This is a genomic window from Streptomyces sp. A18 (assembly GCF_059026065.1).
This window is the reverse complement of the sequence record NZ_JBWLKL010000016.1, coordinates 54,516-109,706: the sequence shown is the minus strand read 5'-3', so window position 1 is coordinate 109,706 and position 55,191 is coordinate 54,516. Positions and strand designations below refer to the sequence as shown.

At 69.1% G+C, this 55,191-nt stretch carries 55 protein-coding genes and 2 pseudogenes (2 of these 57 running past the window's edge); 38 read left to right on the top strand and 19 right to left on the bottom strand.

The annotated features are described in order from the left end of the window. Positions 1–209, bottom strand: partial view of a non-homologous end joining protein Ku gene (ku, locus tag AC5P1C_RS24495; protein WP_493868067.1) — the beginning only. It extends 892 nt beyond the left edge of the window; the window shows 209 of its 1,101 coding nt (coding positions 1–209); its start codon is at positions 207–209; its stop codon lies off the left edge, out of view. 165 nt (positions 210–374) lie between these two features. Between ku and AC5P1C_RS24490 the strand changes: the two genes are divergently transcribed. After that, complete coding sequence (locus AC5P1C_RS24490; RefSeq protein ID WP_493868066.1) at positions 375–1,478, top strand: amidinotransferase; 1,104 nt, start codon at positions 375–377, stop codon at positions 1,476–1,478. Between the two features lie 123 nt (positions 1,479–1,601). After that, positions 1,602–2,786 (top strand): FAD-dependent oxidoreductase, encoded by a 1,185-nt coding sequence (locus tag AC5P1C_RS24485; protein WP_493868065.1) that lies wholly within the window; start codon positions 1,602–1,604, stop codon positions 2,784–2,786. Positions 2,787–3,002: 216 nt separating this feature from the next. Here the strand turns inward: AC5P1C_RS24485 and AC5P1C_RS24480 are convergent, their stop codons facing one another. Both AC5P1C_RS24480 and AC5P1C_RS24475 read right to left on the bottom strand, forming a co-directional pair. Then, positions 3,003–4,112, bottom strand: a complete 1,110-nt coding sequence (locus tag AC5P1C_RS24480; RefSeq protein ID WP_493868064.1) for a beta propeller repeat protein — start codon at positions 4,110–4,112, stop codon at positions 3,003–3,005. 1 nt (position 4,113) lies between these two features. Continuing rightward, on the bottom strand, positions 4,114–5,199 hold the full coding sequence (locus AC5P1C_RS24475) for a hypothetical protein (protein ID WP_493868063.1): 1,086 nt from the start codon (positions 5,197–5,199) through the stop codon (positions 4,114–4,116). Positions 5,200–5,411: 212 nt separating this feature from the next. On the opposite strand from AC5P1C_RS24475, the gene AC5P1C_RS24470 reads away from it, so the two are divergent. The 11 genes from AC5P1C_RS24470 (at position 5,412) to AC5P1C_RS24420 (ending at position 11,971) form a co-directional block, all read left to right on the top strand. After that, positions 5,412–5,582, top strand: a complete 171-nt coding sequence (locus AC5P1C_RS24470) for a DUF5670 family protein (RefSeq protein ID WP_493868062.1) — start codon at positions 5,412–5,414, stop codon at positions 5,580–5,582. A gap of 342 nt (positions 5,583–5,924) precedes the next feature. After that, positions 5,925–6,245: a gas vesicle protein GvpO gene (locus AC5P1C_RS24465; protein ID WP_493868061.1), complete on the top strand. Its 321-nt coding sequence runs from the start codon at positions 5,925–5,927 to the stop codon at positions 6,243–6,245. Between the two features lie 81 nt (positions 6,246–6,326). Beyond that, the gene (locus tag AC5P1C_RS24460; protein ID WP_493868060.1) at positions 6,327–6,776 is read left to right on the top strand and encodes a gas vesicle structural protein GvpA; all 450 of its coding nucleotides are present in this window, start codon (positions 6,327–6,329) and stop codon (positions 6,774–6,776) included. A 3-nt stretch (positions 6,777–6,779) separates the two neighbouring features. Next, on the top strand, positions 6,780–7,493 hold the full coding sequence (locus AC5P1C_RS24455) for a GvpL/GvpF family gas vesicle protein (protein ID WP_493868059.1): 714 nt from the start codon (positions 6,780–6,782) through the stop codon (positions 7,491–7,493). A 62-nt stretch (positions 7,494–7,555) separates the two neighbouring features. Continuing rightward, a complete protein-coding gene (locus AC5P1C_RS24450; protein WP_493868058.1) occupies positions 7,556–7,813 on the top strand; it encodes a gas vesicle protein GvpG in 258 nt (85 codons plus the stop codon). Positions 7,814–7,899: 86 nt separating this feature from the next. Beyond that, the gene (locus tag AC5P1C_RS24445; protein ID WP_493868057.1) at positions 7,900–8,580 is read left to right on the top strand and encodes a hypothetical protein; all 681 of its coding nucleotides are present in this window, start codon (positions 7,900–7,902) and stop codon (positions 8,578–8,580) included. After that, positions 8,573–9,742, top strand: coding sequence for an SRPBCC family protein (locus AC5P1C_RS24440; protein WP_493868056.1), 1,170 nt, complete (start codon positions 8,573–8,575; stop codon positions 9,740–9,742). Before AC5P1C_RS24445 ends, AC5P1C_RS24440 begins: the two co-directional genes overlap by 8 nt. Before the next feature lie 110 nt (positions 9,743–9,852). Then, positions 9,853–10,299, top strand: coding sequence for a gas vesicle protein (locus AC5P1C_RS24435; RefSeq protein ID WP_493868055.1), 447 nt, complete (start codon positions 9,853–9,855; stop codon positions 10,297–10,299). After that, a complete protein-coding gene (locus tag AC5P1C_RS24430; RefSeq protein WP_493868054.1) occupies positions 10,299–11,210 on the top strand; it encodes a GvpL/GvpF family gas vesicle protein in 912 nt (303 codons plus the stop codon). The genes AC5P1C_RS24435 and AC5P1C_RS24430 overlap by 1 nt, the downstream gene beginning before the upstream one ends. Continuing rightward, positions 11,200–11,406: a gas vesicle protein gene (locus AC5P1C_RS24425; protein WP_493868053.1), complete on the top strand. Its 207-nt coding sequence runs from the start codon at positions 11,200–11,202 to the stop codon at positions 11,404–11,406. The genes AC5P1C_RS24430 and AC5P1C_RS24425 overlap by 11 nt, the downstream gene beginning before the upstream one ends. Positions 11,407–11,500: 94 nt before the next feature. Continuing rightward, positions 11,501–11,971 carry a gas vesicle protein K gene (locus AC5P1C_RS24420; RefSeq protein ID WP_493868052.1) on the top strand — a complete coding sequence of 157 codons (471 nt, stop codon included), beginning with the start codon at positions 11,501–11,503 and terminating at the stop codon, positions 11,969–11,971. Positions 11,972–12,011: 40 nt separating this feature from the next. Here AC5P1C_RS24420 and AC5P1C_RS24415 read toward each other — a convergent pair whose 3' ends face one another. Further along, positions 12,012–12,776 (bottom strand): CTP synthase C-terminal region-related (seleno)protein, encoded by a 765-nt coding sequence (locus tag AC5P1C_RS24415; RefSeq protein WP_493868051.1) that lies wholly within the window; start codon positions 12,774–12,776, stop codon positions 12,012–12,014. Positions 12,777–12,852: 76 nt separating this feature from the next. On the opposite strand from AC5P1C_RS24415, the gene AC5P1C_RS24410 reads away from it, so the two are divergent. From AC5P1C_RS24410 to AC5P1C_RS24390, 5 genes and pseudogenes are all read left to right on the top strand, one after another. Beyond that, complete coding sequence (locus AC5P1C_RS24410) at positions 12,853–13,734, top strand: LysR family transcriptional regulator (RefSeq protein ID WP_493868050.1); 882 nt, start codon at positions 12,853–12,855, stop codon at positions 13,732–13,734. A 119-nt stretch (positions 13,735–13,853) separates the two neighbouring features. Then, positions 13,854–15,923 carry a glycoside hydrolase gene (locus tag AC5P1C_RS24405; RefSeq protein ID WP_493868049.1) on the top strand — a complete coding sequence of 690 codons (2,070 nt, stop codon included), beginning with the start codon at positions 13,854–13,856 and terminating at the stop codon, positions 15,921–15,923. Positions 15,924–15,995: 72 nt separating this feature from the next. Then, on the top strand, positions 15,996–16,574 hold the full coding sequence (locus AC5P1C_RS24400) for a dihydrofolate reductase family protein (protein ID WP_493868048.1): 579 nt from the start codon (positions 15,996–15,998) through the stop codon (positions 16,572–16,574). Between the two features lie 196 nt (positions 16,575–16,770). Next, positions 16,771–17,151: pseudogene (locus AC5P1C_RS24395) on the top strand (sugar nucleotide-binding protein); the annotation flags it as partial. 182 nt (positions 17,152–17,333) lie between these two features. After that, positions 17,334–17,468: pseudogene (locus AC5P1C_RS24390) on the top strand (peptidase); the annotation flags it as partial. 39 nt (positions 17,469–17,507) lie between these two features. Here the strand turns inward: AC5P1C_RS24390 and AC5P1C_RS24385 are convergent. Next, a complete protein-coding gene (locus tag AC5P1C_RS24385; RefSeq protein ID WP_493868047.1) occupies positions 17,508–18,155 on the bottom strand; it encodes a DUF4232 domain-containing protein in 648 nt (215 codons plus the stop codon). A 232-nt stretch (positions 18,156–18,387) separates the two neighbouring features. Then, positions 18,388–18,984: a hypothetical protein gene (locus tag AC5P1C_RS24380; protein ID WP_493868046.1), complete on the bottom strand. Its 597-nt coding sequence runs from the start codon at positions 18,982–18,984 to the stop codon at positions 18,388–18,390. A gap of 104 nt (positions 18,985–19,088) precedes the next feature. Between AC5P1C_RS24380 and AC5P1C_RS24375 the strand changes: the two genes are divergently transcribed. From AC5P1C_RS24375 to AC5P1C_RS24355, 5 genes are all read left to right on the top strand, one after another. Then, positions 19,089–19,550 carry an SRPBCC family protein gene (locus tag AC5P1C_RS24375; protein ID WP_493868045.1) on the top strand — a complete coding sequence of 154 codons (462 nt, stop codon included), beginning with the start codon at positions 19,089–19,091 and terminating at the stop codon, positions 19,548–19,550. 121 nt (positions 19,551–19,671) lie between these two features. Next, positions 19,672–20,364: an HAD family hydrolase gene (locus AC5P1C_RS24370; protein WP_493868044.1), complete on the top strand. Its 693-nt coding sequence runs from the start codon at positions 19,672–19,674 to the stop codon at positions 20,362–20,364. Positions 20,365–20,414: 50 nt separating this feature from the next. Continuing rightward, positions 20,415–20,939: an HAD domain-containing protein gene (locus tag AC5P1C_RS24365; protein WP_493868112.1), complete on the top strand. Its 525-nt coding sequence runs from the start codon at positions 20,415–20,417 to the stop codon at positions 20,937–20,939. Positions 20,940–21,202: 263 nt separating this feature from the next. Beyond that, on the top strand, positions 21,203–22,342 hold the full coding sequence (locus tag AC5P1C_RS24360; protein WP_493868043.1) for an acyltransferase family protein: 1,140 nt from the start codon (positions 21,203–21,205) through the stop codon (positions 22,340–22,342). A gap of 87 nt (positions 22,343–22,429) precedes the next feature. Continuing rightward, complete coding sequence (locus AC5P1C_RS24355; protein ID WP_493868042.1) at positions 22,430–23,023, top strand: TetR/AcrR family transcriptional regulator; 594 nt, start codon at positions 22,430–22,432, stop codon at positions 23,021–23,023. A gap of 3 nt (positions 23,024–23,026) precedes the next feature. Here the strand turns inward: AC5P1C_RS24355 and AC5P1C_RS24350 are convergent, their stop codons facing one another. After that, on the bottom strand, positions 23,027–24,070 hold the full coding sequence (locus AC5P1C_RS24350) for an SMP-30/gluconolactonase/LRE family protein (protein WP_493868041.1): 1,044 nt from the start codon (positions 24,068–24,070) through the stop codon (positions 23,027–23,029). Positions 24,071–24,200: 130 nt separating this feature from the next. Then, on the bottom strand, positions 24,201–25,262 hold the full coding sequence (locus AC5P1C_RS24345; RefSeq protein WP_493868040.1) for an SDR family NAD(P)-dependent oxidoreductase: 1,062 nt from the start codon (positions 25,260–25,262) through the stop codon (positions 24,201–24,203). 176 nt (positions 25,263–25,438) lie between these two features. On the opposite strand from AC5P1C_RS24345, the gene AC5P1C_RS24340 reads away from it, so the two are divergent. Beyond that, entirely contained in the window at positions 25,439–27,253 is a 1,815-nt protein-coding gene (locus AC5P1C_RS24340) for a flavin-containing monooxygenase (protein ID WP_493868039.1), read from the top strand. 173 nt (positions 27,254–27,426) lie between these two features. After that, on the top strand, positions 27,427–28,959 hold the full coding sequence (gene proP, locus AC5P1C_RS24335; RefSeq protein ID WP_493868038.1) for a glycine betaine/L-proline transporter ProP: 1,533 nt from the start codon (positions 27,427–27,429) through the stop codon (positions 28,957–28,959). A gap of 137 nt (positions 28,960–29,096) precedes the next feature. Here proP and AC5P1C_RS24330 read toward each other — a convergent pair whose 3' ends face one another. Beyond that, a complete protein-coding gene (locus AC5P1C_RS24330) occupies positions 29,097–29,684 on the bottom strand; it encodes a GNAT family N-acetyltransferase (protein ID WP_493868037.1) in 588 nt (195 codons plus the stop codon). 70 nt (positions 29,685–29,754) lie between these two features. Here AC5P1C_RS24330 and AC5P1C_RS24325 point away from each other — a divergent pair, with 70 nt between their 5' ends. Further along, on the top strand, positions 29,755–30,462 hold the full coding sequence (locus AC5P1C_RS24325) for a class I SAM-dependent methyltransferase (protein ID WP_493868036.1): 708 nt from the start codon (positions 29,755–29,757) through the stop codon (positions 30,460–30,462). A 188-nt stretch (positions 30,463–30,650) separates the two neighbouring features. Beyond that, positions 30,651–31,667, top strand: a complete 1,017-nt coding sequence (locus AC5P1C_RS24320) for a YncE family protein (protein WP_493868035.1) — start codon at positions 30,651–30,653, stop codon at positions 31,665–31,667. A 52-nt stretch (positions 31,668–31,719) separates the two neighbouring features. Here AC5P1C_RS24320 and AC5P1C_RS24315 read toward each other — a convergent pair whose 3' ends face one another. From AC5P1C_RS24315 to AC5P1C_RS24305, 3 genes are all read right to left on the bottom strand, one after another. Next, on the bottom strand, positions 31,720–32,919 hold the full coding sequence (locus AC5P1C_RS24315; RefSeq protein WP_493868034.1) for a serine hydrolase domain-containing protein: 1,200 nt from the start codon (positions 32,917–32,919) through the stop codon (positions 31,720–31,722). Between the two features lie 80 nt (positions 32,920–32,999). Next, positions 33,000–34,190: a hypothetical protein gene (locus tag AC5P1C_RS24310; RefSeq protein ID WP_493868033.1), complete on the bottom strand. Its 1,191-nt coding sequence runs from the start codon at positions 34,188–34,190 to the stop codon at positions 33,000–33,002. A 130-nt stretch (positions 34,191–34,320) separates the two neighbouring features. After that, complete coding sequence (locus tag AC5P1C_RS24305; RefSeq protein ID WP_493868032.1) at positions 34,321–35,361, bottom strand: helix-turn-helix domain-containing protein; 1,041 nt, start codon at positions 35,359–35,361, stop codon at positions 34,321–34,323. Between the two features lie 107 nt (positions 35,362–35,468). Here AC5P1C_RS24305 and AC5P1C_RS24300 point away from each other — a divergent pair, with 107 nt between their 5' ends. Continuing rightward, positions 35,469–36,365, top strand: a complete 897-nt coding sequence (locus AC5P1C_RS24300) for an alpha/beta hydrolase (RefSeq protein ID WP_493868031.1) — start codon at positions 35,469–35,471, stop codon at positions 36,363–36,365. Between the two features lie 361 nt (positions 36,366–36,726). Beyond that, on the top strand, positions 36,727–38,388 hold the full coding sequence (locus AC5P1C_RS24295) for an ABC-F family ATP-binding cassette domain-containing protein (RefSeq protein ID WP_493868030.1): 1,662 nt from the start codon (positions 36,727–36,729) through the stop codon (positions 38,386–38,388). On the opposite strand, the gene AC5P1C_RS24290 is transcribed toward AC5P1C_RS24295, so the two are convergent. Then, a complete protein-coding gene (locus tag AC5P1C_RS24290; protein WP_493868029.1) occupies positions 38,328–38,756 on the bottom strand; it encodes an SDR family oxidoreductase in 429 nt (142 codons plus the stop codon). The genes AC5P1C_RS24295 and AC5P1C_RS24290 overlap by 61 nt on opposite strands. On the opposite strand from AC5P1C_RS24290, the gene AC5P1C_RS24285 reads away from it, so the two are divergent. Both AC5P1C_RS24285 and AC5P1C_RS24280 read left to right on the top strand, forming a co-directional pair. Further along, a complete protein-coding gene (locus AC5P1C_RS24285) occupies positions 38,755–39,483 on the top strand; it encodes a hypothetical protein (protein ID WP_493868028.1) in 729 nt (242 codons plus the stop codon). The genes AC5P1C_RS24290 and AC5P1C_RS24285 overlap by 2 nt on opposite strands. A gap of 314 nt (positions 39,484–39,797) precedes the next feature. Beyond that, the gene (locus AC5P1C_RS24280; protein WP_493868111.1) at positions 39,798–42,803 is read left to right on the top strand and encodes a 3-keto-alpha-glucoside-1,2-lyase-like domain-containing protein; all 3,006 of its coding nucleotides are present in this window, start codon (positions 39,798–39,800) and stop codon (positions 42,801–42,803) included. A gap of 199 nt (positions 42,804–43,002) precedes the next feature. On the opposite strand, the gene AC5P1C_RS24275 is transcribed toward AC5P1C_RS24280, so the two are convergent. After that, positions 43,003–43,587, bottom strand: coding sequence for an MSMEG_1061 family FMN-dependent PPOX-type flavoprotein (locus tag AC5P1C_RS24275; RefSeq protein WP_493868027.1), 585 nt, complete (start codon positions 43,585–43,587; stop codon positions 43,003–43,005). A 199-nt stretch (positions 43,588–43,786) separates the two neighbouring features. Here AC5P1C_RS24275 and AC5P1C_RS24270 point away from each other — a divergent pair, with 199 nt between their 5' ends. Together AC5P1C_RS24270 and AC5P1C_RS24265 are read left to right on the top strand one after the other, a co-directional pair. Then, the gene (locus tag AC5P1C_RS24270) at positions 43,787–44,971 is read left to right on the top strand and encodes a MalY/PatB family protein (protein ID WP_493868026.1); all 1,185 of its coding nucleotides are present in this window, start codon (positions 43,787–43,789) and stop codon (positions 44,969–44,971) included. A gap of 289 nt (positions 44,972–45,260) precedes the next feature. Beyond that, positions 45,261–45,863 carry a hypothetical protein gene (locus AC5P1C_RS24265; protein ID WP_493868025.1) on the top strand — a complete coding sequence of 201 codons (603 nt, stop codon included), beginning with the start codon at positions 45,261–45,263 and terminating at the stop codon, positions 45,861–45,863. A 78-nt stretch (positions 45,864–45,941) separates the two neighbouring features. Here AC5P1C_RS24265 and AC5P1C_RS24260 read toward each other — a convergent pair whose 3' ends face one another. Further along, positions 45,942–46,886 carry an epimerase gene (locus tag AC5P1C_RS24260; protein ID WP_493868024.1) on the bottom strand — a complete coding sequence of 315 codons (945 nt, stop codon included), beginning with the start codon at positions 46,884–46,886 and terminating at the stop codon, positions 45,942–45,944. 31 nt (positions 46,887–46,917) lie between these two features. Here AC5P1C_RS24260 and AC5P1C_RS24255 point away from each other — a divergent pair, with 31 nt between their 5' ends. Beyond that, a complete protein-coding gene (locus AC5P1C_RS24255; protein ID WP_493868023.1) occupies positions 46,918–47,175 on the top strand; it encodes a chemotaxis protein CheB in 258 nt (85 codons plus the stop codon). Here the strand turns inward: AC5P1C_RS24255 and AC5P1C_RS24250 are convergent, their stop codons facing one another. The 3 genes from AC5P1C_RS24250 to AC5P1C_RS24240 form a co-directional block, all read right to left on the bottom strand. Continuing rightward, positions 47,176–48,042 carry an LLM class flavin-dependent oxidoreductase gene (locus tag AC5P1C_RS24250; protein ID WP_493868022.1) on the bottom strand — a complete coding sequence of 289 codons (867 nt, stop codon included), beginning with the start codon at positions 48,040–48,042 and terminating at the stop codon, positions 47,176–47,178. A gap of 120 nt (positions 48,043–48,162) precedes the next feature. Then, positions 48,163–48,318: a hypothetical protein gene (locus AC5P1C_RS24245; protein ID WP_493868021.1), complete on the bottom strand. Its 156-nt coding sequence runs from the start codon at positions 48,316–48,318 to the stop codon at positions 48,163–48,165. A gap of 22 nt (positions 48,319–48,340) precedes the next feature. Further along, entirely contained in the window at positions 48,341–49,189 is an 849-nt protein-coding gene (locus AC5P1C_RS24240; protein WP_493868020.1) for an LLM class flavin-dependent oxidoreductase, read from the bottom strand. 279 nt (positions 49,190–49,468) lie between these two features. Here AC5P1C_RS24240 and AC5P1C_RS24235 point away from each other — a divergent pair, with 279 nt between their 5' ends. The 4 genes from AC5P1C_RS24235 to AC5P1C_RS24220 all read left to right on the top strand — a co-directional run bounded on the left by AC5P1C_RS24235 (position 49,469) and on the right by AC5P1C_RS24220 (position 54,831). Beyond that, the gene (locus tag AC5P1C_RS24235; RefSeq protein ID WP_493868019.1) at positions 49,469–50,254 is read left to right on the top strand and encodes an IclR family transcriptional regulator; all 786 of its coding nucleotides are present in this window, start codon (positions 49,469–49,471) and stop codon (positions 50,252–50,254) included. 148 nt (positions 50,255–50,402) lie between these two features. Next, complete coding sequence (locus tag AC5P1C_RS24230) at positions 50,403–52,463, top strand: oxidoreductase (RefSeq protein WP_493868018.1); 2,061 nt, start codon at positions 50,403–50,405, stop codon at positions 52,461–52,463. A gap of 47 nt (positions 52,464–52,510) precedes the next feature. Then, positions 52,511–53,773 (top strand): aromatic ring-hydroxylating oxygenase subunit alpha, encoded by a 1,263-nt coding sequence (locus AC5P1C_RS24225; protein WP_493868017.1) that lies wholly within the window; start codon positions 52,511–52,513, stop codon positions 53,771–53,773. Further along, positions 53,770–54,831, top strand: a complete 1,062-nt coding sequence (locus AC5P1C_RS24220) for an FAD-binding oxidoreductase (RefSeq protein WP_493868016.1) — start codon at positions 53,770–53,772, stop codon at positions 54,829–54,831. The genes AC5P1C_RS24225 and AC5P1C_RS24220 overlap by 4 nt, the downstream gene beginning before the upstream one ends. On the opposite strand, the gene AC5P1C_RS24215 is transcribed toward AC5P1C_RS24220, so the two are convergent. Then, positions 54,818–55,191, bottom strand: the end of a protein-coding gene (locus AC5P1C_RS24215) for an AbgT family transporter (RefSeq protein WP_493868015.1). It continues 1,225 nt past the right edge of the window; 374 of the gene's 1,599 nt are visible here — the last part of the coding sequence; the start codon falls outside the window, past its right edge — the gene reads right to left on this strand; its stop codon occupies positions 54,818–54,820. The two genes, AC5P1C_RS24220 and AC5P1C_RS24215, sit on opposite strands and share 14 nt — an antisense overlap.

The following is a 55,191-nucleotide window of genomic DNA, read 5'->3' as shown; positions in this document are numbered from 1 at the left end:
TCGTCACCGGCATCGAAGGCCTTGACGATCTCGTCGAGAGGAACTTCCTCGCCGGTGCGTTCATTCACCCGTTTGTTGCGCACACGGTCGGACGTGCCCCGCTGCAGCTGATGGAAGCGGACGGTATGGCTGTCCGTGGCGGTGAACATCTGGACAGGCAGAGACACGAGACCGAAGGTCAACGTTCCGCTCCACACCGGACGCGCCATGGCTGCGCCACCTTTCTGTCTCCCCCCATGGCACCCCGCCCGATGGCTTGTCGCATCCGGGGCAGGGGCGTGCTCTCCCGTCTCGCGCAGCTTTACCGAGCCGTCCCTGAGTAAAATCAGGCAAAGCGGGTTACCGACTTGGATGAGTGAAGGCGGTGGACCACCATGCCCCACAACCTCGCGGAGCCACTCGTTTCGCCGGTGAATTCCCACAATGAATGGGACCCGCTGGAGGAGATCATCGTCGGGCGCCTCGACGGCGCGGTGATCCCCTCGAGCCATCCCGTCGTGGCCTGCAACATCCCGCCCTGGGCAGCCCGCCTGCAAGGGCTGGCCGCAGGCTTCGAGTATCCGAGCAGGCTCATCGAGCCCGCCCAGGAAGAACTCGACCAGTTCGTCGATCTCCTGCGCTCCCTCGGGATCACGGTCAGACGCCCGGACTCGGTCAGGCACAAGGAGCCGTTCAAGACCCCCGACTGGTCCTCGCACGGCTTCTGCAACGCCTGCCCGCGCGACAGCCTGCTCGTGATCGGCGACGAGATCATCGAGACACCGATGGCGTGGCCCTGCCGGTACTTCGAGACCCACTCCTACCGCGCGATCCTCAAGGACTACTTCCGGCGCGGCGCGCGCTGGACCGCGGCACCACGGCCGCAGCTCACCGACGCACTGTTCGATGCGGACTACTCCACCCCCGAAGCCGACGAGCCCATGCGCTACATCCTCACCGAGCACGAGCCGGTGTTCGATGCGGCTGACTTCGTGCGGGCGGGACACGATCTGTTCGTCACACGCAGCAACGTCACCAACCAGATGGGCATCGCGTGGCTGCGCCGCCACCTCGGCCCCGCCTATCGCATTCACGAGGTCGCCAGCAGCTGCCGTGCACCCATGCACATCGACACGACACTCCTCCCGCTCGCGCCCGGCAAAGTGCTGATCAACCCCGAATACGTCGACGTCGACCACCTGCCCGACGCCCTGAGCTCCTGGGACGTCCTCATCGCACCCGAACCCAATCCGATCGACGAGCGCCTGCTCAAGCTCACGTCAATGTGCGGCAAATGGCTCAGCATGAACGTGCTCATGATCGACGAGAAGCGGGTCATCGTGGAGCGGCACCACACCGACATGCTGCGCGCGCTCGAAGGGTGGGGGTTCGAGCCCATCCCCTGCGAACTTCTGCATTACGCGCCGTTCGGCGGCTCGTTCCACTGCGCCACGCTGGACATCAGGCGCCGCGGCACGCTCGAGTCGTACGTCCAGTGAAGTCCCCGGCGTTCGCGCCCTGCTGTCACTCTGCGGTCCCGCTCGTGAGGGTGCCCGGACTCCTCGTCTCAGTTCAGTGACAGGGCGAGGGCGGCTTGGTGAAGGGCCGTACGTTGTATCGGCATGAGACCCCGTATCGCCGTGGTCGGCAGCGGTCCCGCCGGCCTTGCCTTCGCCCGCGTCCTGCACCGTCACGGCCATCCCGTCACCATCCTCGAACGCGATCCCTCACGCGACGCGCGTCCCCCGGGCGGCACGCTGGACCTGCACGAAGGGCTGGGCCAACTGGCGCTGGAAAAGGCGGGATTGCTGGCGGAGTTCCAGGCGCTGTCCCGTCCCGAGGGGCAGGCCATGCGCATCCTGGACACGGACGGGACCGTCCTGCGCGACTGGCAGCCCCGCCCGGGTGACCAGGCCAATCCCGAGATCGACCGCGGGCAACTCCGCGACCTGCTGCTCGGGCCCCTGGACGTCCAGTGGGGGCGGACCGTGACGGAGGTGGTGCCGGAGCACCGGGATGGCGTGCTGGTCCACTTCGGGGACGGGCGACAGGAGACGTACGATCTCGTGATCGGCGCGGACGGCGCCTGGTCCAAGGTCCGCCCGGCGGTCTCGTCCGTGACACCGCAGTACACCGGTGTCACCTTGATGGAGACATCCCTGGACGACGTCGACACCCGCCACCCCGACCTCGCCCGGCTGGTCGGCGACGGTTCCGTGGGTGTGTACGGCGTGAACCGCGCGATCGTCGCCCAGCGCAACAGCGGCGGCCACGTCAAGGTGTACGCCCAGTTCCGCGTGGAGCTGGACTGGCACCCGAATCCGGCCCCGACCCCCGACCCGAAGCCGGACCAGCAAACCGGCCCGAACCAGCAGGCGGCCCGGAACCCGGCCGATGTCGAGGCCGTGCGTTCAAGCTTGCTTGCCCTGTTCGACGGCTGGGCCACACCCGTCCTCGACCTCCTCCGCCACGGCACGGCCTTCGTCCACCGCCCCCTCTACACCCACCCCGTGTCCAACACCTGGGCCCACGTCTCCGGCGTGACGCTGCTGGGCGACGCCGCCCACCTCATGCCCCCGCTGGGAGCGGGTGCCAACCTCGCGATGCTGGAAGGCGCCGAACTCGCCGAGTCCGTCACGGCCGCCGCAAGCCCTGGAGAACTGGACGAGGCCGTCCGCGCCTTCGAGGAGCAGATGTGGGAACGGGCCGGCACGTGGGCGAACATCACGACGGCGGGACTGGAGCGCCTCGTGAGCCCGGACCCCTCCGAAGCCATCGCCCTCTTCGACGAGGTCCAGCCTTCCTGACCGCCGAGCCCACGGCCGTGATGGATATCAGCGGGAGAGCAAACTGTCTCGGCGCGCAGGACTTCGAAGGGCCTGCCGTGGTAGGGGCGCGTGGCGGGGTCGACAGGGCGCCTGGAGTGCGCGGGCGAAGACGCTGCCGAGCCATGTGCTGCACGGCGGGTAGCGGCGCTCCTTTTCCCCGCTCCACCAACTGCTGGGTGCCGCCCTCACTCCATCTCAGCCGAACCCCAGAATGCGCGGAGCGAAGGTCCCCTCGGGGCCGTCGGCGCGGCCGACCGACCACACTTGGTCCGTGCCCGGCACGGGTGCGAGGCGCAGCACCCAGGATTCGCCCTCCCCGGGCACCGCCGGTTCGCTGTGCTCGGTGAACGACTGTCCGTTCCAGGCGAGGAAGTCAGGGCCGGGGACGAACGGCGGATTGCTGCCCGGCGGGCCCCACTTCTGGGAGCGGGCCACCGCGACCCAGCCCAGCGTGCCGGACTCGGTGGGCGTGAGTGAGCTGATCGAGCCGAAGTCCGTGGGCACGCTCACCCTGCTCCACGCCTGCCCGTCCCAGCGGACCAGCAGTGGCGGAATCGGGCGGCCCGGCGGGCCGCCGACGAACCCGGCCGTTCCGCCCGCCCAGACCTCCGTCGGTGAGACCGCGAGGACACTGCTCACGGCCGACCGCGGGAATCCGTCCACGATCGTCTGCTCCCATGCCTGCCCGTTCCAGTGCGACACGGCCGCACCCGAGTTGCCGGCGCCCGCGGCCCAGACGTCGTCGGGCGCCAGGATGTGCAGGCCGTACACGGATCCCGGCGGCGCCGGCACGTCCCGCCAGCCGCGCCCGTCCGAGCGCAGCAGAACCTGCGCGCCGTCCCGTGAACCGATCAGCCAGGTCTCGCCGCCACCGGCGACGACTTTGGTCAGTACGACACCGCGCGGCGCGCGACTCTCGTTCCAGGCGGTGCCGTCGTGGCGGAGCAGGTGGGCGCCGCCCGCCGAGTCGCGGCCGACCGCCCAGACCGCGGTCGGTGAGGTCGCGGCGATGGACAGCAGCTCTCCCTGCCAGCGGATCCCGGGCAGACTCTGGCGCTGCCACGCGGTTCCGTCCCAGCGCAGCATCAGCGGGAAGCCCGGCGCCTCGCGGCCGACGGCGTCGGTTCCCACCGCCCACGCCCGGTCCGGCCCGAATGCCACGGCCTCGTTCAGTCCTGCCTGCGGACGAACTTGCGCCGGGACCGGGACGTGTTCCCAGGACCGCGTCTCCGCGGCGGCCGAGGTCATGACGGTCACGATCGTCATGGCGGCAGCGAGGGCCGCGACGAGCAGTCTGCGTGCCATGTCAGCCTTCCAGCCGCTCGCTCATGAGGTTCGGTTTCGAGCCGTAGATCTCGGCGGTCCCGAAGGACAGCAGTGAGGACCCGGCCTTCGCCAGTGCACGCGGTTTGACGTCGATCGCGTCGGCGCGCTCCGGTCCGTAGGAGAAGGTGGTGCGACGGCCGTCCACGCGTGCGTACTTCGACTGGAACGCGCGGTCGCTGCGCACCGGCAGCCACAGCGCGCCGTCCGGGCCACGCACCATGGCCTCGGTGTAGGTGTCGCCCAGCGGTGGGTGGGTGGTGCGCCAGGCGTGCCCGTTCCAGGTCATCAGGTAGGTGCGGGGGACGCCGTCGGTGTACTGGCTGCCGCCGATGGTGACCCGCCCGGACGGCTCGAGCAGGATCGTGTGCACGTTGCTGTCCGGCGGCAGCGGCACCTTCGCGTCCCGCCACTCGGTGCCGTCCCAACGCAGGACGGTGGTACCGGTGTTGGTGTCCGCCCAGGCCCAGGCGTCGGTGGCAGTACGCGCGGTGATGCCCATCAGGTACAACACGCCATCCGGGGTGGGCTGTTCGGCCCAGCTGGAGCCGTCGTAGCGCAACACCTTCAGGCCGGTGTCGTCCTCACCGACCACCCACGCGGCACCCGGCACCGCGGTGAAGTCCTGGTAGGTCCACAGGGTCTGCGGCAGCGGGACGGCACTCCACTCTCCCGGTTCTCCCCGTTCTCCCGCCGACCGGCGCAGGATCTCGCCCTTCCCCACTCGGTCGCGGAGGATCCACACCTCATCGCCGACGAACTGCACCTTGCCGAGCCAACCCAGCTCGTCGGCGCCCGGAAAGGACGCGTCCCGGCTCCACCTCTTGCCGTCCCACCGGTACAGCATCGGCCGCAGTCCGTCAGCTGCGTGCTCGTACCCGGTCGCCCACGCCTCACCCGGCCCACGAGCGGCGAGATCGGACACGGTCACCGGCGGGGCCGCCGCCGGCACCGGCAATGCCGACCAACTCGGCTTCGCGGCTGTGGCAGGCGTCGCTCCCGCACCTGGTGCCAGGACCGCGGCACACGCGAGCACGAGGCAGACGACGACCGCACGGACACCGTTCACGAGACCCCCCAGGGACGCGAAGGTCGCACAGCGTATTGGCATGGGCACGACCGCGAACAGGCGACATCCGGCCGATCGCAGCTCCTTGCGGAGGGCCCATGGTCGCGGAACACGAAATCGTGAGTGTGCCCTCGAACCTTCGCAAGAAACAACACATTTGAACGCGTGGCGGAGCAAGGTCAGGGCACGCGGCTGCCAGGAGGTTGATAACGATGGTTCCACTGCTGGTAGTTCTTCTCTTGGCTCTGCTTCTGTTCGGTGCAGGTTTCGCCCTCAAGGCCTTGTGGTGGGTTGCTGTTATCTTGCTGGCAGTTTGGCTCATCGGGTTTGTCGCCCGGTCGACGGGAAGCGGTGGCCGCAAGAGCCGCTGGTATCGGTGGTAAAGCCACGCTCCCATCCGACGGAAGTCCGCGAACAGGGATGTGGGGGCGTCCGGGGCCACCCCAGGCCGGGCCTCGCCCACATCCCTGTTTCCCACGATCTGACCCCTTACGTACGGTGATAATGCCTTGTTGAGCAGAGTCGCTTAGCTGCTTCTTATGACGTGGCATTACCCACTCAGGCAGGGCAATGCAGTCGGATCGCGTGGTCCGAAAAATTCTCCGGCGCATTTGCATACACGCTTCGAGGCAGGGCACTCGCCGGGCTACGCGATCACTGGATGAGGGGATGACAGCAATTGGAGAACACCCCCGCACGGCGGCACCGCACGGCAAGGAGGAAACATGAGCGCACAAAATGAGGCCCCTCCAAAGAAAGACCAACCTGCCGCGAGAAGACGGCCGAAGCCCATTTCCGCGGCCGAGGCGATGCGCGCGGCGGCGGCGCAACTGGGCGAGCTCGTCGGGCGTGACGCGTACGCGGTGTCCTCGCTCAAGAAGCACGGCGAGGGATGGACGGCGGATGTCGAGATGACGGAGATCGAAAGAATCCCGGACACCTCAAGCGTCATGGCCAGCTACCGCGTCGAGATCGACGCGCAGGGGCAACTCACCGGCTTCGAGCAGAAGAAGCGCTACTCGAAGGGGCAGATCGACCGGACCTGAGTCGGCACGTCCCTGATTCCGGCACGCCCCTGATTCCGGCCGCACGCTCCCGTCCGCCCACCCGTACCAGGAGGAGACAGCATGAGTGTCGTACAGCAAACGAGTGCCCCCGCGACCAGTGGTGGCGGTGGCGGGTCAGGAACCCTCTACGACGTCATCGAGCTCATTCTCGACCGCGGTCTGGTCATCGACGCCTTCATACGGGTGTCCGTGGTCGGCATCGAGATACTCAAGATCGATATCCGCGTCGTGGTCGCCAGCGTCGACACCTATCTGCGCTTCGCCGAGGCGTGCAATCGCCTCGACCTGGAGTCGGGCCGCAAAGCCCCGAGCCAGCTCCCGGACCTGGTCGGCGACATGACCGAGAGCGGGGCCAAGGGCAAGTCGAGAGGAGCATTGACCGGCGCTGTGGAGGCGTTCTCCGACTCCTTCCAGAAGGGCCGTGACGACTCCGACGAGCAGACCGAGGAGAAGCCCCGCAAGACCGCCTCATCGAGCAACCGCCGCGCCGGCCGCCGGCAGGAGGGCTGACCCATGCCCACATACATCTACGCCATCACGCCCGCCGAGCACCCCCTGAGGATGGACGGCCTGCAGGGCGTCGGCCAGGAAGGTTCCGCACTGCGCACGGTCAGTACGTCGACGCTGTCGGCGGTGGTCAGCACGGCTCCCGAAGGGCTGCGCGCCAAGCGCCGCGACCTGGCCGCGCACGAGGCGGTACTCGAGCAGCTCATGGCGGATGGAGCGGTACTCCCCATGCGCTTCGGCCTGGTGGGACCGGACGACGACGCGGTCACCCAGGCCCTGGAGGAGAACGTCGGTGTGTACACCGAGCGGCTCAAGGAACTGGACGGGCGCCTGGAGTACAACCTGAAGGTCACGCGTGAGGAGGAGGACCTCCTGCGGGAGATCATCGCCACCGATGACCAGGTGCGACAGCTCAACGAGCAGACCCGGGAGCAGCCGGACGCGCATGACGCCAAGGTGCGTCTCGGCGAGCTGATCTCCCAGCGGGTGACGAGCCGGCACAGTGCCGACAGCGACAGCATCGTGCAGAACCTATCCGCGTACGCCGTCGGCTCGTCCGTCTCGGACCCGACCAGCAAGCACTTCATGAACGTCTCGTTCCTGGTGGAACGGGACAAGGCCGCCGCTTTCTCCGAGGCCGTTCACCAGGATGCCGAGCAGCGGGGCGATGCCTACACGTACTACCTGCACGGGCCGCTACCCGCCTACAGCTTCGTATGAAGACGCCTTAACGCGAGGAACGCGAGTAGCGCGAGGCCCAACTACGGGACAGGTGAAGCCGGATGGGTTTGATCACCGGACTTCTGACGCTTCCGCTCGCACCGGTGCGCGGCACGATGTGGGTGCTGGAACAGGTCACCGAGACCGCCGAGCGGGAGTATTACGACCCCGCGCCGGTTCACGAAGAGCTCATCAGGCTGGAACAGGACTTCGTCGCCGGGAAGATCACGGAGGACGAGTTCGACGAGCAGGAAGACGAGCTGCTCGACCGCCTGGAAGTCCTCCAGGCGCATCTGGCCCGAATCGACGCCCGCCGATGATCTCCACCGCCTGGCCTGGCACAAACAGCCGCAGGCGACCGATGGAACACCGAAGACCATCAATGCCGTACAGAGGTGTGTAGACGATGATGACGAATGGAAAGATCGGCGCCGCCGTAGTGGGTGGGTACCTGCTGGGACGGACGAAGAAGGCCAAACTGGCCATCGGGCTGGGGATGTTCTTGGCGGGCAAGAAGCTCAGCCTGAACCCTCAGCAGATCGGGAAGCTCGTCAAGGACAGTCCCGCGCTGAGTGCTTTGAGCGACCAGGTACGGGGTGAGCTCGTCGATGCCACCAAATCGGCTGCAGGATCGGCCCTGACGCAGCGCATGACGCGCCTGTCGGACTCGCTGCAGGACCGCACCGAGGCTCTCAACTCCCCTGGCACGCAGGGGCGTCGAGAGGATGACGACGAGGACGAGCGTGACGCTCCGGAGGACGAGTCAACGGCGGACGAGGCTCCAGGAGACGAGCAGGCCCCGGCAAAGGCGCCGGCCAAGTCGACGCGCTCCAAGAGCGCACGCGCCGAGAAGTCGGCCGGCGCCCAACGCAGTACGCCGCCCCACCGTCGCTCACACCCCGGCCAGAGCTCGAACGGCAGCAAGGGCACGAGCAAGAGCACGAGCAAGAGCGCCGCGGCTTCCCGCAGCGGCTCGACCGGCAAGCGGTCGTCCGGCGCGGCGGCGGGAGCCGCGAAGAAGACGGAGCGGCCGGCGCGCAAGCAGCAGGCCAAGACCAAGCAGGGTGGAGGCGACGACCGTGGCTGAATCGACATTCGCCCAGTTGAAGAAGAACGTGGTGGAGAACCCCGCCACCGACCAACTCAAGGACGACCTCAAGAAGTACCTCGAGGCCAGAGCGCAACAGACGGTCTCGTCCCTGGGGCGAAAACTCGGGGAGAGCGTCACGAACCTGGGCACCCCCGGCCAGGGCGGCGGCATGATGAAGAGCCTCAGCAAGGGAGGCCAGGCCCTCGCCGAGGGCAAGTCCCCCGCCAAGGCCGCCATGTCCGCAGGCGCGGAGCACGCCAAGGGCGCCCTGAAGGACAAGGTGAAGGGCCTCTTCGGCAAGGGGAAGGGCAAGGGCGGCGGCGGTTCGAAGTCCGTCGTCATCAGCGAGGACATCGACGTCGGCGTCCCGGTGCGCGAGGCCTACGACCAGTGGACCCAGTTCCAGGAGTTCAGCTCCTTCGCCAAGGGCGTGGTGAGCGTCGACAAGGCGGACGACACCACCAGCAACTGGACGGTGAAGGTCGCCAAGTCCACCCGAAGCTGGAAGGCGAACGTCACCGAGCAGATACCCGACGAGCGCATCACATGGACGACTGAGGGCGCCAAGGGGACGGTCAAGGGTGTGGTGACCTTCCACCGCATCACCGAGGATCTGACGCGTGTCCTGCTCGTCCTGGAGTACTTCCCCAAGGGTCTCTTCGAGAAGACCGGCAACATCTGGCGCGCGCAGGGCCGCCGGGCACGCCTGGACCTCAAGCTCTACCGCAAGTTCATCATGATGCGCCGAGAGGCCACCGACGGCTGGCGGGGGGAGATCCGCGACGGCGAGGTGACCGTCGACCACGACGACGCCATCGCCGACGAAGAGCAGGTGGGCGAGGACTCCCAGGACGACGCGTCCGCGGAGGCCCGGGACGACGAGGAACTGTCCGACGAGGACGACGGTTACGACCAGGTCGACGAGGTCGATGAGGACGATGCGGGCGAGGCCGTCGACGAGGACGGCGAGCCCCGCGCCGAGGTCGATGGCGAGGTCGATTCCGAGGACGAGGAGTACGACGAAGACGACACCGAGGATGTCGAAGGCGTCGAGGACGCGGACGCGGAGGCCTACGACGATGAGGACGACGTCGACGACGAAGACGTCGAGGAGATCGACGAGCCCATCGAGGAGGAGGGTGTGGCCGCCCGCCGCTGACAGGCACCGCAGCGCCCCTCACCTCATCTCCGTGGCCTGGACCGCTGACGCCCTCGCCGCCGAGAACCCCACGAACGAGGCTGTGACACGAACGAGGCTGTGATTCGACAATGTCCGATTCCTTCGCCAACCGGATTGGCTCTACGTCCACGCCCTCTCCGTACGGTTCACAGGGCGGCTCCGCGAACCTTGCCGACATCCTGGAACGCGTACTCGACAAAGGCGTCGTCATCGCGGGCGACATCAAGATCAACCTCCTCGACATCGAACTCCTCACCATCAAACTGCGTCTGCTGGTGGCCTCCGTCGACAAGGCCAAGGAGATGGGCATCGACTGGTGGGAGCACGACCCGTCGCTCTCCTCACGCGCTCGCCCCGTCCAGGGCGCAGCGGAGACGCAGGAGACACGCGCCGTGCAGAAGTCGCAGGAGTCCGCCGAGATCGAGCGGCTGCGCGCCGAAGTGGCCGAGTTGAGAGCCGCGGCCGGCGGCGGTTCGGCGCAGGCGATCGACGCCGCCGGGACTGCGAAGTCCGCACGTGAAAGCGAGGCGGAATGATGACCACCGCTGACGGGCAGCTCCTGCCGGACGCCGACGAGGACCGTGCGCGGACCACGGACGGCGAGGAGACCGGGGACACCAGGGACACCGCTTCCCTGGTCTACGTCTACGCGGTCGCCCGAGACGGGTCACCGCTGGAGGACGCGGCAGCGACCTTGGGCGGCCTGGGCACACCGCCGCGGCTCCTGCGGCAGGGCGGCCTCGCGGCGCTGGTCGCCGATGTGCCCGCCGACCGGTTCAACACCGAGGCCCTCAAGGAGCAGATGGAGGATCTCGTCCGGCTGGAGGAGATCGCCCGCGGCCATCACCACACGGTCGAGGCCGCGCACCGGGTCGCCTCCGTCCTGCCCCTGCGCATGACCACGGTCTATCTCGACGAGGACCGAGTCCGCGCCATGCTGGCCGAGCGCGCCGAGCGCTTCTCCCGCGCGCTGGACCTGCTGGAGGGAAACATCGAGCTGGGGGTCAAGGTGTTCGCCGACCCGCAGTCCGCTCCTCCGGCACCCGAGCCCGACGAACAGCTCGCCACGGAAAGCCCCGGGCGTTCCTACATCCAACGGCGCCGGGCTCAGCGTCAGAACCAGCGCAGCGTCTACCGTGGTGCGGGCGCGGTCGTCGCCCACGCCGCGGAACGGGCGACGGGACTGGCGCGGGCCCGGGTGAGCCACCGACCCCAGCAGGGTCAACTGGCCACACGGCAGGGGGAGAACCTCTCCAACGATGCCTACCTCGTCCCCGCCGACCGGGCCGAGGCCTTCGCCCGGTCCGTCGAGCAGGTCGCCGAGGGCACGCCGGGCGTCAGCGTCGAGGTGACCGGCCCCTGGGTGCCTTACTCCTTCACCGAGTGGGCCGAGCGCGACATGGCGCAGGGGCAGGATGACGGGACGGGCCCCGGTCATGAGCGGTGATGTCACCTCGACCGGGTTCGACGACGAGCCGCCGGGACGGCAGGTGGCCCTCATCGACCTGCTGGACCGTCTGCTGACCGGCGGCGCCGTGCTCACCGGTGACCTGGTCCTGTCCGTGGCGGACGTCGACCTCGTACGCATCAACCTGCGCGCGGTCATCCACTCGATCACCCCGGACCATCCCGCTCCGTGGTGAGGGATGTCGCACGGCTCACCGCCGAGGACTCCACCGGACGGACGAAGAGAGCCTGGCCCGCCGACACGCGAGCCTCATAGACAGGAGGACGCCCATGTGTGCATCCCCTCGCCAGGACGGCATGCCCGCACCCGGACCACCCGCCTCCGCCTGCCAAGACGGCGTACGGGCCACGGACCTGACCCCGGACGCAGGCGCCGACCTCCACCAAGTGGCCCAGGCCGCAGCCAGTTCCTTCGGTCTCCTGCCGGCACATCAAGAGGACGAACCCGACCGCCGCAGCATCCCGGAACGTCTCAAGACCGACCCCGAGACAGTTGAGCGTGACCTCATCAAGCTCGTCCTCACCATCGTGGAACTGCTGCGCCAGCTCATGGAGCGGACGGCTCTGCATCGGGTAGACCAGGGGGGTTTGACGGAGCATCAGGAGGAGCGCGTAGGTATGACGCTGATGATTCTTGAGGAGCGCATGAGCGAGCTCTGCGATCGATACGGTCTGACCATGAAGGACCTCAATCTCGATCTCGGCCCCTTGGGTTCACTGCTCCCGCCCGGCTCTGATTGATCCGGGCCGCCGTCGGCATCGCCCCCACTTTCACTTCCGCTCATCGCGCTTCCACCGCCTGCCGCGTCTTCGCCGCATGCCGCAGCGCGGCCTGTGCGAACCCGGTGATCAGCGGGTGGGGGCGGGTCCCGTCGCCGTGCAGTTCGGGCTGGAACAAGGTGGCCAGGAAGAAGGGATGGCCGGGCAGTTCGGCGACGCGGATGTCGCCGCTCTCGTCGGTGCCGGTGAAGTTCAGCCCGGCAGCGCGCAGCTTCTCCACATGGGCGGGGTTCGGACCGTAGTTGCAGTGGTAGCGCTCCACTGTCCGCTGGGCGCCGATGAGTTGGGCCGTCCGTGAGTCCGCCGTGAGGACGATCGCACCCTCGTGACCGACCAGAGAACAGGCGAGCGGGGTGATCACCTCGTCCACGGCCCGGCCTCCGCCGTCTTCGGTGTCTCTGGTGTCTCCGGTCTTCGGGGTGTTCTCGGCATGCACGGCATCGCCGAGCCCGCACACGGACCGTGCGTACTCCAGAAGCATGTACTGGAAGCCACCACACGTCCCCAAGAAGGGGATGCCTTGTTCCCGGGCCGTGCGGATCGCGGCGAGCGCTCCGGCCTCGCTGCGATAGGGACTGCCGGGCAGGACCCAGACGGCGTCGAAGCCGTCGACCCCCGCCTGGGCCTCGTGGGTGGGGATCCAGTACGCGTCCAGGTCGAGGCCCTCGCGGGCACGAAGGGCCTCCAGGAGGGTGGGAACGCGCGTGTGGGAGCGGACATGGTCGGAACGGTCTGCGACCAGTGCGATGCGTGCGGCAGGACTCATGCGTCCATCGTCGGGGCCGCCACCACATCACGTCCAACGATGATTGATGCACGCTGCATTAGCGATACTGATGCACATGGATCCACACCTTCTGCGGACCTTCGTCGCCGTCGTCGACAACCGCTCCTTCTCCGCCGCCGCCCAGGAGTTGGGGTACACCCAGTCCGCTGTCTCGCAGCACATCGCCGCGCTCGAAGCGGACCTCGGCGCCCAGCTCGTGGAACGCAGGCCGGTGGGGCCCACCGGGGCGGGCGAGCGCCTCATGGAGCATGTCCGGCCCCTGCTGCTGCGCCTGGATGCGGCCCGTGCCGACATCGCCCGTCTCCACGCAACGCCCTCCACGCGACTCACCATCGCCGCAAGCCCCCTCGCGCTGACACCCGCCCTCGCCCACGCGCTCGCCCGAACCCGCCGTCACTCCCCCCGCCTTGCGGTGTCACTCCACATACTCGGGCGCGAGGAAGTGGTGGCGGCCGTGATGGCCGGAGACGCGGACCTCGCTCTGGTGGACGGGGCGGCCGCACCCACCGACCCGCTGCCGCTGATCGACCCCGGTCCGCTGACCACCACGGCCATCGCGCAACAGCCCCTGGCCGTAGTGCTCCCGGCCGACCACCCTCTGGCAGACCGGCAATCCCTCCAACTGCCGGATCTCACCGACGCGCGCTGGCTGGACGCACCCGATACCGCCATCCCGCTGCTCCAACTCCGCGCAGCCGCCCGCACCGACGGCTTCCGCCCCCAAGTCGCCTGCCACGGAACGGACATCAGAGGCGTGGGGACCCTCGTCGCCGGCGGGCACGGGCTGGCGGTACTCCCTCGCACGGCGGCCGCCGAAGTGCCGGGAACGGCAGCCGTTCCCCTCTCCGCACCCCGCCTCGTCCACCGCACCGAAGCCCTGCACCCCACCAACCCGGCCGCCCCCGTCGCCGAACTCGTCACCCTCCTCGGGAGATGACCGGCCACACCTGCCGAGCGGCGCACAAGCCCCGCGGACGCCGGGGTGCTCGCCCCCCGCCCGCCCACACCGAAGCGCCCGGAGGCGGGGCTCTTAGAATCTTCTTACGCTCACCCCCGATGCTCACGCCCGTGAACTACGTGAAGAGCCACAGCAATCAGGCGCAGAGGGCCCGGCACGGTGACCTCGCGGGCGCACGGCGCCGGCGCCGCATTCGTACGTACGGCATCAGCGTGGCCGTCGCGTTGACCGCCACCACGGCGTCGGTCGGCTACCTGGCGATGGCCGGGCCGCCGCGGGGCGGCAGTGAGACGGCCGGGCCGCCCCAGGTGCACGGCAGCACGGTCGACTTCCCCGTGCGCGGCGGCACAGCACGCGTGGACACCGGGTCGCTGCGCGTCACGGGACACACCGACGACGGAGCGATGCTCCCGGTGTCCGGCGCGGCGGGACAGCAGCTGGGCAGGCCCGGCACGGTGACCGTGCACGGCGACACGGCCCGCTGGTCGTACCCCGGCAAGAAGCTCACCGTCACGGCGGAAAGCGATCGCGGGCGGCTGCGCATGACGGTCCACTCCGAGGCCGACCAGAACCTGTCCTGGCCCAGGACCGCGCCCAGCGCAGACGGGGCCCTGCAGATCCCGCGCGGCGAGGGCCTACGCGTCCCGGTGAGGGACACCTTCTGGAACTCCGGCGAAGCCGGGCTGCAGGACACCGAGGCAGAACTGGCGGGCGGCCTCACGCTTCCGGCCTGGGGCTACACCCAGGGCAAGCACGGTGTCAGCTACATCGTGCCGGAGGAGGTCGGCACCTCGCTGGGCTTCTCCTCGAAGGACGGCCGGATCGCCTCCACGGCGCGGCACGAGTTCTCGCAGCGCGAGCAGACCCGCGACTACACGGTCCACTTCTCCCTCACGGACTCCTCCCCGGTCTCCTCCGCCACCGGCTACCGCGACTATCTCGACGAACACGGCAAGACGCGCTCCCTGAAGCAGAAGATCCGGGAGAACCCCGAGGTCGAGCGGCTGCTCGGGGCCGTGCACGCCTATGCCTGGGGCGAGGCCCGTACGGCGAAGGGCGTGAACGAGCTGCGCAAGCTCGGCGTCTCCCGACTCTGGCTCGGTTACGACGCCGACGAGCAGCCGATGGACCAGCAGGCCGTGCGCGCAGCGCAACGGAACGGCTACGTGGTCGGCCCGTACGACTCCTACGCCAACGGCCAGCCCTCTGCGAGTGCCGACAACCCCTCCTCGAAGTGGCCCGGCACGGTCTACCCCGACTTCTGCATACGGAGTTGGAAGGGCGAGGTCAAGGAGGGCTTCGGTGGCCGCGGCTGCTATCTCAGCTCCCAGGCGTTCAAGCAGGCCGAGTCCAGCAAGCACTACCTGGACGACCGGGCGAAGCGGATGACGGCCAATGGTGCCGACAGCTACTTCCTGGATGTCGACGCGGCGGGCGAGCTGTTCACCGACAGCAGCAAGGGCCATCGCATGAACAAGAAACAAGACCGCGCCAACCGCCTGGAGCGCATGCGGGGGCTCGCCTCGGACGACAAGTTCGTCCTCGGCTCCGAGTCCGCGGGTGCCTGGGCCGCCCCCGTGCTCTCCTTCAACCACGGCGGGCAGACGCCGGTCGCGGACGGCCTGTGGAAGCTGGAGAACGACAAGGCGACGTGGGGCGGCTACGCGCCCCAGGGCGAGCCGGCGTTCTTCTTCAAGCAGGTCAGGCTGCCGTCCGCGCTGGCGAAGGCCATGTACGACCCGCGCTACCGGATCCCCCTGTACGAAACGGCACTGCACGGCTCCGTCATCAACACCGACCGCTGGGAAATGCCGTACAACAAGCTCACGGACCAGAAGACCGACCGGGCCCTGATGTCCGCCCTCTACAACACTCCGCTCAATTTCACGCTGGGGGACAAGAACCCGAAGTCCACGGGCCAGGAGATGGCGGCGCTCCAGCGCTACTTCGAGCCGCTGCACAAGGCCGCCGGCACCGAACGGATGACCAGCTACGAACGGCTCACCGAGGACGGAACAGTGCAGCGATCGGAGTTCGGCGAGGGGAAGCTGACCGTGACCGCCAACTTCGGCCAGAAGGAGTACGGCTCACTGCCTGGCAGCTGTGTGGATGCCAAGCTCGACGGCACGGCGAAGCCTAAGCGCCTGTGCCCGGCGAAGCTGCCCTGAGCGGCGATGAGTATCGCCGCGGGCTCCAGTCTGTAGTTCCGTACGCGCTCAACCGCACCCGAGGAGAGCATCATGACCGTCACGTACACGTTCGACGTCTTCTCCAGCCTCGACGGCTTCGGCGCCGCCAGCGGCGGCTGGACCGGCTACTGGGGCAAGCAGGGCCCCGAGCTCCTCGACCACCGCCTCGCCCTCTACGGCGAGGAACAGCGGATGGTCTTCGGGGCCAACACATACCGGGCGTTCGCGCAGATGCTGGCATCGAGCACCGAGGATTCCGATGTGCGCGACCCATGGGTCACGCGGATGAGGAACCTGCCGGCAACGGTGGTGTCGAGCACCCTGGAAGGACCACTCGACTGGCCGGATGCGAGCGTCGCGAGCGGTGACGCGGTCGACGTCGTCGCCCGGCTCAAGAAGGAGTCCCCGGTCCCGCTGCGCTCGCACGGCAGCCTGTCGATGAACCGTTCGCTGATGGCCGCCGGTCTGGTCGACCGCGTCCAGGTGACACTCTTCCCGGTGATCACCGGCCAGACCGGTCTTGACCCGATCTTCCGGGGTGCGGCCGACTTCGACCTCGAACTGATCGAGCACCGCACGCTCGACGGCCACACCCAGGAGCTCATCTACCGGCCGACCCTGCATGCCTGACGCGTTCCCCCTGCCCGCCCCCGTCGAGCGGCCGGACATGAACCGACGTCGAGACGGCGCCGTGCGCGCAGGCCGCACGGCATCGTGTGTCGGCTCATGACGTTGCTCGTCATCGGGGCCGGCGGATTCCTCGGCGGGGAACTTGCACGGCAGGCGAGAGCTTCCGGGCACGCTGTTGCCGGGACCTTCGTGAGGCGGCGGTTCCGAGCACGAGAAGCTCGTCCATCAGCTGGCCGATGGGCGCAGGGAGGGCGCCCTGTTCACCGACGACGTCCGCTGCCCGGTGCATGTGTCGGACCTCGCCGCGGCGATTCTGGAACTCGCGTCCTCCGATCGCGCCGGAATCCATCACATCGCAGGGCGGGACGCGGTGAGCCGTCACGAACTCGGCCTCCTGATCGCTCGCCGCGACGGCCTCGCCCCCTCCACGCTGCCCGCGAGACGACGGGCAGACACGGGCGCCGCCCCTGGTCCCCTGGACGTGCGCCTGGACTGCTCTGCAACTCAAGGCGTCCTCCGCACCAGGGTGCGAGGGGCCTGCGAGTTCCTGTCGGGCCTGGGTGCGGGCACGGCCTGACGAAGAAGGGCTGAAACCCGCTCAACTCGCCTGGCTGCAAGCAACCTTCACATCTGCCCGCCTGGTCCCTCGTGGCAATGGCCGTCGGTCGATCACAGCGACGATCCGCACCGACGCCCCCATCGACGAAACGGACCGCAGATGTCAGTAGGAACCGCCCTGTTGGGCACGACCGCGTTGGCGGCAGCGGCATCCTCGGCTCCACCACCGAGGCGGTGACGACCGAGGACGGGCGTCACTCGCTGGCCTTCAACTTCAACGGCGACTGGACGGGTGACAGCAACGCGGTGCTCGAGGCGGAGTTCTGCGGACCCTGACAGGGATCCTCGTCTCCGGGACGAGAGGCCGGGGGCCGGCTACTGCTTGCCGGTGCCGACGGGGTCTACCGTGACGGTCCCCACGGCCTTGTCGGTGACGGGGAGGTTGAGCGAGACCGGCAGGGTCTTGGAGTGCGTCTCGTTGGGCGGAGTGACGACGATGCTGGTGATGTCCAGGCCCGAGCCGCCGCTGTCGTTGCGCGGGGTGTGGAGGGTGAAGCGGGTCGTCTCGCCGGACTTGAGGGCGACGGCCGGGGCGGCGAGCTTGCTGCGCTCGGCGCTGAGACCTCCGGGGCCGCTGTCGGCCTTGAGGTCGACTCCGGGGAAGCCCTTGAGTGAACAGGCGTCGCCACCAGTGTTCTTGAGGCTGACCATGAGATCGCCCTCGCCCATGCCGTGGGCGGTGCTGAACTCGAGGTTCGCCGTCTTGCAGAGGCCGGTGGTGATCTGCCCGCCCCCGCTGCCCTGGTCGGACTCGTCCGCGTTCGAGGCGTCGCCGGTGTGCGTGGGGTTCTCGTCGGATGCGCCGCTGCCGCCGGAGGTCTCGGCCGAGGACGAGGACGAGGACGAGGAGGAGGCCTCGGAGCCGTTCCCGCTCGCGGCTGAGTCCTCGTCCCCTTGGCAGGCGGTGAGTGAGAGACCCGCGGTGAGGGCCAGGGCAACGAGGGTGATCTTCTTGGCGCGCATCGTTTCTTCTTCCTTGCGGTGGTGCCGTCTACTCGGTACGAGCGAGCGTTACTGATCACCAAGACCCACCCGGTTCAGGAATCGTTCCGCCCGGCCTCCCTCTAATACATGCCTGTTACACACGCTACGGCACGGGCATCGCCCCGGGCGTCGAGGCGGGCAGACGGCACCAGGGCTCGGGAAGCGAGCCGTCGACAGGGCCGCGCTGAGCGGCCTCATGCCCGAGGGCTCCTCAGTCGAGGAAGTTCTTCCAGAAGGCGACGGTCGCCTTCGGGTTCCCAAGGGCGTCATCGGCGGCCTCTCGGAACTCGCGATCGATGTAGTCGGCCAGGTCCTGGCCGTAGCAGATGATGTCGGTGCCCCACATCGAGAGAACCGGGTGCCCGTGAGTGCCACGCCCGGCAGGAACGAAACGGTGCGCGTAGATGGGCACCAGCTTCGGCACCTCGGCGAGTTCCCGTTCGGCCACCTTCACCGCGGCCGACTCACCTGCTGGACGTTGCCCCCAGGACTGCTCCCACCAACCGATCCTTACGGCGTCCAGCACACCCCGGACGGGCCACTCAAGGCGGTACCGAAGATCCTCGGAATCAGCGTGACGCCAGTCCGGCCACGGCTGTTCCCAGGTTGCTCCCTCTTCCGGCGGCGAGGCCACGGGCAAACCGGCCGCCAGGAAGGCGCGGTGGTCGGCGGAGAACTCGAAGCCGAACATCGCCTCGACGTGCCTCAACTCGGCCTCGCTCAGGCCTTGTTCCATCTCGCAGCAATCAGCCAGCGCGAGGCGATGCGCGGCCTCAGTACCCAGTCGAAACCCGCCCCTGTCGATCACGCCCACACCGTACACACGTTCCGCTACCCGGCCTCGGTCTCCGCCCATGGAGATCGCGGTCTCCCGCTGGTCCCGGGATCCGTCATCGTGCGAGGGTGGCCCACATGACGACAGAGCGATTCGAAGTGCGGCGTCAGATTGCCGCGCCCCCGGAGAAGATCTTCGCGTTGCTGTGCGACCCCGCCGGACACGTGGCGATCGACAGTTCAGGCATGCTGCAGTCCGCCGAAGGCAAACCCGCGAGCGGAGCCGGTGACGAGTTCGTCGTCCACATGGACCGTGAGGCGTTGAACGACTACCCGTTGGGCAAGTACGACGTCACCGTGATCATCACGAAGTTCGAGCAGGACACTCTGATCGAATGGACCATCTCAGGCCAGATACAGCCGCCCATCCGGCACCTCTACGGCTACCGGCTCGAGCCCAGCGAGAGCGGCACCCTGACCACCTCGTACTACGACTGGAGCCAGATCGAGGAGCGGTACCGGGAAGCGGGCATCTTCCCGGTCATCCCCGAGGCGGGCCTGCGCGCGACCCTCGGGATTCTGGCGCGCAACGTCGAATAGCGGTGTCCGCGCCTCGTCTCCTCGAATGACTCAGCCGTGCAGGCCGTCGACGATCAACCATCCGGCACCTGAGACGTCTCCCGCAGCCCGCCCGCTCAGGGCCTGATGGCAGGATCGAAGCGTGACCAGTGAACCCGGCCAGAGCGGCACGACCAGGTACGTTCTGTTTGATGTTGACGGCACGTTGATCGACGCCGTGGACAATCAGCGCCGGATCTGGCGAACGTGGGCAGAGCGATACGGACTTGACCCCGACGAGGTCTACCGAGTGGCGCTGCGGACGAGGCCGATGGAGACCTTCGCGCAGGTTGCCCCGGACCGGGCGCCCGACGAGTGCCTTGCCGCACTGCACGAACTGGAGGACGAGGACGTCCGCTCCGGCGCCTATACGGCCTTCGGCGGCGCCTCGGAGCTGCTCAGTGCTCTGCGGCCCGGCTCCTGGGCACTGGTGACGTCGAACTATGAGCACCGGGTGCGTGGACGCTTCGCACGGACGGGCTTGCCGGTCCCGGAGGTCCTCGTGGACGCGGCCGCCGTGGTGGAAGGCAAGCCGTCGCCCATGCCGTATCTGCAGGCAGCCGCGCGTCTTGGTGCCAGGCCGGCGGACTGTCTGGTCATCGAGGACGCTCCTTCCGGGGTGGAGTCCGGACTGCGTGCCGGGATGACGGTGTGGGGTGTCAACGCCCCTACGGCGGTGGACGGCGTGCATCGTCACTTCGGCAGCCTGCGCGAAGCGGTCCCCGATGTCCTTGCCTTCGTCTCAGGACCCCGCTCTCCTGGGCTGGAGGGTTCAGCCGCGCTGGAAGGATCCTGAGGTGGCTCGTGTGACGATCATCGGCCTGCGGCCGCTAGCGTGCAGGCGTGATCAGTTCTGCGCTGCCCCTTCTCTTTCTTGATGTCGATGGGCCTCTCATCCCCTTCGGAGCGACCCGGGAGCAGCTTCCGCACGGGTACCCGACGTACGAGGCCGCGCCGTACGTGCCACGAGCAGCGGGCGCGAATCCACTGATTCCTCGGATCAACCCTGCACACGGGCCCCGCCTGATGTCGCTGCCGTGCGAACTGGTGTGGGCCACGACATGGATGTCCGACGCCAACGAATGCGTCGCGCCATGGCTGGGTCTGCCGGAACTGCCCGTGGTGACCTGGCCGGAGCCGTCCGCCGGGGATGAGCGGTGCGGGCTCCACTGGAAGACCCGTGCCCTTGTCGGCTGGGCAGCCGGCCGCCCGTTCGCCTGGGTCGACGACGAGATCACCGATGCCGACCAGGCCTGGGTGGAAGCGCACCACACCGGACGAGCCCTGCTGCGTCGAGTCGATGCGGCACGAGGCATCACGGACGAGGACTTCACCGTCCTCGAGAACTGGCTGCGGCGCCACATCCGCTGATCATCCAACGCCCATTCTCGAACTCCGCGTCCCCCAGCTGTCGATTGCCCGGATGCCATCGCATTCGCATATTGCCGTACCCATCGGATGAGTGAAATTTTCCGGCAATAGGGGCGACTCGCGCGAATGTGCTGTCTCGACCGCCGCGCCTGGTGCTGTCGTCCCTCATCTGTTCCCCGCCGCAAGGCCGTCGCGACACGCGATAGAAGATGAGAGGCCGACGCCCAGTCATGCGCAGCAGCAATCGGCATTACCTCGTGTCCGTGGATCACTTGCGTGCCTACGCTGCCGTGCTGGTGCTCCTCTGCCACGGCACGCACATCATCTCTCCGCACCTCAGGGAGATCCCGAACAGCGATCCGCACGGCTGGATGTATACGGAGAATCCGCTGGGCACTCTGGTGTTGGAAGGTCACACCGGAGTGGCCCTCTTCATGGTCCTGTCCGGGTTCATCTTCACGATCGGCACGCTGGGCAAGGACATTCACTACGGCCGGTTCCTGAGCAATCGGATGCTGCGGATCTTCCCGCTCTATCTGGCATTGATCATCCTGGGCGTCGGCGCGCACAAGCAGGGTGCGGGCCTGTTGGCCGTGCTCCAGTCCCTGGCCGGTCTCGGAAATCTTCCCGGCTCACTCAGTCTCGGGGCCGTGTCGAGCATGTGGTGGGCGATCGCGGTCGAGCTGCAGTTCTATCTGCTCTTCCCGCTGTTCAGCAGGATCCTCACCAAGCACGGCCCTCTGGCGCTGTTCAAGATCCTGGCCGCCGTCGCCGTGATCCGAGCCCTGGTGTGGGCCTCGGCCGGCGGCGGCATCAACGTGAACTCGATGCTCTACTACAGCCTCGCCGGCAGACTCGACCAGTTCCTGATGGGCATGGTGGCCGCCTGGTTCTTCGTGCATCACCGGGAGCGGTTCCAGGGGCTCCTGAAGGTTGGCATCGCAACAGCCGTGACCACAGGCGCGATTTGGGCCTTCAACCAGACTCACGCCTTCCACGAAAGGCGCGCCACCCGTCTGCCCTGGGTCGACGTCGAAGGAGTCCTCTGGGCCCTGGTGGTGCTGACGTACGTGGCCACCTTCTCCTCAACAGGGCTCGTGTCGAGGGGTATCGCCAAAGTCGGCGAAATGAGCTTCTCCGTCTATCTGCTCCACTACATGGTCGTCACCATGGTCGTCTCGCGCCGATGGTGGATCGAGCCGACGGGGCGCCCGGTGGTGGATGCCTTCGTCACCGCGACGGCGGTGGTTCTGCCCATCACGCTGACCGCGGCCATTGTCACGTTCCATGGAATTGAACGTCCTTTCCTCCGCTGGCGCCGCGCCTACCTCCTCACACCGGACCAGCCCAAGCCCGCCGCACTCCCCCCTGCGCCGAAGGCCACGCTCGTATCGCCCAGGTAGAGCCATGGGCCCTCTTGCTTCCGGCCGAGCCTCGTCGCAGGGGCCGGGCTGCCGAGTCGGACAGAGTGGTCGTACTACCCTTCGAGCGTGACGAACCACCCCACCGAGCCCAAGGGCCCTCGGCCGGCCAACCAGGGGCGGCGGGTCGCGGCCCGCAACCGTGCCGCCCTCATCGCCGCCGCCCGCGAGGTGTTCGCCGAGCAGGGGCTGGACGCACCGCTGTCGGCCGTCGCCCGCCGCGCCGGCGTGGGACAGGGCAGCCTCTACCGGCACTTCGCCGACAGCTTCGCGCTGGCCTCCGCCGTCCTGGACGAGAACGTCCAGCAGATCGAACGGGCCGCGGACGAACCCGAGGCGAGCCTTTCGAGCGTCCTGGGGGTGGTCACCTGGCACATGACCCGCTCGACCGCGTTCGTCGACCTGCTGCGCATACGGGGCGCACGGGGCGACGGCGAGCAGGCCCGTGCGCTGGCCGGCCGCGTCCACAGCGTCCTGTCCCGGTGCCTGCCCGCCGGCCACCGGCTGTCCGCCGACGACGCCATGCTCGCCGTCGCGATGGTCTCCGGGGCCGTCACCGGACCCACCCCCGCGGAACGGGAACGTCGCGCCCTGGACGCCTGGCACCTGCTCGCAATCGACGTGGGGGCGTTGCGGCCCGTAGAACCCGGCGTGGACGTGTGACCGTCAGCCGCCGTTGGACTGGCGGATGCCCTCGCCGAGCGCGGTGAACCGGAAGACGTACCCGCCGTCGGGGCCGCTCACGGTCATGTACGCCTTCCTGCCGCCCGGGGTGATCGCGACGTTGGTCGCCGACTCCAGCCCCTCGGCGGCCTCGGCGGGGACCTCGACGGTGGCGAGGCGTTCCCCGTCCGGGCTGTAGACGGCCATGGCCGGTCGGCCGTGCAGCGCCTGGTAGAGGTTGCCGTCGGCGTCCACGGCGATGGAGTCGGTCTGGGCCACGCCCGCGTCGACGTGGATGGCCTCGTGCTGCGAGGTGACAGCCTTCTTGTCGGCGTCCAGCAGCAGGTAGGAGACGGTGTTCTCGGCCAGCTCGCTGATCCACAGGCCGCGCAGCTTCGGGTCGAACATCACCCCGTTGGGGTGCGCGAGCCCGTCGGCCAGGACAGTGGTCTTCTTTCCGTCGCGGTCGATGCGGACGATGCGGCCCGTGGCCTCGCCCGGCTTCATGCCGTGCAGGTCGCTGACGTACAGATTGCCCTGGTCGTCGAAGGCGATGTCGTCGAGGTTCATGGCAGACCCCTCGACCTCACCGGTGAAGAACCTACGCGGATTTGAGCCGTCCGGCTCGGTGCTGACGACGGATCCGGTGTAGTCGGTGAGGTAGAGGCGGCCGTCGTACGGGCTGATCTGCGCGGAGGTGTAGGCGCCGGTCTTGTCGGTGTAGACGCCCTTGTGCTCTCCGGTGGCCAGGTCGACGGAGATGACCTTCGGCTCGCCCGGGGGCGCGGTGACGTCCACGACGTACAGGTCGCCGTCCTCGTCCAGGACCGGGCCCTCCAACAGGGTCCTGCCCGTGGTCTCGTGCGGGTCGGTCACGTGCGCGATCTGGGTGGCGCGGATGGTCCTGCCCTCGCCGGACGACGTGGCGCGCGCGGCCGGGCCGGCAGAGGTCTGGGTGCCGCATCCGGTCAAGGCCAGCAGGGCTCCCGCGGCCAGCAGCGCCAGGGCGGCGCGGGGGCGACGGTGGAGTATGCGGTGAGCTGTCATGCGGTGGGGGTGCTCCTTCTTGTCGTCCTGGTGGCCCGGACGTGGTGGCGTGCAGGAGAGTCGGCATTGCCGTCGGGAGTGGTCGGCGTGGGCGGCGGATCAGCTCAGGCGTCGGCGCCGGACGGGTGTGTCAGGCGACCGACCAGCCGCCGTCGGAGGGCAGGACGGCGCCGTTGATGTTCACGGCGTCCTTGCTGAGCAGGAACGTGATCGAGGCGGCCAGCTCCTCGGCCATGGCGAGGCCCGGGATCGCCACGCGCATCTTCGCCGTGCGGGCCGAGCCGTACGGTGCGGCGGCAGGCACCGGGATACCGGTCGCGACAGCGCCGGGGGCAACTGCGTTGACCTGTACGCCCGTTCCCGCGTACTGATAGGCCGACGACATCGTCAGTCCGACGAGGGCGTGCTTCGAGGTCGTGTAGGCGGCACCGGCGGCCGAGCCGCGCAGGGCCGCCTCGGAGACGATGTTGACGATCCGTCCGCCGCCCGCGGCGAGCATGCCGGGCACGACGGCGCGCATCAGGCGCATCGGTCCTTCGACGTTGATGCGCAGGACGCGTTCCCAGGTCGTGTCGTCGACTTCGTGCACGGCCGCGTCGTTGTCCATCACGCCCGCGACGTTCGCCAGGGCGTCCACACGGCCGCCCGCGGCGGCCAGGACCGCGTCGGCGGATGCGGGTGCGGTGATGTCCACGCCGACGGGCACGAGTGCCTCGCCCAGGTCGGCGGCCAGGGCCGTGAGGCCGTCGGCGGAGATGTCGACGGCGATCACGCGGCCGCCCTCGCGCACGATGCGGGAGGCAACGGCCTTGCCGATGCCGGAGGCGGCTCCGGTGACGACGACGCTCTGGCCTCCGAAGCGGCCGGGCGTGACCTGCTCGGTCCACGGCTCCGGGGTGCCGAGCTCGATGCCCGGGTCGGGCTCAACGGCCGTGGCAGCCACGGGCGGAGGCGCGCTCGGCAGTCCCTCGGGTATCTGTCCGGTCTCGGCCGCGGTGACCAGTGCGTCGACGAGCTCCGGAGGGAACTTCCCCCCGGACATCCGCACGAGCTGCTCCAGCGGCAGTCCGAGGGCGGGGGCGAGGGCCTCTTCGCTCTGGCCCTGCGAGGCCAGCAGACCGCGCAGGACCTGTCCGGCGGCGGGTTCCGCCAGCCAGTCGCGCAGCGGGGAGGCGGGGGTGACGTTCGGCATCGCAGGCCTTTCGTGTCGGAGCGCTCGGGCGGGCCTCGGGGATCGGGCCCCAACCGGACAACGCTGTCCGGTTCTTGGGTTACGGTACCCGTGACCGCCCAGGGCGCCCCGGCGAGGGCACTGATCCCGCCCGCGCGGCGCCCGACACACCTCCCCCCACGAGAGGACCTCGCACCATGCCCCTGCCGCAGTGCGCCACTCAGCCCACCCCGCAGGAGATCGTCGCCCTGCGCGAGCGCTACCGCCTCGAGCGGGAGCGACGCGTACGCCCCGAGGGTCCGGGCCAGTACCGGCCCGCAGAGGCGGAGTTCGGCTACTTCGCCGCCGACCCGTACATCGACGAGGTGGCGCCCCGAGAGCCACTGCACGACGCGGTGGACGTCGCGATCGTCGGTGGCGGGTTCGGCGGCATCCTGGCGGCCGCGCGCCTGCGCCGACAGGGCGTGGCCCGGGTGCGAGTCATCGACAAGGGCGGCGACTTCGGCGGCACCTGGTACTGGAACCGCTACCCCGGAATCCACTGCGACATCGAGTCACACGTCTACCTGCCCCTCCTGGACGAGACCGGTTACGTGCCCGAGTGGAAGTACGCCCCGGGCGAGGAGATCCGCCGGCACGCGGTGCGGATCGCCGAGCAGTTCGGCCTGTACGAGCAGGCCCTGTTCTCCACCTCCGTCACCTCCCTGACCTGGGACCAGGAGGTCGAGCAGTGGGTGGTCGGCACGGATCGGGGCGACGCGTTCCGGGCCACGTACGTCATCACCGCCACCGGCACCCTCTCGGAGCCCAAACTGCCCGGCATCCCCGGCATCGAGGACTACCGGGGCCACACCTTCCACACCTCGCGCTGGGACTACGGGTACACCGGCGGCAGTCCCGAGGGCGGCATGACGGGCCTCGCGGGCAAGCGAGTCGGCGTCGTGGGCACCGGCGCCACCGGCGTACAGGTCATCCCGAAGCTGGCCGAGGACGCCGGTCACCTCTACGTCTTCCAGCGCACCCCATCTGCCGTGGACGTGCGTGGCCAGCAGCGCATGACACCGCAGCAGGTCGGCGCGGACCGGCCGGGCTGGGCCGGCGAGCGCCGCGAGAACTTCCTGCGGATCTGCTCCGGAGAGGACGCCGAGCAAGACCTGGTCGCGGATGGTTGGACGGCGTCGGCCGGCCTCCTGGAGAAGCTCCTGCCCAGCTTCCGCCGACAGGGTGAGCCGGACTTCGAGGCCGCCTACGAGGTCGCCGACCACGCGACGATGAACAGCATCCGTGCGCGCGTCGCCGCCGAAGTCACCGACGCCGCCACCGCCGCGGCCCTCAAGCCCTGGTACCGGTACGCGTGCAAGCGCCCCACGTTCTCCGACACGTACCTGACCGCGTTCAACCGCGACAACGTCACCCTGGTGGACACGGCCGAGACCCACGGCATCGAGCGCATGACCGAGCGCGGAGTCGTCGTGGGCGGAGTGGAATACGCGGTCGACTGCCTGGTCTTCGCCACCGGGTTCTCCGTGGGCCTCTCCGGCATCACCTCCGGAAAGCTGCCCGTGACCGGCCGCGACGGCGCCCAGCTCCTGGCCACGTCGGCCCGGCGAGGCCCGCGCACCCTGCACGGCTTCACCAGCAGCGGGTTCCCGAACCTGATCCGGATGGGCTCACTGCAGAACGCGAGCAGCGTGAACTTCACGCACATCCTGGACGAGCAGGCCGTGCATGCCGCCGCCCTCATCGCCGCCGCCGAGGCGAAAGGCGCCCTGGTGGAGCCCGCCCCCGCGGCCGAGGACGCCTGGGTCGGCGTCTGCGCGCAGGGCGCCCCCGACCACGCGTGGTTCCACGCCGAATGCACCCCCGGCTACTACAACGGCGAGGGCCGCGGACGCCCGAACGGCCCCACGGCCTACCCGCACGGCGCCGTCGCCTTCCACGAGCTGCTGCGCCGCTGGCGCGAGGAGAACATGGGCGAGGCCCTCCGGGCCAGGACCGCCGGCCCGGTCTGAGTTCCCTGCGTTTGCCGGTCACTGTTGATCAGCCTAATTTTGCGGCGACACAGCTTTTTCTCAGGCACGAGGAGAAAAGCTTCATGGCGAAAGGCCTGCCGCACAGAACGCCACGACGTCCTCGCGGACCGGAGACGGAATCGGCGCGCACATCCCATCCGGCGACCGACCGTATGGCGCGCACCCTGCTCCGGCGCCGGAAGAAGGCGCTGAGCGCCGAGGACGTCATGGTCTCGGATCGCCCCAAGGTCCGGCGCGCGGTGACGGCTGCCGCGCTCGGGAACACCATGGAGTGGTTCGACTTCGGTGTCTACGCCTATTTGGCGGGCACGCTCGGAAAGGTCTTCTTCCCGTCCAGTTCGCCCGGGGCCCAGGTCGTCGCCACCTTCGCCACCTTTGCCGCGGCCTTTCTCGTTCGCCCGTTGGGCGGCCTCGTCTTCGGCCCCCTCGGCGACCGCATCGGCCGGCAGAAGGTGCTCGCGGCCACCATGATCATGATGGCCGCGAGCACCTTCGCCGTCGGCCTGCTGCCCTCGTACGCCTCGATCGGATTCGCCGCCCCGCTGCTGCTGCTCGTCTGCCGACTGGTCCAGGGGTTCTCCACGGGCGGCGAGTACGCCGGTGCCACCACCTACATCGCCGAGTACGCCCCCGACCAGCGCCGCGGCTTCCTGGGCAGCTGGCTCGACTTCGGGACCTTCGTGGGCTACGCCCTGGGCTCGGGACTGGTCACGGTGCTCACGCTGACCCTCGGGTCGGACGGCCTGGAGAGCTGGGGCTGGCGCATCCCCTTCTTCATCGCCGGACCGCTCGGCCTGATCGGCCTCTACATGCGGCTGAAGCTGGAGGAGACACCCGCCTTCAAGCAAGAAGCCGCCTCCGCCGCAGCGGAGAGAGAGGCGGGTCCCGAGCGCGGCGAGGACGATCCCGTCGAGCAGGCCCGCCAATCCGGCAAGGGACGGCTGAAGGAGATCTTCACCCGCCACTGGCAGGCGGTACTGATCTGCATGGGACTGGTGCTGCTCTACAACGTCACGAACTACATGGTGACGTCCTATCTCCCCACGTTCATGACGGTCACGTTGGGGGAGAGCGACACGACGGCCCAGTTGCTGGTGCTCGGCACCATGCTGCTGGTCGCTCTCGTCATCACTACCGTGGGCCGCAGCTCCGACCGGTGGGGAAGGCGCCCGATGTTCATGGGCGGCAGCATCGCCCTGATCGCACTCGCCATCCCGGCGTTCCTGCTGATCCGGGAGGGAGGCATCCTCCTGCCCGCCTTCGGCTGTGCCATCCTCGGCCTGCTCCTGGTCTGTTTCGCCGGCACGGCCGCAGCAACACTACCCGCCCTTTTCCCCACCCGTCTGCGGTACGGAGCGCTGTCGATCTCGTACAACATCTCCGTCTCCCTCTTCGGCGGCACCACTCCCTTGCTCGCCTCGTTCCTGGTCGACAAGACCGGCAACACTCTGGTGCCGGCCTTCTACTTGATGGCGGCCGGCGTGATCGGCCTGGTCTCCACGTTCTTCCTGCACGAGACAGCGGGCCAGCCGCTGCGTGGCTCCGGCCCCATGGTCGAGACGCACGACGAGGCCCGGGAGATGGTGGCGCGCAGCCGCACGGAAGCGGGGCGCCACGCACGCGATGTGTGGCTGCGGCTCTGGCATCCTCGCGGGGGCCGCGGAGGCCGCGGGCCCGGGGACTGACGTGGCACCACGGTGGGCCTGCCCGCCCGCCTCCTGAAGTTTGCAGACGAGGTGGTCGAAGCCCACGGTGATGACAAGGTCCGCGAACTGGTCCACCGTCAGAAACGCCGACAGCCGACAGCTCGCCACGTTCCGCCTCATCCAGGGTGTGCAGGGCGAGCAGCCGGTCCGCGGGAGTGTGCTGCTGTCCGTGCCCCTTCGGCGGTGATGGCCCACCGCTCGTGGTCCCTCCACTCGCCGTTGATGTACTGGAAGGCAGCCGAGTAGCCCTCGCGCCGGAAGCCCAGACGTTTGACGAGGTTCAGTGAAGATGCGTTGTCCGGTTGGATGTTCGCCTCCAGCCGGTGCAGACCCAGCGAGCCGAAGGCGAACTGGACCACGAGCTCCAGCCCTTGGGTCATGTATCCACGACCCGTCGTCGAGGCGTAGGACGTGTATCCCAGGCTTCCGCTCTGGAGCGAGCCCCGCACGATGTTGTTGATGTTGACACCGCCCACGATCGCGCCGGTGCCGCGCAGACAGATCACGAAGCCCTCGTGGGTCGGCTGCTCACACCGCGCGAGGTGACTCTCGAACGCTTCGACCGTGTGCTCGCGGGCTCCCAACCAGCGGCGCAGCATCTCGGCACTCTCCTGGGCTCGCGCCGTGAGCTCGTCGTAGTCCTGACGGCGGACGTGGCGTATGGCCACGCGTTGACCTTGCAGGAGGTAGTTGGTGACTGTCATCCGGGGATCTTATGCAGCATCGCCCGGGACGTTCCCTGCGGCGTGACGGCGTGACGGCCAGACCCGACCCATGAGCTCCCAACCACAGGGCGACGCGGACAGGGGCCACGCGCTCCCCTGCGACTATGACAGTGACCCCGAGCTCTCCGCCGCCAACCAGGAAGCCACGCACCGCTTCGCGGCACAAGGTGACGTCCATGCCCTGATCGCCCAGCGCCTGGCAGCAGAGGGCTGCCGCAGCGTCATCGACATCGGCGGCGGCAACGGCACTCTGGCCACCCACCTCACCGACCACGGCGTGACAACTGTGGTCGTCGACCGAGCGGGCCACATCGTCCGCGCTCCCCGCCCGGCCGTGCGTGCAGATGCTCTCCGTCTGCCCTTCCGTGACGAGACGTTCGACGGGGCCGCGGCGCTGTGGATGCTCTATCACCTGGCCGACCCTGTGGCCGCGCTGCGGGAAGCCCGACGGGTGCTGGCGACGGGCGGGCTTCTCGCCGTCAGCACGGTGAGCCGACTCAACGATCCCGAACTGACCTCTGTCCTCCCGGACTGGGGACAACCTCTGCGCTTCGATGCCGAGAATGCGCCCGAGCAGCTCAGCCGGTCACCGCCTGCTCGAAACGTTCATGGGTGGCGAGAGCGACTTCGTGTCCCGCTGAGCGCATTCGCACCCCCGGCCCGGTGCAGGGGGCGACATCGCCCCAACTCCCCGCCGTCACGATCAGTACGCGCACCGCGTCAGGATGTCAGCCCCACGATCGGGCTCCGAGCGTGACGATTCCGATCAATGACGTGTCGCGCCGGCAACCAGATCATCGGTCTCGCCACGCGATCTGGACGCCGAGGTCTCCCGTCGACCAAGCTCGTGCCTGCACTCGGCCCGAGGAGTCTCCTCACGCCGCGTGCGGGCGGTGGCGGGCTGTCGAGAGATCGGAGTGCGGAACTGTGGCGACACGTCGGACAGTGATCAAGGCCGTGGGCGCCGGAGCGTTGGCGAGCGGGCTTTCGACGCCCGCCGCGGCATCAGGTGCTTCCCGGGCGGCGAAGAAGACCGATGTCCTACTGGTGGTGGAGAAGAGCAGCCACTCGGTCAGCTTCTACGACGTCGCGTCGGGGCAACGCCGGCAGACGGTCCAACTGCCCGACTACCCGCACGAGATGGTCGTCGACTCGCGCAGGCGATTCGCCTACGTCGGGCACTACGGAGTACGCATGGCTTCCACCGTCGGTGAGGGCGGCGCCGCCGTCTTCGTCATCGACCTGGCCGAGCGGTCCCTGGCCCGCACCATCGACACCCGACCGTTCAACCGCATCCACGGCATGGGCATCGACCGCCAGGACCGGCTGTACGCCTTGAGCGAGGAGAAGGCGGTACTGCTCGGTTTCGACACCCCGGCCACGGACACGGCGCCGACCAGGGCAGTGCCCACCCACGGAGTGAAGACCCACCTGTTCACGCTCAGCCGGGACGGCGAACGAGCCTATGTCACCGGGCTGTTGTCCCATACAGTGAGCCTCGTACGGCCTCACGACGCCTCCGTCCCGCCTGTCCTGGTCACCCCCGGCCAACTGCCCGAGAGCAGTTGTCTGAGCCGGGACGAGAAGACACTCTTCGTCGGAGCCCGGAAGAGCTCATCGCTGGTCGCCGTCGACGCCCGCACCATGAAGGTACGGCGGACCAGGAAGACGGGCGGAGACCCGTTGCGGGTCTACACGGTGGACGACGAACGGCTGTTGGTGACCGACATCGTCGCCAACACCCTCACCATGTGGGGCACCGACCTGCGGCCGGTCCGCACCCTTCAACTCGACGGAACCCCGTCCGCGGTGACACTCCACCCCGACAAGCCACTGGCGTACGTATCCCTGTTGGGCACCCATCGGATCGCCGTCGTCGACCTGGACCGCTTTGCCGTCGTCGACAGCTTCGGCACCCAGCTGGAGCCGGACTCGGCGGTGCTGCTGCCGGCTGCCTCCTGAAGCCGGCCCATCTGCGGGGCAATGGGCAGTTCAGTGGTTGGTCGGCCGACGCTCAGTCCTCACAGAATTCGGCCTCGATGGTCGCGTCCTCCAGCTGCTGCTCACCCCAGTCCCCGTTGCGGTTCATGGTCAGGACGTGGCGGCCGTCCGCCGAGGCCATCGTGCGGGTCGCGGATCCGGGGATCATGCCGCCATGACCCCAGGCCCAGCAGTCCTCGGTGAGCTTGAAGTGCCGTATGCCCAGGCCGTAGAGGTCCTGCGGGCCGCCGTGCCCCTTGTCGCCGTCGACAGGCACCGCGTCGAGCAACTCCCGCTGCTGCGCGGCGGGCAGCAGCCTGCCGCCAAGCAGCTCCGACAAGAAGGTGTTCACGTCGCCGACGGTCGAGATCATCTGTCCGGCGGAGTAGGCCACCGTGGGGCTGAACTCCGTGACGTCGTACACCGGAGGGTTCGGCCCATCCTGGAAGAGCGTCGAGTAGTGCCTCGCGTGCGGCGAGGGGACCCTGGGCGAGTCCTCGGGCACACGGGTCCCGTCCAGGCCGAGCGGCTCGATGATGAGGCACTCGACCGCCTCCTTGTAGGTGCCGCCGGTGGCCTTCTCGATGATCATTCCGGCGAGTATGTAGTTGGTGTCGGAGTAGTCCCATTCACCTGGCTCGCCGGGCCTGCTGCCCTGCTCGGGTCGGAAGTTCGGCGGGTGGGCGAGCGCGATGTCCACGAGGTCGGTAGGGGCCCACCTGGTGTAGCGGTTCTTGTCGAATTCCTCTCCTGCGTACTGGGCGCGGAATTTCTCGTCCATGTTGTAGTCGAAGATCCCGCTCGTGTGGTTGAGCAGGTGCCGCACCGTGATGGCCTCGGGCCGGTAGCCCTTGCCGCGCACGACCCCGGGCAGCCACTTGTCCAGGCTGTCGTCGAGCGACAACTCCCCCTTGGCCTCCAGCTTGAGCAGCACCGTGGCCGTGAAGGTCTTGGTCACGCTGGCGATGCGGAACCTCTCTCGGGTGCTGCGCTCGCGAGTGCCGGAGAGGTCGGCGACCCCGGCCCGTCCATTCCACTCCCCATGGCTGTCGCGCACTTGGGCGATGACACCGGGCGTGCCCTGTTCCACGATCTCGTCCAAGGATTCCTGCGTCCCGGCGTGTAATCGCGGGCCTTGGTGGCGGGAATCGGCGAGGGCAGGGACAGCGACGAGAAGCGAACCCACCACGGCGAGGACGAGGAGCAGAGGGCGCGACGACTGGAATTTACTCATGCCAAAAGCTCACCAGTTGTGCAAACCGCGCACCATCAGGGATGCCCCGGGGATCGCTCAGGGGGCGGCTCAGGGACATTTCAGGGTCGCTTCAGGCTGACGATCACCGATCTGCTCGTGGAGGCGGAGCCCTGCGAGACCCTGACGGAACCGACTCCGAGAATCTTGTCGGTGCCCGGCACCGCCGTGATCGCGTTGAGCCGGAGTGACTGCTCGGCACTGGACTTGATCCCACCCGTGCTCGGCAGCTCCGCCTGACCTATCCCCTGACAGTCGCCGTCCGCGGTGAGGTAGCGGTCGGCACTGAGTACCTTCCCGCGCCCGCCGTCGCGGATCGCACGACCTCGATCGGCGCACGGGCCTTCGGCATCGGGCAGTTTCGTCCAGCGCGCGCCGTCCCAGCGGAGCCGGATCTCCCCGTCGGCGGGTTCGGGATACTCCTCGCCGTGGTTGAAGGTGTGCTCGCCGTACGCACGGACGTCGCCCTTCGCCCGGGACACCACATCGGAGAGCAGAGCCTGAGGCTCGGGTGGTGCCGGGGCGGGGAAGTGGTAATCCGGCATCCGTACGGGCTTCCAAGCGCGGCCGTCCCAGCGTGCGGCGGCAGGCTGCGTGAGCTCTGGCCCGCGCCCGCTGTTCTCGTCGACGTTCTGGTGACCGGCCACCCACAGGTCGTCGGACGCGACGCCGTCGAGCGCTCCGGCGGTGATCGGCAGCTTGGTGACCGTCCAGCGAACCCCGTCCCAGTGATGTGCCGTGCTCCGGCCGCCCAGGACCCAGATGTCGTCGGCGGCGAACGCCCTTACGTCAGTGGCCCGGTGGCCGTCGGGGAGTTCGGGCAGGGCTGCCCAGCGGGCGCCGTCCCAGTGGGCCATCCGCGGCGCGTTCAGGTTCTGCAGGCTTGCTGTCAGGAGGAATCCGCCGGAGTCCACCCCGTCGAAGCGTGCCCCGTAGACGCTGTCGCCGAACGCCGAAGGCATGGGACGGCGCTGCCAGCCGTCGCCGTCGTGGTGCAGGAGGAAACCGTCGTCGGCCGCATCGTCCCCGGCCTCGCCGACGGCGCGGGTGGCGTTGCCGACCACCCAGATGTCGTCGCCTGAGGTCGCCGTCACGTCGGACAGACGTCCGGTGTCCCCACCCTCGAAGACCTCGTCGTACCGCCAGGCCATGTCGGAGTCGATCACGGCGCGTAGCGCGACGACGGCGATGAACAGAAGCAACAGCACGATCAGCGTCACGTTGACCTTGACCATGCGCGCGTCCACGTACATGTCCCTCCCCCGGCACTCCTCCGGGCCTGGGCCCGTGGCCGCACAGCGTACTTGCGGGGCAGCTCACCACCAGGGCTAGCTGGGCAGGACCCGGATACGCGAGTCCCCGCGGCGTCACGGCGAAGTCGCCTCAGTCGTCGAGCAGCCGCCATGTCGTGAGGGCGAGCCCGGCTCGCATCAAGCCGGTGGGCTCGGTGAGTTCGATGTCCAGGGTCTTGCCGATCCGTGCGAGCCGACGGGCGACGCTGCTGTGGTGCAGATGGAGGAGGTCGGCGGTCCGACGCAGGGAGCCCGTGGCGCAGTAGGCGTCCAGCGTCTCCAGATCCAGCTCTTGCGGGCTGTCGGCCACGCGGGCGATCGCCGCCACGTCTACGTTGTCGCGCACGCTGTCCCGGGGGATCCGCGCGAGCAGTGCCAGCGCCCCGAGTTCGGCGTAGGGGACCGTCGGGCGGTGTGGGGTGGTGAAGCGGAGGGCTGTCCTGGCTTGCTGCCAGGACAGCTCTGGGCCTTCGGCGGAACCGATGCCCGCGCGCACGCCTGCCGGAAAACGGGCCTGGTCCACGGTGGTCGCCAGGATCACGCCCACGTCGGCGAGCGGTGCCGCCTTGACCGTGCGCGCCGGGCAGATCAGGGTGCCGACCTGGGCGAGTGGAAGCTGCGTACGCACGGCGACGGCGCGGAGGGGCACGTCGGCGGCGAACCCGAGGAGCCGTAGCGCCCGGGTCCGGGCCGCCTCGTCGCTGTCGGAACTGATCGCGAGCTCGACGAGGGCGGGGTCGGCCATGGTGGTACGGGCCGGGCCGTACCGCTCCAAGACCGCGGCGGCAGCGATGGCGAGCCGTTCCACGAGCACCTCGTCGAGCGGACCGGGCACGCCGGGGCGTTCCAGTGACGCCGTGCCGATCTCCTCCGCGTCGAGCGTGATCGGCGCTGAGGTGGCCGCGGGGTGCGGCGGAGGGGACGCCTGTTGGCCGTCGGGCGAGGTGCGGATCACTCGCCCCGTGCCATGCAGCCGGATCCCGACCACACACCCGGCCAGCCCCGCCGAGGCTCGGGCGAGTGCCAGGAGGTCCACCCTCCTGCACATCAACGTGTCGTAGAACGCGATGACGCGCAGAGCGCCTTGGGCGTGCGGGTCCAGGTGCGACAGCCGTTCGGCGATGGCCTCCATGCGGCAAGCATACGGCCGACCAAGTGCGCCATTCTGTGCGCAACTCTACGCGTATGCACGACAGTTGGCGGATGAACCCGGAGGGGTCGACGACGAGGATGGTCGTCATGGATCCCGAACTCGAAGTGTTCGTCCCCCTGCTCGTGAAAGCCGACCTGACCGATCCGGTCACTGACCGCAACAACTACGCCGGGCGTGCCGCTGCGGCACCGGCGCCGGACACGACAGGCATGGAGGTCGAGGACCGAACCGTGCCCGCCGATCCGGACGTGCCGGTGCGGATCTACCGTCCGGACGGGGCGCGGGGCGCCATCATCTGGCTGCACGGCGGAGCCTGGGTCATGGGGGATCTGGACTCCGATCGTCACTTGGCCGCCCGGATAGCGGCCGGCGCCGACACGGTGGTGATCTCGGTGGACTACCGCCTATCTCCCGAGCACCGGTTCCCGGCCGCTCTGGACGACACCTACGCCGTACTCACCTGGGCGGCCGAACACGCGGCTGAACTGGGCATCGACGCGAACGAGATCGCCGTCGGAGGGCACAGCTGCGGCGCTGGGCTCGCAGCCGCGGTGGCATTGCGGGCGCGTGATCAGCAGGGGCCCGCAATCCGCTTCCAGCTGCTCAACCAGCCTCTGCTCGACGACCGTCAGGAGACATGGTCGCAGCGGAACCTCACCGATACGCCCTTGCACGATCGCGGCACACTCACGACGGCGTGGCGGCACTATCTGGGCTCCCAACCCGCCACGCCGTACGCCGCCCCGGCCCGCGCCGACGACCTGGCCGGCCTCCCTCCCGCCTATGTGGCCACCGCGGACCGTGATCCGCTCCGCGACGAAGGCATCACCTATGCGCTACGTCTGCTGCAGGCGGGCGTCCCGGTCGAGCTGCACCAGTGGCCCGGCACCTTCCACGGCTCGCTGGCGGTCCTGTCCGCCGACGTGTCGCAGCGGCAGTTCACCGAACTGGGCGCAGCTCTGCGCCGCGCCCTGGCCCCCTAGGCGGCGGAGGCCGACCGGGCCCGCCCGCAAGTCCCAAGCCCGAGCCCTGCGCCCGATCTCAGCGGCGGAGGCGCAGCGAAGGGTGACCGGGGTCCGTCACATACCGTCCTCATCCACAGCGCCGCCCGGCCCGAACCGGGCCGGGCGGCCGCATGGCCCCTACCCGCCTCACCTGCCGCCCAGGCGCACGCGGCAGCGGCACTGCTAGCCTGATCGTTATGGCACGAGGTATCTGGTCGCAGAAGGTCCGCTCCGCCCGCTGACGGCGGCGCCTTCTCCCTGTCGAATTCGCCGCCGTTCCGGTTCCCGCCGGGCGGCCGCTTCTTGCTGCCCGGCTCCACTGCGAGCTGCGGAGCATCCGTTGAACCCCACCCCGACTCCCGAAGCCATGTCCCTGCCCGTCGAGGCGGGCGGCAGCGCGCACGTCCGCGCAGAGGGCCTCACCGTCACCCGCGGGTCCCGGCGTGTCCTGAACGACGTCTCAGTCACCGTCTCCGCCCGGTCACGCATCGCCGTCGTAGGCGAGAACGGCCGTGGCAAGACCACGCTCCTGCACGTCCTCGCCGGGCTCATCACGCCCGACGAGGGCACCGTGCACCGGGCCGGCACGATCGGCCTGGCTCGCCAGGAGCTGTCCGCGCACGACGGTGAGACCGTCGGCACCCTGACGTCCCAGGCGCTTGCCGCGTCACTCGCGGCCCTCGCCGCGCTGGACGATGCGGCCCTCGCCATGGCCGACGGCGAAGCCGCTGCCGACGCCCGCTACGCCGCCGCGCTCGACGCCGCCACCCGGCTCGACGCGTGGGACGCCGAACGCCGTGTCGACGTCGCCCTCAAGGCCCTTGGTGCCTGCACCGACCGCGACCGCCCCTTGGCGACGCTGTCGGTCGGGCAGCGCTACCGGGTCCGTCTCGCGTGCCTGCTCGGCGCGCGGCACGACGTCCTGCTGCTCGACGAGCCGACCAACCACCTCGACGCCGACGGCCTCGACTTCCTGACCCGCAGGCTGCGCGAGCACGACGGCGGCCTCGCCGTCGTCAGCCACGACCGGGCGCTGCTGCGCGACGTCGCGAACCGGTTCCTCGACCTCGACCCGTCCAGAGACGGCAAGCCACGCCTGTACGCGGGTGACTACGACGCCTGGCAGGACGCCCGGCACCGTGAGCGTCAGCGCTGGGAGCAGGACCACCAGGAGCAGCAGGACGAACACCGGCGGCTGCAGGACGCCGTGTCGACCGCCCGCGACCGGCTCTCCACCGGCTGGCGGCCGGACAAGGGGACCGGCAAACACCAGCGCCAGTCCCGCGCACCGGGCGTCGTACAGGCTCTGAGGCGCCAGCAGGACGCCTTGGAGGCGCACCGGATCGACGTGCCGCAGCCGCCTTCCGCGCTGCGGTGGCCCGACCTGAATGTCCGGCCGAGCACACCGCAGCTGCGGGCGCACGGCGTCGCGGTCGAAGGGCGCCTGGCCGGCCCGGTCGACCTCACCCTGGACGGAGGCGACCGGCTGCTTGTCACCGGTCCCAACGGCGCGGGGAAGTCCACTCTGCTCGCGGTGCTCGCCGGTTCGCTCAAGCCCACGCAGGGGCACGTCCGGGCGGCGGAGGGCGCGCGGATCGTCCAGGTCACCCAGGAGACCGCTCGGCAGGAGCCCGGCCTCACCGCCCACGAGGTACACGCACGCCACGTGGGACGGCTGGTGGCCGGCGGGGCGCTCCGTGACGCCGACGCCGTCCCGCTCGGGGCGCTCGGGCTGCTGGACCCCGACGCGATGCGCACTCCGGTCGGGCGGATGTCGCAGGGCCAGCAGCGGCGCCTCGATCTGGCGCTGGCGCTGGCCGGGCGGCCCGGACTGATCCTGCTGGACGAGCCGACCAACCACCTCTCGTCGGCGCTGATCGACGAGCTGACGGAGGCTCTGCGCGACACGAGCGCCTCCGTCGTCGTCGCCACGCACGACCGTCAGCTCCGGCGGGACCTCGCGCACTGGCCGCGTCTGGAGGTGGGCGAACCTGCGGCATGAGGCGGCTGATCCGGCGCGATCCGAAGCCGTCCGGCGCGATCCGATCGCCCACTGCGTGAGAGCACTCGGTGGGCGGTCCAGCCACCGTCGAGGACCAGGTTCGCGCCGGTCATGTACGAGGACTGGTCCGAGGCCGGGAAGAGCGCTGCGTCGGCGGCTTCTTCAGGGGTGCCGAGCCGTCCCAGGAGGGTGCGCTCCTCGAACTCCTGACGACGCTTGTCGGCATCGCCCGTCGGGTCGAGGACCGCTCCTGTCCGCTCGTCACCGCCGACGACCTCAGGCACACAGCGCCTGACTGCCAGCCATGGTCGACCTCGTAGATACAGCTCGGCGCGCCGCCAAGACCGGCCGCTACGCTCCCTCGACATGAACGACGACGTGCGCAACATCGTCCTCGGCGTGATAGCCACCGGAGTCGCCGCGGCGATCGGCTGGTTCGCCCGTACGTATCTGTGGCGGCGCAAGCTCCGCCGCAAGCAGCGGTTCTTCGGGCTGCCGGACAACTCCGAGTGCCTCCTGGTGGTCAACCGGCAGGCCGGCGGCGGTGATTGGAGCGTCGCACGGCGGGACGTCTTCGCCCTTCTCGAACTCTCCGCCCTCATCAAGGACTGCAGGGCGCAGGCGCAGATCGTCGCTCATGACACCGCGCAGCAAGGGGTCGGTGACCAGACGGAGTTCTGCATCGGCGGGCCCGTGTCGAACCTGCGGATGGCGGCACATCTGCAGGTCCTGTTGCCCGGCGTCCAGATCAACACCGATACCGGGCCCGGACCCGACCGGGGCTCCTTCCTGATCGGGGACGAACGCCACCGTTGGCGGCCCGGCTCGGTGGAGCACGTTCTCCTGGCCCGTTTCCGGCAGGGCGAGGACGCACGCCCCGTCTTCCTGATCAGTGGCCAGCACTCCAACGCCAACCACGCCGCGGCCCGCTATCTCGCCCGCCACCACTCCAAGCTCGCGGCCAAGCACGGCAACAGATCCTTCTGCCTGCTGCTCAAGGTCGTCAATCCGCAGGCGTACGGCCCCGATGTGGTCGAGCTCGTCGCCGACGTCACACGGACCGCCACGACCGCGCCGCCCGTACGGACCCGCTGAACGCCCCTTCTCTGCCCGGGTGCAGTCGCCACCCGGGCGGGCGCGGCGCTGTCCACTTCTGCCCCGTCAACTCCTCATCAGTTTCTCCTTGTTGAGGACAAAGTATGGACGATGCGAGGCACTCTTCGTACGCTGGGCGTCGCTCTCGTACGGAAGTCTGCGCAAGGCGCGGCCATAAGCCGTGGCCCGCACCACCACCGGAATGTGCACGAACTCCACTCCGCGGACGCGGGCCGAGGCGGCCCGGGGCCGCCTCGCAGCGCCCAGCAGGAGACAGAGTGACGCCACACGAGCACCCCACGACCCCACACCGCATCCGCCGCCGCTCGCGTCTGAGACCGCGCAGAGCCACCGGGATCATCCTCGGGCTGCTGCTGGCCGGCGGGCTGACCGCGCCGGCCGCCGGCGCCGACGAGAAGAAGCCCTTCGCCGACCTGCCGCCGCAGGAACCCGGCGTGACGCTGCGGGTGTTCGACATCCAGTCCCCGCTCAGCAAGCTCTGCGACCTCAAGCCGGCCCAGACCCCCAACGTCGACAAGCTGATCCCCACCGTCGACTGGTCGTCCACCGAAGGCTTCGGGTTCAACGACAACTTCGTTTCGCAGATCATCGGCAACATCAACGTGCCCGACGACGGCGCGTACACCTTCCGGCTGATCAGCGACGACGGCTCCCGTCTGTTCATCGGCGACAAGAAGGTCATCGATCACGACGGACTGCACGGGGCCGAGCCCAAGGACGGCGAGATCACGCTGACGCCGGGCTACCACCCCCTGCGCATCGACCACTTCGACCGGAGCAACGACCAGCAGGTCACCCTGCAGTGGAAGCCGCCCGGCGCGGACGCCTTCACTCTCGTGCCGAACTCCGTGCTCAGCACGGACGCCGACGTGGTGCGGGTGACCGCGCCGGGCCGCAAGGAATGTGAGGGCACCCTCGACACGCCTGGCGACGGCCTCCCGCTGAAGTCGGTCAACCCCGGCTACACGCTGACCGACCTGCGCCCCAAGGGATTTGAGCCGCAGGTGTCCGCGATGGACTGGCTGCCCGACGGCAGGCTCGCGGTGACCACCTGGGGCGGCAGCCAGGAGACCAAGGGCGAGGTGTACGTCCTGGACAACGTCACCGGCGACACGGGCCCGGACAAGGTCACGTACAGGAAGATCGCCGACGGGCTCAAGGAGCCGATGGGCATCAAGTACGTGGACGGGAAGCTGTATGTCTCGGAGAAGCACCAGCTGACCGAGCTCGCCGACATCAACGGCGACAACGACGCGGGCGAGCGACGGAAGATCGCCGAGTGGCCCTACGGCGGGAACTTCCACGAGTTCGCGTTCGGGCTGCTCTACGAAAAGGGCCACTTCTACCTGAACCTGTCCGTCGCCATCAACTACGGCGGCGCGACGACCGATCCGCAGCCCGCCGCCAACCGCGGCACCACCATCAAGGTGAACAAGGCCAACGGAAAGGTCAGTTACCTCGCCGGCGGCCTGCGCACCCCCAACGGCATCGGCCGCGGCCCCGACAACGAGCTGTTCGTCACCGACAACCAGGGCGGCTGGCTGCCCGCGTCGAAGCTGATGCACGTCAAGCAGGACCGGTTCTTCAACCACTACACGAACCCGGACGGCCCCTTCGACGACAAGAACGTCACCAAGCCGGTGCTGTGGCTGCCGCAGAACGAGATAGCCAACTCGCCCAGCACTCCCATGACGGTGAAGAAGGGAACGTTCGCCGGGCAGCTGATGTTCGGCGACGTCACCTACGGCGGCTTGCAACGCGCCGACCTGGAGAAGGTCAACGGCGAGTTCCAGGGCGCGGTCTTCCGCCACACCCAGGGCCTGGAGTCCGGCATCACCCGCATCTCCACCGGACCGGACGGGGCCATCTACACCGGTGGGCTCGGCGCGGACGGCAACTGGGGCCAGGAGGGCAAGCTCCGCTTCGGCCTGCAGAAGCTCACCCCGAACGGCAAGACCGCCTTCGACATCAAGACCATGCGCGCCACGTCCGACGGCTTCAAGCTCACCTACACCAAGCCGCTGTCGGACAAGACCATCGAGAAGCTCACCAGCGGCGCCTACTCCGTGGAGCAGTGGCGCTACGCCCCCACCCCCGCCTATGGCGGCCCGAAGGTCGACGAGGAGTCCCTGCCCGTCACCAAGGCCGGCGTCTCGGACGACCGCCGCACCGTCCAGTTGACCATCCCCGGGCTCAAGAGCGACCGCGTGGTGCACGTGCGCTCACCGCGACCGTTCTCCTCGGCCGACGACGAGCAGCTGTGGTCCACCGAGGCCTGGTACACCCTCAACGCGCGACCCGGCCACAACGACCCGGTCACGTCGTACGACGCCGAGTCGGCGCGTCTTTCGGGCGGCGCGGACGTCGACACCGAGCACGCCGGGTACACCGGCGGCGGCTTCGTCGACGGGTTCAAGGAGCCGGGCGCCACCGCGACCTTCGACGTCGTGGCTCCGGCCAAGGGCACGTACTCCGTGGGCCTGCGCTATGCCAACGGCCCCAATCCATCCGCCGGCACCAAGACCCTCGGCGTCAGCGTGAACGGCGGGAAGGCGAGCCGGACGAGCCTTCCCTCGACGGAGACGTGGAAGCGCTGGTCGACCAAGACCGAGCAACTCGCCCTGCGCAAGGGCCGCAACACCATCTCGTACAGCTATCGGCCCGAGGACACCGGGCACGTCAACCTCGACATGATCGAGGTGCGCAAGCCGAACAGTCGCATCGACCTGTTCTCCGGAGGCAGCGCCTCCACCGCCTGGCAGCACACCGACGGCCGCAGCGTCGAATGGCCGCACACGGCAGAGAAGTCGATCGAGGTGTGCTGCGGGGACATCCGCACGAAGCAGGCCTTCGGTGACTTCAAGCTGCACGCCGAGTTCCGGGTGCCGAAACTGCCGGACGACGTCACCGGGCAGGATCGCGGCAACAGTGGGATCTACCTCCAGGAGCGGTACGAGGTGCAGATCCTGGACTCGTTCGGCGTGGAGAAACTCGCCGCGAACGAAGCCGCCTCCATCTACAACAAGAAGGCGGCCGACCTCAACGCCTCCACCGCGCCGGAGACATGGCAGACGTACGACATCGTCTTCCGCGCCGCCCGCTTCGACGCGGACGGCAAGAAGACCGCGGACGCCAGGATCACCGTCGTGTGGAACGGCAAGAAGGTCCACGACGACGTGGCCGTCGACGGTCCGACCGGGGCGGGCGACGCCGAATCCGCGGCGGCGGGCGCGATCAAGCTGCAGGACCACGGCAACAAGGTCCGCTTCCGCGACGTCTGGATCGAGCCGGTGGACTGATCCGGCGAACTGAGCCGCGAACTGAAGGCAGTGAACTGACCTGGTGCTCTCCGGGCCGTCGATGGCGGCCCGGAGAGCACTCGGCATGTGTCACCCCTGTGGGGGGGGATGGCCGATCACCCGAGGGACGACGAGCCTGAGGTGGTGAACAAGAAGCTCTCCGCACTCCTCGTGACGGTGGCCGCGGCGGCCACCACTCTCAAGAGCGGGGCGCGTCCTGCGGCCATGTTTCCGGCTGCCAGATGCCGGCCCGCCGCAGCGACTGGGAGCAGTGCCGGAAGATCTCGTCTATCTCGACGACGAGTGCCAGGCGGGGGCGCTGACCCTTGACGGTCATCGCGTCGAAGAACGGGGCGTCCGTCAGGATCCGTGCCCGGCCGTTGATGCGCAGGATGTCGGCGCTGCCCGGCACCAGGTGGAGCAGTCCCACATGCGGGTTCCCGAGAATGTTGCGGAAGCTGTCGCTGCGCCGGTTGCCGGGGCGGTCGGGCAGGACGACGGTGCGCGCGTCCAGGACATGGACGAATCCCGGTGCGTCGCCACGCGGGGAGGTGTCACAGTTGCCTTCCGCGTCCGAGGTGGAGACGACGCAGAACGGGGAGCGGGCCAGGATCCCCAGGTCGTCAGGGACCAGCTCGTCGTGGACCTTGTCGATGACGATCGGGTGCGGTGCGCCGAGCAGTTCGGTCAGCTCTTCGCCCGAGCGTAGTACTTGCCAGGTGTGCGGCGCCGTGGCGCGACCGCCAAGGGACGGGACGGTTGCGGGTGTCGCGGCGTCGGGCACGGGGTTCCTCACAGGTCGGCGGACAGGCGCACAGACTGGCGAATAAGATTCGTTAGGCTCACCTTACTGGAGCGTGTAAACGGCGTGCCGATGTGCCCCCTGTCGGCATCGGTGCACCTGCGGCCCGTGTGGTCGGTCTGATCCATCTGATCGCGTCGAAGCAGGTCGGAATCCGGGCGGACCTGCCTACTTTTGACGTATGGAAAATGTGTCGCGTGATCCCATCGTGCCGGACGGCGCGAACCCGCTGCGTCGGCTCTCGCTGGAACAGCTGCGGCGTCGCACGAGCATGAAGTGGCGGACCTATCCGCACGACGTCCTGCCGCTGTGGGTGGCCGAGATGGACGTCCCACTGGCCGAGCCGATCGCCGAGGCCATCACCCACGCCGTGGAGCTCGGTGACACCGGCTATCCCGCCGGGACGGTGTACGCCGAGGCGCTGGCCGAGTTCGCCCACAAGCGGTGGGGCTGGGACGGCCTCGCCGTCGAGCGCACGGCGATCGTGCCCGACGTGATGCTCGGCATCGTCGAGATGCTCAAGCTGGTCTCCGCGCCCGGCGACCCCGTCATCGTCAACTGCCCTGTCTACCCACCCTTCTACCAGTTCGTCGGCAACCTGGACCGGCTCGTCGTCGAGGCACCCCTGGGGCCGGATCTGCGGATCGACTTCGCCGTACTGGAGGATGTGTTCCGGCGTACGGCACGAGGAGCGAGCCGGCCGGTGTACCTGCTGTGCAGCCCGCACAATCCGACCGGGACCGTGCACACCGCCGCCGAGTTGACACGGGTCGCGCGCCTGGCGCGGGAGCACGGGGTACGCGTCGTGGTGGACGAGATCCACGCCCCGATCGTGTCGGCGGACACATCCTTCGTGCCCTTCCTGAGCGTGCCCGGAGCGGAGAACGGGCTGTCCCTGATGTCGGCGTCGAAGGCCTGGAACCTGGCCGGGCTCAAGGCCGCCCTCGCCATCGCGGGCCCCGAAGCCGCAGACGACCTGGCCCGCATCCCCGAAGAGGTGAGTCACGGCCCCAGTCACCTCGGCATCATCGCCCACACGGCGGCCTTGCGGGACGGAGGCGATTGGCTCGACGCGTTGCTCCGCGGCCTCGACGACAACCGCCGGCTCCTTGCCGCACTGTTGTCCGAGCACCTGCCCGCCATCGACTACTCGCCCGCACAAGGCACCTTCCTGGCCTGGCTCGACTGCCGGGACCTCGGCCTGGGCGACGACCCTTCGGAGACCTTCCTGCAGCGCGGTCGCGTCGCGCTGAACTCCGGGAAAGCCTTTGGAACAGGCGGCGAGGGCTTCGTCCGACTCAACCTGGCGGCCTCACCAGAAGTAGTCACCGAGGCAGTCCGGCGGATGGCATCGGCCGTCACCTGAACTTCGAACACGAGATCAACATGGCCTCGATATGAGGGTCAATCCTCACCCAGTGCATCCGCGCACGGCTATGAGCACGTAACCTTCGCTACCCGCACATGCGTTACTGCTGTTGAAGGTTGGGCAGTCAGCATTCAGGGGTTCACTCAGGTGCGCCCTCCATTCAGGAGTGCTCAGGCGTGAGCACGATCCGCCATCCCGCACGACCGAGTGCGCTCACGAAAAGGTCACTGCTATGTCAGACGTTCAGCCGGAAACTTCCGGAGTGCAGGCCCAGTACGCCGTCCGCGTGGCCACGGACCTCGAGACCAATCGCAAGGAGCAGGACCGCATCGGAGCCGAGGTGGCAGCGCTGCAGGAGCAGCTGCAGGCACTGGAGAGCGACCACGCGGTGCTGCTGAGCATGCAGGAGGCGCTGGGGTCCCCCGGCACCGCGACAGCCGCCCCCGCGAAGAAGACGTCCCCCCTCAAGGAGTCGGTACCCGCTCCCCGGGCGGGCGCTGCCGGTTCGAGTGCGGCCCGAACCAAGAAGGCCACAGCCACCAAGGCCAAGACCACCGCCAAGGGCAAGGACAAGGCAGCCAAGAACGGTCCCAAGGCCGCCGAGAAGAAGAAGCCTGCCGGGCCTGCAGCGGGCCCCACACTGGTCGAACTGATCGACAAGCACCTCGTCCAGCAGACCGAACCGCGCTCCGCCGCCGAGATCACCACCGCACTCGCCCAGGAGCACCCCGAGCGCACCATCAAGACCACCGTCGTGCGCACCACGGTGGAGGGTCTTGTCGCCAAGGGCCGGGCCCACCGCGCCAAGCAGGGTTCCTCCGTCTTCTACACGGCGGCCGGCGCCGCGGAGAAGCCCGCTGAAGTGCAGTCGGAGACCTCCGCGAGCTGAACCCGGGGAGAGTTGCTCGCCGTTGTGGCGCCGGTGCGGGTCATGCCGCCTTGCGGAGCCCGCACCGTCGGCTCTCGCTCAGCCGCGCTCCCGCGCGCGCCGTACGAGATCGGCCGCCGCGGCCGGCCATGCGGCTTGCTCGAAGACGAAGCCCTCGTCGAGCAGTCGGCCCGGGACCACGCGGCGGCTCTTGAGGAGCAGCTCCGTGTCCGTGCGGAGCACGAACGCTCCGATCTCCGCCATCCACTTGGTGGCGGGGAGCCCCACCCGGACGCCCGCCGCGGCCCGCAGGTCCCGCATGAACGTACGGTGCGGGAGCGGGCCGGGGGCGGCCAGGTTCACCGGGCCCGCGATGTCGTCGCGGGCGATGAGGAACTCCACCGCGCGTGCGAAGTCCCGGTCGTGGATCCAGGACAGGTACTGGGACCCGCCCGCGACGGGCCCACCGAGGCCGAGCCGCGCCATCCGCAGCAGGACGTCGAAGACACCGCCTCGGTCGGGGCTCATCACCATGGCGGCGCGTAGGGCGACCTTGCGGGTGCGCGGGGTGGTGGCCTCCTCCTGGGCGCGCTCCCAGTTCTTGGCGATCCGTACGCTGTACTCCCAGTAGTCCGGGATCCCGGTCTCCATGCCGCCGAAGACACCGGTCGCCTCGTCGTGGGCGGCGTCGAATCGGTGCGCGTAGATCGTGGCGGTGCTCATCTGGAGCCAGAGAGCCGGCGGTTTCGCCGCGGCGGCGATCGCCGCGCCGACGGCCTCGGCGGACTGGACCCGCGAATCCATCATGTCCCGCAGATTGGCCTCGGTGTAGCGACAACTGACGCTGCGCCCCGCCAAGTTGACCACGACGTCACTGCCGTCGATCTCGGCGATCCATGGGCCCGACGTCCGTCCGTCCCAGGCCACTTGGCGCTCACGTACGGGGCTTCTGCTCAGGACGACGACATCATGCCCGGCGGCGGTCAGCTCCCGGTCGAGCACGGCGCCGACCTGCCCAGTACCTCCCGCAAGCACTACCTTCATCAAGCTCCCCCCTCACTTACTGACCACGGGCGTGGAAGCGGTCGAGTCGCGCGGGGGTGTCGTCATCGTGGAGGATCCGGTGACGGCCGCGTCCCACGGGATGCTCAGATCCGCCGTCGAGACCGGCCAGGTCGACTTCGTGCGCCCCGCCGAGGGCATCGCACCCCTCATCCGCGAACTCCTGCCCCCCGGCCGTCCCCAGCCCCTGAGCCCCTTACTTGGCCCGCGGCTGCGGAAAGGAACCAAGTTCCGGCCCCGCACCCGGGCCCACCCGCGGACACCTGCGTGACTACAAGACCGGCGGGCCTTGTTCGACGCGGCGCAGCACCGGAGTGAGCCGGTCGACTCCGTCACCGGTCTCGATCTGCCGCTCGTCCCACCACGTGACTCCCGCATCGGCCAACGGGCCGAGCATGTCACGGGTCTTGGCGGCGTCGCCGCCCGGCGTGGCACCGCCGAGGACGATCTCGAAGGGAGCGTCGGGGCGGTCCTCGCGCTGCTGTCGTACGTAGGCGACCAGGTCGCGGACCTGACCGATCGGCGGCACATGGCCGTGCTTGGCGTCGTTGAACAGCGGGACCGCGCCGTCCCAGCGGGCCGCCCGGCGCATGGGCGGGCGGTTCGGCCAGAAACCGGCGACCCAGACCGGTGGCCGAGGACGTTGCGCCGTGGCCGGCAGCAGCGTCACGTCCCGTGCCTGAAAGTGCCGTCCGTCGTGGTTCACCGGCTCGCCCGTCCAGTAACGCTGCAGCAGGTCCAAGCCCTCGTCCAGGCGTTCGGCCAGCACCTTCGGGTCCGTGGTGTCACCGAAACTCGCGTACTCGTCCACGACGGGCCCGCCGAGCCCCGTGCCGAACGTGACCCGGCCGCCGCTCAGGACGTCCAGGGTCGCCACCTGGCGGGCGAGCTGCTGCGGGCGGCGCCGGGCGACGGGGGTGACCAGCGTGCCCAGTCTGATCCGGGAGGTCGCAAGCGCGGCGGCGGTCAGCAGCATCCAGGGATCACCGAAGGGCCTGCCCTCGTGCTTGCGATGGAGCACGTGATCCCAGACGAACAGGCCGTCCCACCCTGCCTGTTCCGCCGCCACGGCCAGCTTCGCCACGGTCCTGGGATCGGCGAAGTCGCCGAAGTTCGGGATGTTGATCGAGAAACGCATCCCCGCATCCTGCTGCACGGCAGCGGGACCGGCAACCGATATGCCGCCCTCGCAGCGGCCTCCCGGCGAGGAGATCCGCCGGGAGGCCGCTGTTCGTGGTCGCCGGTGACCCAGAGAGGGTCAGGGGGCAGCCTCCGCGAAGACGGCGGTCGGCTGCGGCGCCGAGGTGTCCGCCCAGTCGATGCGGACCCCGAACCCGTGGTCGAGGAACCCGAGGAAGCCCACGTCGGGCGCCTCCTCACCGGTGTAGATGAAGCCGGGCACCTGCTCGTCCATCGGGACAGGAACCCGGCATCGGTCAACTCAGCGTCTCGGCCAGGCGGTCCACCTGGTTCGGGTCCAGGCCATGGCAGTAGAGCATGACCTCATCGGCGCCGAGGTCGGTGAAGGCGGTGATCGCGGCGCGGATCTCGGTCGGGGTAGTGCACAGTCCGGCGACCATGCGGTCGGCCATGCCGGTGAAGGCGTAGTACGCGTGCATGTTGGACCGGGCGTCACCGATCACGTCTTCGGGGCCGAGCGCGACGTTGATCTGCGCGACGATGCGCGGTTCGCCGTCGCGGTCGTACTCCTTCCAGAACCTTCGGGCGGTGTCGAACAGGCCGCCTGCCCAGGAGAGCGGCGCGGCGGCGAGGAAGCCGTCGCCCCAGCGTGCGACGCGTTCGATCGCGGCGGGCTTGAAACCGCCGAAGAGGACTTCGGGTCCGCCCGGCCGGGCGGGCGCAGGGCCGATCGGGCCGATGTCGTGACCGTACGGTTCGCCGGACCACAGGCGGCGCATGAGTGCCATCTGCTCGTCGAGGCGTCGGCCTCGGGTGCGCTTGTCGATGCCCGCGGCCTGATGGTCGTCGTCCCGGCCTCCGACGCCCAGGCCGAGCACCAGCCGGCCGCCGGACATCTGGTCCAAGGTGGCGGCCTGCTTGGCGAGGAGGACGGTGTCGCGCAGCGGTGCGAGCAGCACCTCGGTCTGGACGCGGATCCGGGAGGTGGCGCCTGCGAGAAGGGCGAGGGCGACCAGGGGTTCGGGGTTGTCGTAGACGAGCCGGTCGAGCAGGCCGAGCGTGCTGAAGGGGCCCGCGTCGGCGCGTCGGGCCCAGGTGAGCAGGGTGGCAGGGTCACCGATGGGCAGACCGATACCGATGTTCATGAAGGAGACCTCCGACAGGAAGGGTCGACAAAGTTGGCTGCCGCCCCTCCGGCACCTCTGCGAGGTGGGACGTTCCCGCTCTGCGGCGTGCTTCTGGGGAACGTCTCGTCGAAGTGATCTCACTCTAGGGACCGTTGGTGGGTGGGACAAGGAGTTTTGTACCGGCGCCTCCGGCCCAACGCCATGTGCCCGGTGGGTCACGTGGGTCAGGTGGGGCACATGGGTCATGTGGGTCACGTGTTCGCTGGCGGTGCCCGCCGCTCGGATACGCTTTCCGCCATGACCAGCAACGGGGGCCGTCCACGTGACCACTCGGTGCAGTCCGTCGACCGGGCGGTATCGATCCTTCAGGTGTTGGCCGCGCAGGGCCCGTCCGGCGTGACCGACATCGCCGAGGCGCTGGCCATCCACAAGTCGACCGTGTTCCGGCTGCTTGCGACGCTGGAGTCGCGGGGCCTGGTCGAGCAGGACACCGAGCGCGGGCGTTACCGCATCGGGTACACGATGGTCGAACTCGCCGCCGGGGCGAGCAAGGTGAACGACCTGTCCATGCTCAGCCGCCCGATCTGCCAGGAGCTGGCCGCGGCGGTGGGCGACACCGTGAACGTGGCGATCCACGACGGGCACGACGTGATCAGCGTCGACCAGGCGATCGGTGCGGCGGCGATCACGACCTGGGACTGGGTCGGCAGGCGCACCCCGATGCATGCCACCGCGTCGGGCAAACTCTTCCTGGCGTACATGGCTCCCGGTCAGGTCGCGGAGATCTTCGCGCGAGGGCCGGAGAAGTACACCCCGCACACCATCGTCGACCCGGCGCGTCTCACGGCGGAGTTCGAAGCGGTCCGTGAGCGTGGGTACGCGATCACGATCGAGGAGCACGCTCTCGGCCTGGCTGCCATCGCCGCCCCGATCCGCGCCCTGGACGGTCAGGTCATCGCGGCGGTGGCGCTGTCCGGGCCGACCTTCCGCATCAACGAGGAAACCGTGCCCGACCTCGCGGAACAGTTGATGACGGCCGGCGCGAAGATCTCCTGGCGCCGGGGGTACGTGAAGCGCGGCTGAGCGCGGCTCGGGCGAGGGCTGCGAAGGCTCTTGACGGCCGGGGATTTCCGGCTCCACCATTTGTCTCGTATAGCGGTGTTGTTTCGCATAGCGAAACGCACGCTGTCTGAGCTTGTCCGCGCATTTCTGAGCTTGCCGAGGAGCTGCCGTGCCCTCACTCACCCTGGATCCCCTGCTCAAGCCCTTCCAGCTCAAGCACCTCACCCTGCGCAACCGCGTCGTCAGCACCTCACATGAACCGGCGTTCGGCGAGGACGGCCTGCCCAAGGACCGCTACCGCGCCTACCACCTCGAAAAGGCACGGGGCGGCGCCGGTCTCACCATGATCGGCGGCTCGGCCGTCATCTCCCCCGACAGCCCGCCCGCGTTCGGCAACCTGCTGCTGTACCGCGACGACATCGTGCCGTGGCTGCGCCGCCTCACCGACGACGTGCACGACGCCGGGGCGGCGGTCATGTGCCAGGTCACCCACCTGGGCCGCCGCACCAGCAACTTCACCGGGGACTGGCTCCCGTTGGTGTCCGCCTCACCGCTGCGCGAACCCGCCCACCGCTCGTTCCCCAAGGCCGCGGAGGACTGGGACCTGGACCGGATCGTCGCCAACTACGTTTCCGCGGCGCTCCGTTGCCGGGAGGGTGGGCTCGACGGCGTCGAACTGGAGGCGTACGGCCACCTCCTGGACAGCTTCCTGTCCCCCGCCACCAACCACCGGGGCGACCGGTGGGGCGGCAGCCTGGAGCGCCGCATGACGTTTCCGCGCCGGGTGATCCGTGCCGTCCGCGAAGCCGTCGGCCCGGACTTCGTCGTCGGCATCCGGATGTCGCTGGACGAGGCACGCCCCGGCGGCCTCGGCATGGAGGAAGCACTCGCCGCCGCCGAGCAATTCACCTCCGACGGCATCGACTTCATCAGCGCCATCCACGGCTCCATCGAGAGCGACGCGTCCCTCGCCAAGGCCATCCCGCCCATCGGTACCCCGCTCGGGCCGTTCCTGGGCTTCACCGGAGAGGTCAGGCGACGGCTCTCGGTCCCCGTGATGCACGCGGCGCGGATCGCCGACGTCGCCACGGCGCGGCACGCCCTGCGCGAAGGGCTCCTCGACCTGGTCGGCATGACCCGCGCGCAGATCGCCGACCCGCACCTGGTCGCCAAGGTGAAGGCAGGCCAAGAGGATCGCATCCGGCCCTGTGTCGGGGCGAGTTACTGCCTCGACGCGATCTACGACTCCGGTGACACCAAGTGCGTGCACAACCCGGCCACCGGCCGCGAACTCCACGTACCGCACCTCATATCCGCCACCACCGGCCCCCGCAGGAAAGCGGTGATCGTCGGAGGCGGTCCGGCCGGTCTGGAGGCGGCGCGCGTGCTCGGCGAACGCGGCCACGACGTCGTCCTGTTCGAGGCGAGCGGCCGGCCCGGCGGCCAGATCAGGCTCGCCGCGTCCAACCCCCGCCGGCACGACCTGCTCGGCATCGTCGACTGGCGTATGGCCGAGTGCAAGCATCACGGCGTCGACCTGCGCCTGGGCACCTACGCGGAGGCGGACGACGTCCTCGCCGAAGACCCCGACCTCGTCATCGTCGCCACCGGCGGCACCCCCGACCGCAGCTTCCTCGCCGCGGGCGAGAGCCTGGTCGCCGACACCTGGGACGTGATGACGGGCTCCCTGCCGCGCCCCCGAGGCGAAGCGGCCCGCATCCTCGTCTACGACGATCACGGCGGCCATCCGGCCATGGACGCGACAGAGGTCCTCACCGCGTCCCACGCCCGGATCGAGTACGTCACTCCCGAGCGCACCCTCGCTCCCGACGTCGGCAGCATGAACTCCCCCGCCTACCTACGGGCGTTCACCGCCCACGGCGTCACCACCACGCTCGCCCAGCGGCTGCGGTCCGTGCGCCGCACCACGGACGGGCGGCTCGCGGCGACCCTCTACAGCGAGTACACGGAAACCGAGACCGAGCGGATCGTGGACCAAGTAGTCGTCGAGCACGGGACATTGCCGAATGACGAGCTGTACGTCGCGCTCCTTCCCGGGTCGACCAACCTCGGCGAGGTCGACCACACCGCTCTGCTGGCGCACGAACAACAGACGGTGGTCCGCAACGAGGCGGGCCGCTACCAGCTGTTCCGCGTCGGCGACGCCGTCACCGCCCGCAACATCCACGCCGCGATCTACGACGCACTGCGGCTGTGCCTGCCGGTCTGAAGACCCTCCCACTCCCATCAACTCCACGGATGCATTGGAGAGTTGAGATGCACCAAGTGACATCTTCCGCCGAGGCCGACGTGGGCGACCTCCTCGCCCGGCGCCCCGTCGGACAGAGCCTCGAAGCCCCCTTCTACCTCAGCGAGGAGCTCTTCGCCCTCGACATCGAAGCCGTCTTCGCCCAGCACTGGCTGTTCGTGGCCGCCGAGGCGGAGCTGCCCGAGCCCGGCGACTATGTGACGGTCACCATCGGCCCGTACTCGGTCATCGTCGTCCGTGACGACGAGGAAGAAGTACGGGCCTTCCACAACGTCTGCCGGCACCGCGGCACACGCATCCTCAACGAAGAGCGCGGCTCGGTGGGCAACATCGTCTGCGGGTACCACCGGTGGACGTACGGCGTGGACGGGAAACTGCTGCACGCCGAGTCCCAGGGACCCGGCTTCGACCCCTCCTGCTTCGCGCTGCGGCCCGTGCACGCGCGCACGGTGGCCGGGCTCGTCTTCATCTGCGTGGCCGACAAGCCACCCGACGACTTCGACGAGGTGGCCTCCCGCGTCGAGCCGTACATCGCTCCGCACCACCTGGCCCGCGCCAAGGTCGCCGCGCAGATCGACCTGGTCGAGAACGGCAACTGGAAACTGACCATGGAGAACAACCGGGAGTGCTACCACTGCGGCGGTCACCCCGAACTCCTGTGCACGTTCTTCCCCACGTACGGCTACGAGGAGCAGGACATCCCCGCGGCGCTGCGCCCGGCCTACGACCGCTACCTGAAGGCCGACGCCGACGCCCGTGCCACCTACGAGTCCCTCGGCCTGCCCTACGCCGCGATCGAGGAACTCGACACCCGCCCCACCGGTTTCCGCATCCAGCGCGAACCCCTCGACCTCGCGGGCGAGTCCTACACCCAGGACGGCGCGGCCGCCTGCACGCGTCTGCTGGCGGACTTCCCCACCGCCCGCCTGGGCCGGCTGGCCTTCCACACGCAGCCCAACGCGTGGTTCCACTTCATGGCCGACCACGCGGTCACGTTCTCCGTGCTCCCGCTCGCGCCGGACCGCACCCTCGTCCGTACCACCTGGCTCGTGCACGCCGACGCCGTCGAGGGCGTCGACTACGACCTCGACACCCTGACCAAGGTGTGGGCGGCCACGAACGAGCAGGACGCGGTGTTCGTCGCCCGTGCCCAGCAGGGCGTGAGCAGCCCGGCCTATGGACCGGGCCCGTACGCGCTGTCGGAGGAGCAGGTCGAGGCATTCGTCAGTTGGTACGTGACACGGCTCAGGGCACACCGGGAAGCGCAGTGAGCGCCGCCGAGGTCCCGTCGTGGGACGGCGAGACCGATGAACTGCTGCTGTGCCGTCAGGTCCAGCAGATCACGCACGACGTGAGGACGTTCGTGTTCGAGGCCGCCGAGCCGCGGCTGTTCCGGCACGACCCGGGGCAGTTCCTGACCCTGACCCTCGACATCGACGGGCTGCCGGTGCAGCGCTGCTACACCATCTCCTCGCCGCCCACGCGCCCCTTCCTGGTCGCCATGACGGTGAAGCGCGTACCCGGCGGGCTCGTGTCGAACTGGCTGCACGACCGCCTGCGGCCCGGCGACACCGTGCGGGCACACGGCCCGCACGGCGCGTTCTCCACGGTCCGGCATCCGGCGCCCAAGTACCTCTTCCTGTCCGGCGGCAGCGGAGTGACTCCGGTGATGTCGATGACCCGGGCGCTGTACGACCTGGCCGACCCGGCGGACGTGGTGTTCGTGCACAGTGCCCGCACGCCGTCGGACATCGTGTTCCGCCGCGAACTCGACCTCATCGCCGCGACCGCGCCGAATTTCCGGGTGGTCCACGTCTGCGAGGAGGACGCGCCGAACGAACCCTGGGGCGGTCACCGCGGCCGGCTGACGCCTCGGACGTTGCGGCAGATCGCGCCGGACCTCCTCGAACGGGAGGTCTTCACCTGTGGACCGGACGGCTACATGACCGGCGTACGCCTCATGCTGTCGGACGCGGGCTTCGCCATGGACCGCTACCACGAGGAGAGCTTCGCCTTCGAGGCGCCGACGCTGCCGGTCGACACGAGGCCGGGCCCCCGTACTTCTCCCGCCTTCAAGGTCGAGTTCGCCCGCAGCGGGCGCACGATCAAGTGCGACGCCGACACCGCCCTCCTGTCCGCCGCGTCCCGAGCGGGGCTCAGTCTGCCGGCCTCGTGCGCCCAGGGCCTGTGCGGCACCTGCAAGTCGAAGCTGGTGTCCGGTTCCGTCGACATGCGGCACAACGGCGGCATCCGTCCGCGTGAGATCGCACAGGACAAGATCCTCCTGTGCTGCTCGACACCGTTGGAGGACCTCGTCATCGATGCGTGATCTCCGCGCCGGGGCCGAGCGGCAGGCCCATGCCGTAGAAGATGCCGAGGACCGCGAGCCAGGCGACCAGGAACGGGACCACGAACACCGAGAGCCGGGACAGGACCGTGCCGAGCTGCGCCCCGGGTTCGTAGCGGCGCAGCATCGTCAGCATCAGGAAGACGTACGGATTGAGCGGGGTGATCATCTGGGTCGCGGAGTCGCCGATCCGGAACGCCGCCTGGGTGACGGCCGGTTCCATGCCGATGAGCATGAACGCCGGGACGAAGACCGGGGCGACCAGGGACCACAGGGCAGAGCCGGAGGTGACGAACAGGTTCAGGACGCAGACCAGGAGGACGAACAGGACCAGGCCGGTGA

What these genes read in the sequence shown, in the direction of transcription:
- AC5P1C_RS24225 (WP_493868017.1), top strand. Translation starts at nt 52,511, where the DNA reads ATGCACCAAGTGACATCTTCCGCCGAGGCCGACGTGGGCGACCTCCTC.
- AC5P1C_RS24455 (WP_493868059.1), top strand. Translation starts at nt 6,780, where the DNA reads ATGCCCACATACATCTACGCCATCACGCCCGCCGAGCACCCCCTGAGG.
- AC5P1C_RS24465 (WP_493868061.1), top strand. Translation starts at nt 5,925, where the DNA reads ATGAGCGCACAAAATGAGGCCCCTCCAAAGAAAGACCAACCTGCCGCG.
- AC5P1C_RS24480 (WP_493868064.1), bottom strand. Translation starts at nt 4,112, where the DNA reads ATGGCACGCAGACTGCTCGTCGCGGCCCTCGCTGCCGCCATGACGATC.
- AC5P1C_RS24305 (WP_493868032.1), bottom strand. Translation starts at nt 35,361, where the DNA reads ATGGAGGCCATCGCCGAACGGCTGTCGCACCTGGACCCGCACGCCCAA.
- AC5P1C_RS24345 (WP_493868040.1), bottom strand. Translation starts at nt 25,262, where the DNA reads ATGCCGAACGTCACCCCCGCCTCCCCGCTGCGCGACTGGCTGGCGGAA.
- AC5P1C_RS24260 (WP_493868024.1), bottom strand. Translation starts at nt 46,886, where the DNA reads ATGAAGGTAGTGCTTGCGGGAGGTACTGGGCAGGTCGGCGCCGTGCTC.
- AC5P1C_RS24330 (WP_493868037.1), bottom strand. Translation starts at nt 29,684, where the DNA reads ATGACAGTCACCAACTACCTCCTGCAAGGTCAACGCGTGGCCATACGC.
- AC5P1C_RS24485 (WP_493868065.1), top strand. Translation starts at nt 1,602, where the DNA reads ATGAGACCCCGTATCGCCGTGGTCGGCAGCGGTCCCGCCGGCCTTGCC.
- proP (WP_493868038.1), top strand. Translation starts at nt 27,427, where the DNA reads ATGGCGCGCACCCTGCTCCGGCGCCGGAAGAAGGCGCTGAGCGCCGAG.
- AC5P1C_RS24400 (WP_493868048.1), top strand. Translation starts at nt 15,996, where the DNA reads ATGACCGTCACGTACACGTTCGACGTCTTCTCCAGCCTCGACGGCTTC.
- AC5P1C_RS24410 (WP_493868050.1), top strand. Translation starts at nt 12,853, where the DNA reads ATGGATCCACACCTTCTGCGGACCTTCGTCGCCGTCGTCGACAACCGC.
- AC5P1C_RS24240 (WP_493868020.1), bottom strand. Translation starts at nt 49,189, where the DNA reads ATGAACATCGGTATCGGTCTGCCCATCGGTGACCCTGCCACCCTGCTC.
- AC5P1C_RS24325 (WP_493868036.1), top strand. Translation starts at nt 29,755, where the DNA reads ATGAGCTCCCAACCACAGGGCGACGCGGACAGGGGCCACGCGCTCCCC.
- AC5P1C_RS24435 (WP_493868055.1), top strand. Translation starts at nt 9,853, where the DNA reads ATGTCCGATTCCTTCGCCAACCGGATTGGCTCTACGTCCACGCCCTCT.
- AC5P1C_RS24460 (WP_493868060.1), top strand. Translation starts at nt 6,327, where the DNA reads ATGAGTGTCGTACAGCAAACGAGTGCCCCCGCGACCAGTGGTGGCGGT.
- AC5P1C_RS24430 (WP_493868054.1), top strand. Translation starts at nt 10,299, where the DNA reads ATGACCACCGCTGACGGGCAGCTCCTGCCGGACGCCGACGAGGACCGT.
- AC5P1C_RS24285 (WP_493868028.1), top strand. Translation starts at nt 38,755, where the DNA reads ATGAACGACGACGTGCGCAACATCGTCCTCGGCGTGATAGCCACCGGA.
- AC5P1C_RS24250 (WP_493868022.1), bottom strand. Translation starts at nt 48,042, where the DNA reads ATGCGTTTCTCGATCAACATCCCGAACTTCGGCGACTTCGCCGATCCC.
- AC5P1C_RS24340 (WP_493868039.1), top strand. Translation starts at nt 25,439, where the DNA reads ATGCCCCTGCCGCAGTGCGCCACTCAGCCCACCCCGCAGGAGATCGTC.
- AC5P1C_RS24470 (WP_493868062.1), top strand. Translation starts at nt 5,412, where the DNA reads ATGGTTCCACTGCTGGTAGTTCTTCTCTTGGCTCTGCTTCTGTTCGGT.
- AC5P1C_RS24420 (WP_493868052.1), top strand. Translation starts at nt 11,501, where the DNA reads ATGTGTGCATCCCCTCGCCAGGACGGCATGCCCGCACCCGGACCACCC.
- AC5P1C_RS24425 (WP_493868053.1), top strand. Translation starts at nt 11,200, where the DNA reads ATGAGCGGTGATGTCACCTCGACCGGGTTCGACGACGAGCCGCCGGGA.
- AC5P1C_RS24315 (WP_493868034.1), bottom strand. Translation starts at nt 32,919, where the DNA reads ATGAGTAAATTCCAGTCGTCGCGCCCTCTGCTCCTCGTCCTCGCCGTG.
- AC5P1C_RS24350 (WP_493868041.1), bottom strand. Translation starts at nt 24,070, where the DNA reads ATGACAGCTCACCGCATACTCCACCGTCGCCCCCGCGCCGCCCTGGCG.
- AC5P1C_RS24415 (WP_493868051.1), bottom strand. Translation starts at nt 12,776, where the DNA reads ATGAGTCCTGCCGCACGCATCGCACTGGTCGCAGACCGTTCCGACCAT.
- AC5P1C_RS24450 (WP_493868058.1), top strand. Translation starts at nt 7,556, where the DNA reads ATGGGTTTGATCACCGGACTTCTGACGCTTCCGCTCGCACCGGTGCGC.
- AC5P1C_RS24405 (WP_493868049.1), top strand. Translation starts at nt 13,854, where the DNA reads ATGCTCACGCCCGTGAACTACGTGAAGAGCCACAGCAATCAGGCGCAG.
- AC5P1C_RS24235 (WP_493868019.1), top strand. Translation starts at nt 49,469, where the DNA reads ATGACCAGCAACGGGGGCCGTCCACGTGACCACTCGGTGCAGTCCGTC.
- AC5P1C_RS24385 (WP_493868047.1), bottom strand. Translation starts at nt 18,155, where the DNA reads ATGCGCGCCAAGAAGATCACCCTCGTTGCCCTGGCCCTCACCGCGGGT.
- AC5P1C_RS24245 (WP_493868021.1), bottom strand. Translation starts at nt 48,318, where the DNA reads ATGGACGAGCAGGTGCCCGGCTTCATCTACACCGGTGAGGAGGCGCCC.
- AC5P1C_RS24290 (WP_493868029.1), bottom strand. Translation starts at nt 38,756, where the DNA reads ATGTCGAGGGAGCGTAGCGGCCGGTCTTGGCGGCGCGCCGAGCTGTAT.
- AC5P1C_RS24270 (WP_493868026.1), top strand. Translation starts at nt 43,787, where the DNA reads ATGGAAAATGTGTCGCGTGATCCCATCGTGCCGGACGGCGCGAACCCG.
- AC5P1C_RS24375 (WP_493868045.1), top strand. Translation starts at nt 19,089, where the DNA reads ATGACGACAGAGCGATTCGAAGTGCGGCGTCAGATTGCCGCGCCCCCG.
- AC5P1C_RS24310 (WP_493868033.1), bottom strand. Translation starts at nt 34,190, where the DNA reads ATGTACGTGGACGCGCGCATGGTCAAGGTCAACGTGACGCTGATCGTG.
- AC5P1C_RS24300 (WP_493868031.1), top strand. Translation starts at nt 35,469, where the DNA reads ATGGATCCCGAACTCGAAGTGTTCGTCCCCCTGCTCGTGAAAGCCGAC.
- AC5P1C_RS24445 (WP_493868057.1), top strand. Translation starts at nt 7,900, where the DNA reads ATGATGACGAATGGAAAGATCGGCGCCGCCGTAGTGGGTGGGTACCTG.
- AC5P1C_RS24490 (WP_493868066.1), top strand. Translation starts at nt 375, where the DNA reads ATGCCCCACAACCTCGCGGAGCCACTCGTTTCGCCGGTGAATTCCCAC.